The sequence below is a fragment of the Prevotella conceptionensis 9403948 genome (assembly GCF_000312305.1).
In the GTDB taxonomy this organism is placed as follows: Bacteria; Bacteroidota; Bacteroidia; order Bacteroidales; family Bacteroidaceae; genus Prevotella; species Prevotella conceptionensis.
In genome coordinates this window covers 313104-358767 of record NZ_HE999446.1, presented here as the reverse complement: position 1 = coordinate 358767, position 45664 = coordinate 313104, and the positions used below count along the sequence as shown (strand labels likewise).

Annotated in this window: 37 protein-coding genes and 1 pseudogene; 30 read left to right on the top strand and 8 right to left on the bottom strand. The window is 44.2% G+C overall.

The features are described 5' to 3' along the window. The 6 genes from BN93_RS07625 to topA all read right to left on the bottom strand — a co-directional run. The coding region (locus BN93_RS07625; protein ID WP_019187753.1) for a TonB-dependent receptor domain-containing protein at positions 1-1960 on the bottom strand (1960 nt) is incomplete at its 3' end. Positions 1961-2126: 166 nt separating this feature from the next. Further along, positions 2127-2405: a hypothetical protein gene (locus tag BN93_RS07620; RefSeq protein ID WP_019187752.1), complete on the bottom strand. Its 279-nt coding sequence runs from the start codon at positions 2403-2405 to the stop codon at positions 2127-2129. 369 nt (positions 2406-2774) lie between these two features. After that, complete coding sequence (locus tag BN93_RS07615; RefSeq protein ID WP_019187751.1) at positions 2775-3104, bottom strand: hypothetical protein; 330 nt, start codon at positions 3102-3104, stop codon at positions 2775-2777. A gap of 714 nt (positions 3105-3818) precedes the next feature. Continuing rightward, positions 3819-5711: a biosynthetic arginine decarboxylase gene (speA, locus tag BN93_RS07610; protein ID WP_019187750.1), complete on the bottom strand. Its 1893-nt coding sequence runs from the start codon at positions 5709-5711 to the stop codon at positions 3819-3821. A gap of 344 nt (positions 5712-6055) precedes the next feature. Next, positions 6056-6634, bottom strand: a complete 579-nt coding sequence (locus tag BN93_RS07605) for a shikimate kinase (protein WP_019187749.1) — start codon at positions 6632-6634, stop codon at positions 6056-6058. 47 nt (positions 6635-6681) lie between these two features. Next, positions 6682-9036 carry a type I DNA topoisomerase gene (gene topA, locus BN93_RS07600; protein WP_019187748.1) on the bottom strand — a complete coding sequence of 785 codons (2355 nt, stop codon included), beginning with the start codon at positions 9034-9036 and terminating at the stop codon, positions 6682-6684. Between the two features lie 468 nt (positions 9037-9504). Here topA and BN93_RS07595 point away from each other — a divergent pair, with 468 nt between their 5' ends. The 30 genes and pseudogenes from BN93_RS07595 to BN93_RS16745 form a co-directional block, all read left to right on the top strand. After that, positions 9505-9732 carry an acyl carrier protein gene (locus BN93_RS07595; RefSeq protein WP_019187747.1) on the top strand — a complete coding sequence of 76 codons (228 nt, stop codon included), beginning with the start codon at positions 9505-9507 and terminating at the stop codon, positions 9730-9732. Further along, positions 9725-11044: a class I adenylate-forming enzyme family protein gene (locus BN93_RS07590; protein ID WP_019187746.1), complete on the top strand. Its 1320-nt coding sequence runs from the start codon at positions 9725-9727 to the stop codon at positions 11042-11044. The genes BN93_RS07595 and BN93_RS07590 overlap by 8 nt, the downstream gene beginning before the upstream one ends. Before the next feature lie 411 nt (positions 11045-11455). Further along, positions 11456-12058 carry a TetR/AcrR family transcriptional regulator gene (locus BN93_RS07585; RefSeq protein ID WP_019187745.1) on the top strand — a complete coding sequence of 201 codons (603 nt, stop codon included), beginning with the start codon at positions 11456-11458 and terminating at the stop codon, positions 12056-12058. A 217-nt stretch (positions 12059-12275) separates the two neighbouring features. Continuing rightward, positions 12276-13292: an Acg family FMN-binding oxidoreductase gene (locus tag BN93_RS07580; RefSeq protein ID WP_044260085.1), complete on the top strand. Its 1017-nt coding sequence runs from the start codon at positions 12276-12278 to the stop codon at positions 13290-13292. Between the two features lie 2400 nt (positions 13293-15692). Beyond that, a complete protein-coding gene (locus BN93_RS16275) occupies positions 15693-16256 on the top strand; it encodes an acyltransferase family protein (protein ID WP_084768716.1) in 564 nt (187 codons plus the stop codon). A gap of 95 nt (positions 16257-16351) precedes the next feature. Next, positions 16352-16783: a hypothetical protein gene (locus BN93_RS16270; protein ID WP_157462761.1), complete on the top strand. Its 432-nt coding sequence runs from the start codon at positions 16352-16354 to the stop codon at positions 16781-16783. 873 nt (positions 16784-17656) lie between these two features. Beyond that, a complete protein-coding gene (locus BN93_RS07565) occupies positions 17657-18007 on the top strand; it encodes an acyltransferase family protein (RefSeq protein ID WP_019187741.1) in 351 nt (116 codons plus the stop codon). Positions 18008-18019: 12 nt separating this feature from the next. Continuing rightward, on the top strand, positions 18020-19558 hold the full coding sequence (locus BN93_RS07560; protein WP_019187740.1) for an oligosaccharide flippase family protein: 1539 nt from the start codon (positions 18020-18022) through the stop codon (positions 19556-19558). Between the two features lies 1 nt (position 19559). Further along, positions 19560-20717, top strand: a complete 1158-nt coding sequence (locus BN93_RS07555; RefSeq protein WP_019187739.1) for a Coenzyme F420 hydrogenase/dehydrogenase, beta subunit C-terminal domain — start codon at positions 19560-19562, stop codon at positions 20715-20717. Beyond that, positions 20714-21196, top strand: a complete 483-nt coding sequence (locus tag BN93_RS17515) for a hypothetical protein (RefSeq protein WP_157462759.1) — start codon at positions 20714-20716, stop codon at positions 21194-21196. Before BN93_RS07555 ends, BN93_RS17515 begins: the two co-directional genes overlap by 4 nt. A 4-nt stretch (positions 21197-21200) precedes the next feature. Beyond that, a complete protein-coding gene (locus BN93_RS17510) occupies positions 21201-21410 on the top strand; it encodes a hypothetical protein (protein ID WP_198007501.1) in 210 nt (69 codons plus the stop codon). After that, positions 21407-22489: a polysaccharide pyruvyl transferase family protein gene (locus tag BN93_RS07545; RefSeq protein WP_019187737.1), complete on the top strand. Its 1083-nt coding sequence runs from the start codon at positions 21407-21409 to the stop codon at positions 22487-22489. Before BN93_RS17510 ends, BN93_RS07545 begins: the two co-directional genes overlap by 4 nt. Then, complete coding sequence (locus BN93_RS07540; RefSeq protein ID WP_019187736.1) at positions 22486-23460, top strand: glycosyltransferase family 8 protein; 975 nt, start codon at positions 22486-22488, stop codon at positions 23458-23460. The genes BN93_RS07545 and BN93_RS07540 overlap by 4 nt, the downstream gene beginning before the upstream one ends. Continuing rightward, positions 23450-24859 (top strand): MBOAT family O-acyltransferase, encoded by a 1410-nt coding sequence (locus BN93_RS07535; protein WP_019187735.1) that lies wholly within the window; start codon positions 23450-23452, stop codon positions 24857-24859. The genes BN93_RS07540 and BN93_RS07535 overlap by 11 nt, the downstream gene beginning before the upstream one ends. A gap of 12 nt (positions 24860-24871) precedes the next feature. After that, positions 24872-25786: an SGNH/GDSL hydrolase family protein gene (locus BN93_RS07530; protein WP_019187734.1), complete on the top strand. Its 915-nt coding sequence runs from the start codon at positions 24872-24874 to the stop codon at positions 25784-25786. Continuing rightward, positions 25783-26727, top strand: coding sequence for a glycosyltransferase family 2 protein (locus BN93_RS07525; RefSeq protein ID WP_019187733.1), 945 nt, complete (start codon positions 25783-25785; stop codon positions 26725-26727). The genes BN93_RS07530 and BN93_RS07525 overlap by 4 nt, the downstream gene beginning before the upstream one ends. Next, complete coding sequence (locus tag BN93_RS07520) at positions 26724-27920, top strand: glycosyltransferase (protein WP_019187732.1); 1197 nt, start codon at positions 26724-26726, stop codon at positions 27918-27920. Before BN93_RS07525 ends, BN93_RS07520 begins: the two co-directional genes overlap by 4 nt. Before the next feature lie 7 nt (positions 27921-27927). Next, a complete protein-coding gene (locus BN93_RS07515) occupies positions 27928-29082 on the top strand; it encodes an EpsG family protein (RefSeq protein ID WP_044260083.1) in 1155 nt (384 codons plus the stop codon). Further along, complete coding sequence (locus tag BN93_RS07510) at positions 29030-30127, top strand: acyltransferase family protein (protein ID WP_019187730.1); 1098 nt, start codon at positions 29030-29032, stop codon at positions 30125-30127. Before BN93_RS07515 ends, BN93_RS07510 begins: the two co-directional genes overlap by 53 nt. A gap of 13 nt (positions 30128-30140) precedes the next feature. Then, entirely contained in the window at positions 30141-31016 is an 876-nt protein-coding gene (locus BN93_RS07505; protein WP_019187729.1) for a glycosyltransferase family 2 protein, read from the top strand. 12 nt (positions 31017-31028) lie between these two features. After that, the gene (locus tag BN93_RS07500) at positions 31029-32102 is read left to right on the top strand and encodes a glycosyltransferase (RefSeq protein WP_019187728.1); all 1074 of its coding nucleotides are present in this window, start codon (positions 31029-31031) and stop codon (positions 32100-32102) included. Between the two features lie 96 nt (positions 32103-32198). Then, the gene (locus tag BN93_RS07495; protein WP_019187727.1) at positions 32199-33398 is read left to right on the top strand and encodes a glycosyltransferase family 4 protein; all 1200 of its coding nucleotides are present in this window, start codon (positions 32199-32201) and stop codon (positions 33396-33398) included. Positions 33399-33637: 239 nt separating this feature from the next. Beyond that, entirely contained in the window at positions 33638-34246 is a 609-nt protein-coding gene (locus tag BN93_RS07490) for a sugar transferase (protein WP_009230477.1), read from the top strand. A 3-nt stretch (positions 34247-34249) separates the two neighbouring features. After that, complete coding sequence (locus tag BN93_RS07485) at positions 34250-34912, top strand: acetyltransferase (RefSeq protein ID WP_019187725.1); 663 nt, start codon at positions 34250-34252, stop codon at positions 34910-34912. Positions 34913-35183: 271 nt separating this feature from the next. Continuing rightward, entirely contained in the window at positions 35184-36308 is a 1125-nt protein-coding gene (locus BN93_RS07480) for a DegT/DnrJ/EryC1/StrS family aminotransferase (RefSeq protein ID WP_044260082.1), read from the top strand. Positions 36309-36573: 265 nt separating this feature from the next. Then, positions 36574-38499, top strand: a complete 1926-nt coding sequence (locus BN93_RS07475) for a nucleoside-diphosphate sugar epimerase/dehydratase (protein ID WP_019187723.1) — start codon at positions 36574-36576, stop codon at positions 38497-38499. 293 nt (positions 38500-38792) lie between these two features. Beyond that, on the top strand, positions 38793-39824 hold the full coding sequence (locus BN93_RS07470; RefSeq protein ID WP_232211136.1) for a nucleotidyltransferase domain-containing protein: 1032 nt from the start codon (positions 38793-38795) through the stop codon (positions 39822-39824). 285 nt (positions 39825-40109) lie between these two features. Then, positions 40110-40772 carry a M15 family metallopeptidase gene (locus BN93_RS07465; RefSeq protein WP_019187721.1) on the top strand — a complete coding sequence of 221 codons (663 nt, stop codon included), beginning with the start codon at positions 40110-40112 and terminating at the stop codon, positions 40770-40772. Between the two features lie 446 nt (positions 40773-41218). Next, positions 41219-41599: an Imm53 family immunity protein gene (locus BN93_RS07460; RefSeq protein WP_019187720.1), complete on the top strand. Its 381-nt coding sequence runs from the start codon at positions 41219-41221 to the stop codon at positions 41597-41599. 856 nt (positions 41600-42455) lie between these two features. After that, positions 42456-42668, top strand: a pseudogene (locus tag BN93_RS16745) (IS4 family transposase); the annotation flags it as partial. A gap of 189 nt (positions 42669-42857) precedes the next feature. Here BN93_RS16745 and BN93_RS07455 read toward each other — a convergent pair. Both BN93_RS07455 and BN93_RS07440 read right to left on the bottom strand, forming a co-directional pair. Further along, the gene (locus BN93_RS07455; RefSeq protein WP_019187718.1) at positions 42858-43346 is read right to left on the bottom strand and encodes a DUF192 domain-containing protein; all 489 of its coding nucleotides are present in this window, start codon (positions 43344-43346) and stop codon (positions 42858-42860) included. Positions 43347-44817: 1471 nt separating this feature from the next. Further along, on the bottom strand, positions 44818-45664 hold an 847-nt coding region (locus BN93_RS07440; protein WP_232211135.1), incomplete at its 5' end, for a S41 family peptidase.

Genomic DNA, 45664 nt, shown 5'->3' with positions numbered 1-45664 from the left:
GCAAGGGCGTATAGATGATGGCATCAGTGGTGAACTGTGCGTAGGCGGTAAGGCCGATTTGGTGGCGCGCCGGAGTCCAGTCAAGTCCTGCCTCTATCTCGCGCATGCGTTCGGGGCGGATGTTGTCGTTGCCTTTTTTCCCAGGAACAAGCAGCGGCCCATAGCCCGACATGCCCTTCACCTCGTAGTAAGTGAAGGCATCGGTGGGGTAAGGCAGCCTGCCCGACTCGCCATAGGCTGCGCGCAGTTTGGCTTTCTCCATGTTGTAAGCCACGCTTAGCGAGGGGTAATAGATGCTGGCCACGTTTCGGCCGATAAGGTTTGAGGCATCGCGGCGCAGGCCAGCGTTAACGAAAAGGCGGTTGTCGTAGTTGAGAAAGGCCTCGCCATAAAGCCCCCACGTGCGTTGTTCAAAACTCGTTTCCAGCACTGAGCGTTGGGCCGCAGCCGCAATGTTGTCGACATCGGCGGGGAATATCGAGGCCGAGGTCTTGTCCATCGTCTCGCGGCGTTGCACAATTTGCGAGAGCAGCGTGCCCGTTAGGTGCAGCTTGTGGCCAAGGTCGAACCGCCTACTGGCTTTCCAGTCCCAGGTGAGGTTTTGGTTGCGGCGGTTCGAGATGCTTTTCTCGCCCTCGTCGTTAGTGCCCAGCAGGTAACCGTAGGGCAGGGTGTAAAGTCCGTCGATGTGGTTGAGGTCCAAGCCCAGTTGTGTTTCCAACTTAATGTCGTAGGGCAGAACGTAGGCCATGCGCAAGGCGGCGGTCAGTCGGTCGTTGTCGTATTTCCACTTCATGGCGCGCCAGGTGCGTTCCGAAACATATCCCCACGGCTTTTGGTCACGCATGAGGTTCCAGATGGCATCATTTCTGCCTTGTGCCGTTTGCGGTATGCTGATGTCGCCGTTGACGTATCCCACGGTGAAATTCAGCGTAAATGGGCCTTGTTTCATGTCGTAGGCGGCGCGCAGCGAGTGGCGCACGTCTTTGTTCCCGGGCACGATACCGCCGTTATGGCTTTCGTTGAACGAGAAAAAGAGTTGGTTGCCGGGGGTGAAATTCTTTGTGAAACTGGCGTATGCGCTGACGTTATGCCCTGTAACGAAGAAATTGTTGATGTCGGTGTTGTTAACAAACTGGGTGTATTCCCTGGCCTTGTTGCTCCATCCCACCGATATTTTTGCTGTTGCTGCAAGCTTTCCGCGTTCAAGCGTGGAGCCGCTTTGGCGCTTGGTGGTGATGACGATAACCCCGTTGGCGGCTTCTGCGCCATACGATGCAGCGGCGGCAGGTCCTTTAATAACGTCTATCGAGGCAATGTCGTCCATCGGTAGGTCGTTCAGTGCGCTCAGTGCGTCTTGCGAGGTGTTGATGTCCGACGTGTGCGAGTTGTTGTAGCGCACGCCGTCGATGTAGATGATGGGGTCGCGGTCCATGCTGAGTGTGGCTCCGCTGCGCATGTTAAAGCGGATGGGCATGCCCACCTTGCCGTTGCTTTGAAACATTTGCATGCCGCTAACACGACCGTCTAGCAGGTCGCTCAGGTTTGCGGCTTGCCCTTTGGCCAGCAGTTTGGCGGCATCCAGGTGGGCAACGTCGGCTCCCACGGCCTTCTTGTTGCGCGCACTGGCAATACTGGCCACCACGTTCACCTCTTGAAGGGTTAGCCCGCGGTTCAGTTTCACCACCGTTCGCTGTTGAGTGTCGGCTATGGGCAGTTGCTTGTTTTCATAGCCAACGTACGAAACGCTGAGCCGTTCGCCTGGATTTACACTGATGTTAAACTCTCCGTTCAGGTCGGAAACCACCTTCTGTCCATTGGATGTGCAAACCACGGCACCAATGAGGGGTTCTTTTGTTTCGGCATCTAGCACCACGCCCGACGCCACCTTTTGCGCAAACGCCCCGCCGCATGCGGCTGAAAGGGTACAGAGCAAAAGAACTCTTTTGAAAGTTATCATGAATACGAATAATATGATTTTTAAAAACGTCTGCAAAGTTAAAACAATTGTTAACTCCCGACAATACCTAGAAATAAGTAAATGCCGTTATCTGTGCGCGCTGGTGTATGGCGGCGGTGCTGCCGATGGGTGCAGGCGCAGCGCAGCAGCATGGTGTGTGGCTTGTTTAAAGTAAATGGCCGCTAAGGTTCGTTCGTTGTTCCTTGTTTCGCCCTTCACCGCCTTTTTTGCTTTCGTCTGGCATCTTTGGTTTCCTTTTCAGCCGTATAGTCCATGATACCCCTTCAAGAAGTAAGCCAAATGTGTCTAGCTCTACGCTAAAAACGAGATAAAGGCGATTTTTTAGCACATGCCATATCAGGTTTCCGCTCCCTCGTTGTTTCTTCCGTTGTCTGTATCTGGGCATGCCGCGAAGGGTGTAAAACTGGTCTTTGGCTGCAAGCATTCGTATCGTTTCTTGCGTGGTTGCATACAGGCGCTATCAACGCGCAAACACATCAACTCACAAACTCACAAACTTACCCATCCACAAACGTATCAACTCACAAACTTAAAACCTCACCAACTCACCAACTCGTCAACTCAAAACCTCGCCAACTTCTCAACTCACACCCGCCAATTTCTCAACTCACATCCGCCAACTTCTCAACTCGCAGTCTCGCCAACTTACCCACTCACCCACTCGTCGACGGACAAACTTGCCGACTTAATTTTTTACAACAGCACGTTGTTTTTCTCTCCGTTCTAGCGATAATGTTGGTCTAAAAGTAGGCAAAACACTACCATTTTTAACCCTTCACGTCTTTCTTCTTGTCTATTTTTGAGAATACAACCTGCATTTTGCACCATTTTGCCTTTCTATTTGGGTTGCCAACCCATCATTTTTCGGGTCCAAATACGCGCTTTTTACCCCCAAAATGCCACTTTTTGATGGCTGTTTTGCCCATTCTAGCCGTGTTTCTTGTGGTTCTAAAAGGTTATGTTTATACCATTGCGGCGTATTTTTATGCTTATTGTTTTCTATTTTGCAGCATTTTGCTTTGCGTTTAGCACCAAAATGCACTGCATTTAGCATCAAAACGCAGTGCGTTTTGCGGCATTTTACCTGGTATTTTGCACCAAAATGCACTGCGTTTTGCCGCATATTGCACTGAATTTTGCTACAAATAGCCCAAAAACTGGTGCAAATGGCGGTGCCATTAAATAAAAATACATTTTGGTGGCATTTACAACTAAGCCCGTTTTGCATCAAAACCAACCTTCGCGAGAATCGATTTTTTGCGGCGAGGCGGGCGGTTGGTGCCGCAAAAAGGGCAGTCAGTGTGTTAAATTTCTTGCTGAAAACTGGACATGGGCGATTGTGGTGCGTACGCGTGTATGGGCAACGGCGCATAAAACACGTACGCTTACGAACACCAGCGCGAACGGTTGTAGGGCATGCTGTTCGCGGCTGACGAAGACAGCATCATGGAAACACAGAAACCATCTGCTGGAAACACAGAAACCATCTGCCATTAGCAGCCAGTTTTCAACTTGTAGGTAAAGCGTTAAATCCCAATCGATGGTTATACCGCTTATCAGTAATTTTAGGTTGTTTCCATCGCTTTCTGCTCATCTTCCGTTTGCTTGTCGGCATCTTGTGTGTCATATTCTTTCGACGTAGTCCGCTGCGCCTTCAAGAATAAGCCAGATAAGATGGTTAGCAACCAAACAAAATCTAAGCGGCTCTAATGAACCGATTGGGGTTAAGACAAGGTAGGCCGAGCATGCCGACCGAACCTTAGCGGGCGATTTTGGGGACATCCCAATATTCAAACAAAAAAGTTGGGGGGATGTACGCGCATCCCCCCTCAATAGTTTACTCCAAATAAGTATATCCGTACAACCCAGAGCGGTAATTTGAGAGGAACTCTTTACCCTCTTCGAGCGAGATTTTGCCTTGCTTAACGCTCTTAGTAACCCAAATTTCGAGTTGTCTGACCAGTTTCTTGGGGTTATATTGCACATAGTCGAGAACCTCTTCAACCGTTTCGCCATCGAAGATTTGGTCTATGTGGTACTTGCCATCCTTAACCGATACGTGTACGGCGTTGGTATCGCCAAACAGGTTGTGCATATCGCCAAGTATTTCTTGATAAGCGCCAACGAGAAACACGCCCAAATAGTAAGGTTCGTTCTTACGTAGCGTGTGCACAGGCAACACATGCGAGATGTGGCGATTGGTAACAAAGTTGGCGATTTTGCCGTCGCTGTCGCAGGTTATGTCTTGCAACGTGGCGTTGCGTGTGGGTCTTTCGTCTAGCCTTTGTATGGGAACGATGGGGAAAAGCTGGTCGATAGCCCAGCTGTCGGGCAGCGATTGGAACAGCGAGAAGTTGCAAAAGTACTTGTCGGCCAGTAATTTGTCCATGTTTCGCAACTCTTCTGGCACGTGTTTCAAGCCTTTGGCAATGGTGTTAATTTCTCGACACACGCTCCAGTACATGCTTTCTATCTCTGCTCGAGTACGTAGGTCGACCAGACCGTGCGCAAATAGGTCGAGAGCCTCTTCGCGAATTTGCTCTGCATCGTGCCAATCTTCTAGCATCGAGCGCGAGTTGATGTTGTCCCAAATGTCGTAGAGGTCTTTTACCAGTTGGTGTTCGTTTTCCGAAGGCTCAAATTCCTCCTTCATTTCGGGCAGCGTGGCCGTTTCCAACACGTCGATAACCAGCACGCTATGGTGAGCCGTTAGCGAGCGTCCGCTTTCAGTAATGATGTTGGGATGCTCGATGCCGTTCTTGTTGGCTGCATCTACAAAGGTGTAGATACAGTCGTTAACGTATTCTTGTATCGAGTAGTTTACCGAACTTTCGCTGCTTGGCGAGCGCGTTCCGTCGTAGTCCACGCCCAGTCCGCCACCGCAATCCACGAAATCTACATCGTAACCCATCTTATGCAGCTGCACATAGAATTGCGATGCCTCGCGTAGGGCGGTTTGTATGCGGCGTATCTTGGTTATTTGCGACCCGATGTGGAAGTGTATCAGTTTCAGGCAGTCGTGCAAACCCTTTTGGTCTAGCAGTTCGAGTGCCTGTAACAGCTCGCTACTTGTTAGGCCAAACTTGCTTGCATCGCCGCCACTTTCTTCCCATTTACCCGAACCCGATGAGGCCAACTTAATGCGAATGCCTAAGTTGGGGCGCACATTTAGTTTCTTCGCAGCACGCGCGATGAGTTCCAGCTCGTTCAGTTTTTCGATAACAAGGAATATGCGCTTGCCCATTTTTTGTGCCAATAGGGCCAGTTCGATGTAGCTTTGGTCTTTGTATCCGTTGCAGATGATGAGCGAATCGCTTTGGCATTGCACGGCGATAACGGCGTGCAGTTCGGGTTTAGAGCCTGCTTCGAGGCCAAGGTTAAACTTGCGGCCGTGCGAGATAATCTCTTCAACCACGGGCTGCATTTGGTTAACCTTGATGGGGTAGATAACAAAGTTCTCGCCTTTGTAGCCATATTCCTCGGCTGCCTGCCTAAAACAGCTTGCTGTTTTCTCGATTCGACTGTCGAGGATGTCGGGAAAGCGCAGCAGTACTGGCGACGTAACGTCGCGCAGAGCCAGCTCGTCCATCACGTCGCGCAAGTCAATCTCGGTGTTGTCCTTACATGGCGACACGTACACGTCGCCCTTATCGTTAACGCCAAAAAACGAAGTGCCCCAACCGTTGATGTTGTATAGTTCCTTCGAATCTTCAATAGTCCATTTCTTCATTTCTGCTATTTTGGTTTCTTATATTAATGTTCGTTGACCGAAAAGATGAGTAAAGGTTAAAAAGTGAAAAGGCTGTTAAAGGTGAAAAGGTGAAAAAGTGAGAAGGTGAAAAGATAGCTGCGCCCATCAACTTGTCCACCGTTTAAAGGTGAAAAGGTGAAAAAGTGAAAGGGTGAAAAGATGGTCTTCCACTCCTCTTGTTCACTCGTTAACCCGTCATCTTGTCCATTAGTCCACTCGTCTACTTGTTAATCCGTCATCTCGTCAAGTCATCATCTTGTCCACTCGTTAACCCATCATCTTGTCTATTTGTCCTCTTGTCACCCCGTCTACTAATCCACCAACTATACGCCCAGCACCTCTTTTGCCTGTGCCACGGACAGCTTTATCTTCTCGAAATTGTCCATCAGACTTACGTCGAGCGTGTGATGGGCCAGTAGGTAGAAAGGTTCGCGCGCGGCAAGTTGCTCGCTGATGAAAGCTTTTACCTCGTCGGGCGTTTTGTTCAGCAACAGGGGGCGCACCGACTTGCCCATCTTTAAGTGCTTGTACAGTACATCGGGCGAGGCTTTAAGGTATAGCGTTTGGCCTTGTTGGTTGATGTACTGCATGTTGTCGAAGAAACATGGCGTGCCGCCACCACAGCTAATAAGCACGTCTTCGAACTCGGCTACCTCGTGTAGCATGTTTCGTTCGATGCGGCGAAAGCCCTCTTCGCCCATTTCGGCAAATAGTTGAGCCACCGTTTTGCGCATGCGCGACTCGATATACCAGTCCAGGTCGTAGAAACGCAGGCCCAACTCGGCGGCCAAAGCCTTGCCTATGGTGGTTTTTCCTGCCCCCATATAGCCAATGAGTATGATGCGATGGCACGCGCCTTTGCCCTTATTGGGCGTTGCGGTGCTTGGCAAGCCGTTTTGCATATTATCCTGAACGCTTTGTTTAGTGGAGCCTTTTGCAGACTTTATGTTTATTTCTTTGCCTTGCTGACCGCAGATGCCTTGGTGGTGCGCTTGGGCTTTGTAGGCGCAGCTTTCACCAATTCCATACATTGCTCGTAGGTAAGTTCGCTAGCCTTTTCGTGCAGCTCTTTGGGCAATTTGTAGTTCTTGCCGTCGTAAGCCAGGTATGGGCCGAACTTACCGTTTATCACTTCTAGTTTCGGGTCTTCGGCAAATGATTTCAAGTGCTTTTGCTTTTCCTGCATGCGCTTTTGCTCGATAAGTGCCACCGAAGTTTCGAGTGTAACCGAGTGTGGGTCTTCGGTTTTGGGCAACGAGGTGTACTTCTTGTCGTGCAGGATGTACGGGCCGAACCTCCCTGAACCAATTACCACGGGCTTACCTTCGAATTCGCCCACCGTACGAGGCAGCTTAAACAGTTCGAGAGCCTCTTCAAGCGTGATGGTTTCGATGCTCAGGCCTGCGGTAAGGTTAGCGAAACGCGGCTTTTCGTCGTCGCTTGCAACGCCAATCTGCGCCACGGGGCCGAATCGGCCAATCTTTACAAGCACCTGTTTGCCCGTTGCGGGGTCTTCGCCTAGGGCGCGTTCGCCGGCCTTATGCTCCGAACGAGCGTTCATCACCGTGTCTACCGTAGGGCCGAAGTCGGCATAAAAGGCTTTCATCATGGCCTTCCACTCTTCTTCTCCTTCGGCAATGCGGTCGAAATCTTCTTCAACATGCGCCGTAAAGTTATAGTCCATGATGGTGGGGAAACTGTCCATCAAGAAGTCGTTCACCACGATGCCTACGTCGGTAGGCAACAGTTTGCCCTTGTCGCCGCCAACGTTCTCCTTCTTATTCTTAGTCGTTATCACGATGCCTTTAAGCGTATCTACCAGGTATTGGCGTTCTTTGCCCTTGCTGTCGCCCCTGGTTACGTACTCGCGATGTTGGATGGTGCTGATGGTTGGGGCGTAGGTAGACGGGCGACCGATGCCCAATTCCTCCATCTTATGCACAAGACTGGCCTCGGTATAACGTGCAGGACCCTGTGTAAAGCGTTCTATCGAGGTTATTTCGCGGCGTTCTAGCTTGTCGCCCTCGTTGATGGGAGGCAGCATTCGCGAAGCATCCGACTGGTTGTCGTCTTCGTCGTCGGTAGATTCGCGGTACACTTTCAAGAATCCGTCGAATGTCAAAACCTCGCCCGTAGCCACGAAATGTTCGCTAGTTCCCGAGATGTTGATGGTAACGCGCGTCTTTTCGAGTTGCGCTTCGGCCATCTGCGAGGCGGCCGTACGTTTCCAAATCAGGTCGTACAGCTTTTTTTCTTGTTGCGTTCCGTCTATTTTAGTGGCATCCATATAGGTAGGGCGAATGGCCTCGTGCGCCTCTTGCGCCCCCTTTGCGTGCGTGTGGAAGTTGCGCGGCAGGCTATATTGTTCGCCCCATAGGCGGGTAACCTCTTCCTTCGTGGCATTGATGCAAAGGCCAGATAGGTTAACGCTGTCGGTACGCATGTAGGTAATGCGTCCGTTCTCGTACAGTCGTTGGGCCACCATCATGGTTTGCGACACGCTGAACCCCAGTTTTCGGGCCGCCTCTTGTTGCAGGGTAGAGGTGGTGAAGGGCGGAGCAGGCGAGCGTTTCAAGGGCTTTTTGCTGACGCTTTCGACGGTAAATTCGGCGTTTTTGCACTTTTCGAGGAAAGCCAGCGCCTCTTCGTGGGTTTTAAATCGCGTGTCTAGTTCGGCATCTACCTCGGTCATGCCGCCCTCGTCGTTGGTAATGGCGAAGATAGCAACGATGCGATAGAAGGTTTCGGGCTTGAAAGCGTTAATCTCGCGCTCGCGGTCTACCACCAATCTCACGGCAACACTCTGCACTCTACCAGCCGAGAGCGACGGTTTTACCTTGCGCCAGAGTATGGGCGAGAGCATAAAACCCACCATTCGGTCGAGTACGCGGCGTGCTTGTTGCGCATCTACGAGGTTCATGTCAACGCGGCGCGGCTCTTCAATGGCGCGAAGAATGGCCGGTTTCGTAATCTCGTGGAACACAATGCGGTTGGTTTTGTCTTCGTCTAGACCCAAAACCTCGCACAAGTGCCATGAAATGGCCTCTCCTTCGCGGTCCTCATCACTTGCCAACCATACGCGTTCGGCGCTTTTTGCAGCCTTTTGCAGGTCGGCCACCACCTTTTTCTTATCGTCCGAAATCTCGTAGAAAGGCTCAAAGGTGTCGAGGTCTACGCTCAATCCAGTCTTTTTCAAGTCGCGGATATGTCCGTAGCTCGACATTACCTTGAAGTCTTCTCCAAGGAACTTCTCTATGGTTTTGGCCTTTGCGGGGCTCTCTACAATCACTAAGTTTTGTTGCATGGTGTTGTTATTTTAAGTTCTGTGCATGCGGCTAAGGGGCGTACACCCCAACGGCGCACATGCCATTTGCCGCGCAAAAGTAAATAAAACTTTTGCATACACCTTATTATATATAAAGGCTTTAACGTTTTTTAGTAAGTAACGACTTGCTTAGCGGCCGTGTAGCTTTTGTGGGAAGGCGTTGGTTGGATGTAAACATCGACCAGCTTTTCTTACTTATTGAAGAATTGGCGGTCAATACAACACGACATGCAGAGGCGCCATGTGTAAAGTAACCTCGCGCGTTTGCTGATGTAAGGGCTAGAAATGCGCAACAACATCGTGTGTTAGAACATGCCTTGAAGGTTTTTCCCAACAAAAAGCTTGCTGTTTGGACGATTGTTATTAATTTTGTGTGTGCTTTACTTTGCCTAGTGGCTATGCGCTCGCGCAAGGTACAAGCAACAAATGCAAAACTGCCAATAAGCAATGAAAGAGAAAATAAGAAACATACTTGAAGGGGCACTACCACTGGTAGATCTCGACTCGCAGTTCTTGATGGCCGAGCTGGATTCGTTGGACGTAACAACGATTATGATGCTCTTGGCCGACAACTTTGGCATTGAAGTGGATGCCACCGATGCCACACCAGCCAACTTTAAGAGCCTAGACACCTTGGCCGAGATGGTTAGACGAAAGCAAAATACCGATGCTTAGCATTGAACAGCACATAGAAAAGCACGCGCAGAACGCCCCCGAAAGGGTGGCGATGGTGCTGAATGGCGAAGAACTTACCTATGCAGAACTTCGCCAACGCACGATGTTGCGCGCCCAACACTACCAAGGCATGCCGCGAAAAGGCGTGGTGCTAAGGGCAAGTTGCGATGCCGACTTCCTTATTAGCTACTTTGCCGTGCATGTTGCGGGGGCAGTGGCCGTGCTTTTGCCTGCCGCCGCCACGCCCGAACAAACTGTGCGGATGGAGAAAGCCTTGCAAGGGTTTTACTTTCCAGAGGGTTCGGCCGATGTACTTTTCACTACTGGCACCACGGGCGCGCCCAAAGGAGTGGTTATTGGCACGCGAGCCATAGTGGCCAGTGCCGTGAACATCGTGCATGGGCAAGCTTATCGCCACGACATTAGGTTTGTTGTTCCAGGTCAGCTCAACCATTTGGGCTGTTTGTCTAAGGTCTGGGCCACCATGTTGGTGGGGGCAACGTGCTGCCTGATGCCCAAGTTCGACTTCAACGAGTTCTTCTCCCTGCTTACGTCTAGCCAGGAAAAGGGCGTGGGAGCCTTCCTTGTGCCGTCGTGCATACGTATGCTTACCAAGTTTGGCGGTAAGCAGATGGAAGAAGCAGCCATCAAGCTGGTCTTTATCGAGACAGGTGGCGATGCCTTAGACGTGCCCACAATGGCAGATTTGCACAAGCAACTGCCCCATACACGCCTATTCAACACCTACGCCTCTACCGAGACGGGCGTGGTGGCAACCTTCGAGTTTACGCACCATCAGCTGGCAGGCTGCGTGGGCCATGCTCTGCCTAACGCGCGTTTCGACATTACGCCCGAAGGCCATATACGTTGTGCAGGCGATACGCTGATGAGCGGATACCTGCGCATGGGCGAACAAACAACTTATGAACCGCTAACAGAGGAAACCTTTACCACTTGCGACTGCGGCGAGATAGACGAGCAAGGCCGTCTGCAATTTAAATGTAGGGACAGCGACATCATCAATACAGGCGGCTTTAAGGTTAGTCCGCAAGAAGTTGAGGCCGCGGCCAACAGCTTTGCCGAAGTAAAGGCTTGTGTTTGCATAGCCGTGCCCCATCCCATCCTAGGGCAAGCGTTGAAGTTGCTCGTTGTTGCTGATGGCGATGTTGAAATGAACGCCAAAGACTTGGCTCGCCGACTGAAAGAACGGCTAGAAACCCACCAAGTGCCGCTTTTCTACGAGCAGGTAGAGGCCTTAGCACTGACTCCTAATGGAAAGATAGACCGAAAACGCTATCTTTTAAGGCAATGAAGGGCGAACTTTAAAAGGAGAAAAGAAATAAAAGTGGCATTTTTAGAACATGCTTTAAGAAAGACATAGTAGGCTTAGGAGGGGGCATGGGTGAAGTCAACCTCACCCATACTTCCTACGTTTTCCCGAAGTAAACACATCTTCTTTACCCCTATCCCTTTGCAGGGGGAAGGCCATCTTGTGGGCGCGTTACGTTTGTTAACGCGCTTTAATGCTCTATTGCCCTCTTAATCACCTGGTAAACATCGGCTCTTCCTAGCTTTCTTGTGCCCAAAAGAGCTCTAGCTGCACCTCTTTCATGCGTTAAACTTTGTGTAAAAGCGAAAGAATTAACAGTTCTTTATTGCATGTTACCAACGAGTAACCTAACTTTGTAGTTACTTATTGGTAACATGTTAAAAGGCAAACGGAATGAAAGATAGGGAACTAACACAACAGAAGATACTCCAAGCGGTTGACGACATCATTGCCAACGATGGTTTCGAACGGCTTGGCGTCAACGCCATAGCCCAAAAAGCAGGCGTTTCAAAGATGCTTATCTACCGCTATTTTGGCGGATTAGACGATTTGATTGCCCACTACTTGCTGAGCAAAGACTATTGGGCCAACACGGATATACACGCTATCGACGGGGCGGATGTTGCTGGAAGCCTTAAACGGATGTTTCGCGAGCAAATAATACAGCTACGAAACGACGTTACGTTGAGGCGATTGTGCCGTTGGGAACTTACCACCGACAATGAGAACATTCGGCAGTTGCGCGACCGTAGGGAACGAAATGGCTGCGAATTGATAAAGGCGGTGAGCGGTTTTACCCATTCTCACCACACCGATGTTGCAGCCTTGGCCACCATCCTCTCTGCCTCTATCAGCTATTTGGTGCTGATAGAGGAGCAAAGCCCAACGTATAACGGCATCAACTTACGGAGCAACGAAGGTTGGGAGCAGGTTGTTAAAGGGCTAGACTTAATGATTGATTTATGGATAAAGCAAGTTAACCTGTTGACGGGTTAACAAGTGGATAAGAGGGCGAGTGCACTCGTAAACTTGCAACGCATCCACTGGTAAACTCGTAAACTGTCCACCTACACCCTCGTTAACTTGCAGACTTGTAAACTTGCAGACTTGTAAGCTCGTCAACTTGTAAGCTCGTCAGCTCGTTAACTTGCAAACTCGTAAACTTGTAACCTCGTAAACTCGTAAACTTGTAACCTCATTAACTTATCCAGCGATGAAAAAAATATTTGTAACACTTATCTTATTTATAGGAATGATGAGTAATGTATTTGCCCAAGAACCCGACTATCTGTTTATGATAGCTCAGGCAGTTAAGGCCCCATCGGGCCATAACACACAACCGTGGTTGTTTAAGATAGCAGACGGAGAGATAGATATTCTGCCCGACTTCACCAAGTCGCTGCCAGTTGTAGACCCAAATCACCGCGAATTGTTCGTGAGTCTTGGCTGTGCTGCCGAAAATCTTTGCATTGCAGCCGCCCATAAGGGCTACGAAACAAGAGTGACTGTTACCCACGAAGGCGTGATAAAAGTGTTTCTCACTAAGCAAAGCCATCACATGGAAAGTCCCTTGTTCGCACAAATCGCCCTGCGGCAGACCAATAGGAGCCGTTATGACGGCCTAATTATTCCCGAAGACAGCATTGTTTTGTTAAAGAATATCGGTGCGGAGCCTTCCGTTGGCGTGCATTTCTTTAAGAATGGTTCGGCAGAATACGCCGCGATTGCCGAAATGGTGTATGCCGGAAACCGACTGCAAATGCACAATAAGGCTTTTAAAGCGGAGTTACAGCAGTGGATGCGGTATAACAAGAAGCATCAGGATGAAACGAAAGACGGACTAAGCTATGCCGTATTCGGTGCGCCAAACGTGCCCAAGTTTATCGCCAAGCCGATAATGGCCAAGGCCATCAATGAGAAAAAGCAGAACAAGAGCGATGGCAAGAACATTGCATCCGCCTCTCACCTCGTGTTGCTGACCAGCCAAGACAACACGATTGAACAATGGGTGAACTTGGGACGAACCCTTGAACGCATCCTTTTAAGGTCTACGCAGATGGGAATTGCGCACGCTTACCTTAACCAGCCCAACGAAGAACCCACGTTGTCTGTGCAGCTAGCACAGAAGTTGGGGCTAACTAACGAACACCCCACCATCCTAATCCGCATTGGCTATGGCAAGAAGATGCCGTATTCGCAGCGAAGAGAGGCAAAGGTGGAAAGGATGTGATGTTAAGAGTTGACGAGTTAACCAGTTGACCTGTTTACGAGTTAACCAGTTGACAAGTTTACGAGTTAACAAGTAGGCGAATCGACGATGTTTTAGTTGGCAAGTTTACGAGTTAATGAGAACTTAGCTGGCAAGTTGATAAGTTGATAATCAGAAATGGATTAAGTAAACGCGGCAATTAGTCCGACCGTTCGCTCATTAACTCATTAACTTGTCAACTCATTAACTTGTCAACTTGCGAACCTGTCAACTTGTGAACCGACAACTCATCTGCTTGTCAACTGGTTAACTTGTCAATCGGTTAACTTGTCAATCGGTTAACTTGCCAACTGGTTAACTTGTCAACTGGTTGACTTGTCAACTGGTTGACTTGCAAATTGGTTAACTTGTCAACTGGTTGACTTGCCAATTGATTAACTTGTCAACTGGTTAACTTGCCAACTGATTAACTTGTCAACTGGTTGACTTGCCAATTGATTAACTTGTCAACTGGTTGACTTGCAAATTGGTTAACTTGTCAATTGGTTAACTTGTCAATTGGTTAACTTGTTAACCTGTCAACTTATCAACTTGTTAACCCCTCAGCTTATCAACTCACCAACTCACCAACTCACCAACTTAAAATGTTATTCTTTATTTTACAATACCGCTCTAATTTTCACTCCGTTCTAGCGAGAATGCAGGTTATAAAGTAGGTAAAAAGCCACTATTTTTTGCCTTTCACGTCTTTTATCTTGTCTGTTTTTAAGAACAAAACCTGCATTTTGCACCATTTTGCCTTTCTAGATGGTCGCCAACTCACAATTTTTTCGCTCCCAAATACCCACTTTTAGCCCCTAAAACCCCACTTTTTAATGGCTATTTCGCCCCTTTTAGCCATGTTTTTAATGGTACTGAAAGGTTTTGTTTATACAATTGCAGCGGATATTTATGCTTTTCGCCTTGCATTTAGCACCATTTTGCACAGCGTTTAGCGGCATTTTACCTTGCATTTAGCACCAAAACGCACTGCATTTAGCACCAAAACACGTTACGTTTAGCATCAAAACGCATTGCATTTAGCGGCATATTGCACCGCATTTTGCTGCAAATAGCCCAAAAGTTGGTGCAAATGACGGTTTCTTTAAATAAATATTCATTTTGCCAGCATTTACAACAGCTCCCTTTTTGCATCAAAACGAACCTTCGCGAGAATCGATTATTTGCGGCAAGGTGAACGATTGGTGGGCGAAAAGGGCACTCATAATGTTAAAATTCTTGCCGAAAACAAGACAAAAATAATTGTGCCGTATACACAGACATGGCCAACGGCATGGAAAACATCCTCGCTTACTGTCGTCAGCGCCAACGGTTGCAGGGCATGCTGCTTACGACAAACGGAGACAGCATCATGGAAACGCAGAAGTAATCTGCCATCGACAGCCTGTTTTCAACTTGCATAGGGCGGCTTAAATGACTTCCGCCAGGTCACTTTTGATACATAACAACGTTTATCCACAGGCAAACGGGGCTGATTCTTTTGATTTTATCGTATCCTTTGTCCAGTACTTCGTACATGAAGAGGAGTGTTTATCTTGGTTTTGCTGCACAAAGGTAATAAACACCTCTTCAATTTATAGAAATCTTATAGGTCAAGACAAATTCTGCTACCAGCAACAAAACGCAAGGTTATTTGCAGCTAAATTCAAGGCTAGAAACATCAAAATATACAGAGAGTTGGGGTGCTAGGTTTTCCGTTCAATTGAAAACATGTGCCTTATGTGGGCAAAATTCGTTTCAAACAGTGATTTTAAAGGGTTGAATCCAGGTGATGAAGGGTGAAAGATTACGGGGACTAGCCAAACTAGAAAGGCTAAATGGTGACAAATGTAGCTGACGCTCCCAAAGATGTGTAGTGGAAGGAGAAATGAAGGTTGGAACTGGTAGCAGATAGCTTGCTTTTAAGCATTTGCTTTCGCTAGAAGGGGTTGCTTTGTGGGTGTATGCATAAGTACTAAATTTAACCAAATAATTTTATTCGGAGAAACGTGAAAGGCACATTTTAGCTGACTTGGCTTAATTGCGTTGCAGTTGAATTGTTTGCCTGAACGTTCTTATGGTGGGCTATCATTTTTTGTTTAGGGTTGAGGGTAGTTGTAAGAATCGGCGTTTTGTTGACTTTCTGGCTACCAAGTACCTTGCAAAAGGCGGAACTTGGTGGTGCGCGAGTAAAAGGCAGAGTCTTTGTTAAGCGGTGACAATAACAAGTTGTTTTACATTTTTGAAGTTTAATTGTTTGTGTTTTTGTTTTAATTTGCTAATTTTGCAGTTCGCAATCTTGCAGTTTGTGCTCTTCCCTAAATCTATTTGTAGTGAGAATGGGTGTGGCACCTGCTAGTGTTATGAACCTTATTAGGATTAATGCAGCTATCATGGGCATGCTTTTGCACCAACATGTTAGAGATTGCAGTTGAAACTTATAGTATTAACCGTTTAATTCTTAAAACAATGGAGAATAATGTTTCACGAGCTGAAACAAATATCTTGAAAGGAGTAGCCATAATCATGATGTTATGGTTGCATCTTTTTTTAAAGGAAAGTGAAGTGGGAAACTATACGGACTTTAACCTGCCAAATGGACAACCTTTAGCCTATTTCCTAACCCGATTGTGTACACCTGTAAGCTTTTTCCTGATACTTAGTGGGTACGGACTTGCCTACCTATATTATAATAATCGATTGTCTCCTCGAACGCAAATTCCACGCTTACTCAAGCTGTACATACATTATTGGTTGATATTACTTGTTTTCGTACCTATTGGAGCATTCATTAAACCCACACAGTATCCTGGTTCAATAACAGATATACTACTCAATCTGCTGTCGTGGAGCCATACCTACAACTACGAAACCTGGTTCTTGCTGCCCTATGCCTTAATCAGCATCTCTTCTTTATATATAATAAAGATTGTCGAGAGAGGGTAGGGTTAAGATGGGCTGTCCCTTGTGTCTTCTTCCTATACTTGGTTTCTTCTTTTCTTTTTAGCCGTTATGGCTCGTTTGTTTACTCCCATTTGGCGGTGGCATTAGTTGTCGAATATATTCAGTTCCTCTTCTCTATCGTCTTAGGTATCTTGCTATTTAAGAGTAAGTATGTTAAGGAGCCACTAGTTAGGGGAACGTTTATTTATGTTGCATTGTTTGTTTTGTTCGCTCTTAGGTGTATTCTGCCCACAGCAGCTTTCGACCCCATTTACTCTTTCTTGGTAATTCTATTGGTACTTAGGCTACCCATGCCGCAGATGGTAAAGCGTATTCTTGGTTATCTTGGAGATTACAGCATGATCGTGTGGCTCTCGCATACTTTCTTCTGTTATTATTTGTTCCACGATGTAATTTATGGGTTCAAGTATCCATTGGTTATTTTCATGGTTCTGATGGTAATAAGCCTTTTAGTAGGTGGTATAATACGTTATTTGGCCAAGAAAACAATTGAATGGCTGGGAATATAAAAGCGAAAGCGAAGGTATACTCCGAGAGTTACATGCGCTTGCCATGTCCTGTCGTCCTGGACGTGTAAAGGTGTATGCCACAGAGTGAAAGTCTGTCAGATCTAAACGATATGGAGGTGATGGAAAAGGTATTCCAAAGCCTCTTGAAAATGTTCATTTCTTTTTTCTCCTAAAACTCATTTCAAGATATATTTGCACCGTTAAAAAAAATATATAGTTTTGCATATTGTAAGCAGCATGCACAATGAAGAACCTGCGAACAGGTGTTGTTCTAGGGCGGGTGTTGTATTGGCAGAAAGTTAGAAAGTATCCTATATCCATACTTCTTGTATGGGGATGGGGAGGAGAGGGTATAGGCATTGCCCTGCGCTCCTTAGTGTTGTCAACATTGTAGATGCTGTTTGCAATTCGTTTCTGATGTAAACACTTAAAAGTCTCTGATGACGACCGTACCCGATGCCTATGAGATAATAGAGAGAACAGCAACATATCGCGTACATACTTTTACAAACAAGCTTAGGCTATCAACTCCCAACGATATACACCACCGCGTTTTAGGGCAGTTGCTCCAATGTGTGTGAAATGAGAGAAGGACGTCCGCACAACGCTCTGGATATACGGGCAATATTGCTCTATGTATGCTCTGAGGCGAGATGGGAAAGAAACAGGGCGATGGCTTGATGCAATGTGCCATCGAGAAAAACAAATTGCTGGAAGATTGTAAGGATAGATGGTAAACCTTAGACGCATTTTATGATGAGTGCTTGTTGGTTTAAGGATGAACTTTTGTAACTTAGCTTTTCTATTCTTCTAGAATAAACAGAGTTAAAAACATAAGGAGGTGCTCCTTAGAAGATATTATGTGTGATTTATATGAACAACATTGGTGAACTACAGTCAAAAACAATCTCTTTTATTCGTTTCCCTTTAATTGTTCTTATCGTTTATATCCATAACCAGGGTATGGGAACTCCATTGGGTGAAGTTTCTATTTCTTGGGCAAACTTTAGCGATATAGACGCATATAACTTGTTAAGGTTGGTAATTACTGAGGTCATAGCAAGGGCTGCAGTACCTTCATTCTTTATACTTTCTGGCTATTTGTTTTTCTTTGGGAAGACTTCTTTTTCAAGAGAAACTTGGTTGACGGCACTGAAAAAGCGGTTTTGGACCTTATTTGTCCCGTTTATCCTTTGGAGTCCATTCCTTTTTGGCGTATTATAAATTAACATTATAATGTCAGACGTATCATCTAACAATAAACGTATAGCAAAGAACACGTTAGCACTATATTTTAGAACGTTTTTCTCATTATTAGTATCTCTTTATACAAGTCGTATTATAATTAATGAATTAGGCATAACAGATTATGGTATATATAATGTGGTTGGCGGTTTCGTTGCTATGTTCATAATATTGTCTTCTTCACTATCGGGAGCTATCAGTCGTTTTTTAACATTTGAATTGGGTAAAGGAAATATTGATAAGCTTAATAAAATATTCTGTACATCTGTAAATATCCAAATAATATTATCAATCTTAATTATTATTGTGTCAGAAACTTTGGGTTTATGGTTTCTGTCTGAAAAGTTGAATATAGATCCAAGTAGAATGTTTGCTGCAAAATGTGTATTCCATACATCTGTTATAGCACTTGTGCTTGATCTTATAACTATTCCTTATAATGCAATCATTGTTGCTCATGAACACATGAAAGCGTTTGCTTATTTGGGAATTACTCATACATTGTTAAAATTAGCAATAGTGCTCTTATTGCCTTTTTCTTTTTTTGACAAGTTGATAACTTATTCCTTTCTTCTTTTAGCGACTTATATTATCATACGAATTTTAAATGGAATATATTGTAAACGGCATTTTGCAGAAACAAAATGGCACTTTTATATAGATAAGTCTTTAATGAAAGAAATGTTTGCTTTTTCTGGCTGGACTTTTATTGGTTCGTCATCAGCAATTCTAAGAGATCAAGGTTCAAATGTCCTGTTGAATTTATATGTAGGGCCAACTGTTAATGCTGCCCGTGGCATAGCTGATCAAGTAAATGGTGCTGTAAATAGCTTTGCTTCTAATTTTATGACAGCTGTAAACCCACAGATTACAAAATCTTATGCAGCTAATGATAAAGCATATATGTTGGACCTTATTTATAAGAGTTCAAAATTTTCGTTATACCTTTTATTGTTTTTATCTTTACCTATTATGGTAGAGACACCATATATTTTAAAAATATGGCTAAAAGTTGTGCCCGAACATACAATTTGGTTTGTGAGGTTAATTCTGCTGTTTGCTTTATGTGATTCTGCATCCCGTCCGTTAATTACAGCTATTCTAGCTACTGGTAATATAAGGAATTACCAGTTGATAATAGGAGTCTTTCAGTTTCTTTGTCTGCCGTTCTCTTATTTTTTCTTAGAAAGAGGGTTTCCCCCAGAAATCACTCTTATAGTTGCTCTTGTTCTAAGCTTATGTTGCCTTGTTGTGCGGTTAATTTTATTACGGAGAATGATAGGATTAAGCGTAAGAATTTATATTAAAAATGTAGTTTGCAGAGTTGCGTTAATAGGTATCGTGGCTGCGGCTTTACCGGTTTATTTGTCTTGTAGTTTATCTAATAGTTTTTCTTCTTTTATAGTGGTAATAGGATTAACATTAGTTATTACGTTGTTGTCTATTTATTTCATAGGTTGTTCTTCCTCTGAGAGGTATACAATAAAAAATGCATCATTAAATTTATACAAAAAGTTATTAGTTCGGTGATATGTTGAGGGTTGATAGTAAGAAACTTCATGAATGTTGTGGGTGTACCGCATGTGTTGTGTCGTGTCCTTTTGGGGCTATTAAAATGATGCCAAATGAAATGGGTTTTAAATATCCATTAATAGATAATGATTTATGTACAAATTGTGGGAAATGTTTCAGAGATTGTCAATTTATACCATCTTATAAAAACTTTAATGATTTCAAAGAACCACTTGTATATGCCGGTCGATTAAAAGACGAACAAAAATTAAGTCAAAGTCAAAGTGGCGGTGCGTTCGCAGCCATTGCTGAAACAATACTTGCTCAAGGTGGCATCGTTTATGGCGCGTCTTATTTAAAAGACTTTAGAGTTAGTCATTGTAAGATAATTAATAGAGATGCACTAAATGTAATAAAAGGATCGAAGTATGTACAAAGCAATTTAGATGGTATATTTTTAGATGTTATAAACGAGTTAAAAAATGACAGGTTGGTTTTATTCTCTGGGCTTCCTTGCCAAATAGTGAATTTAAGGAAACAAACCGAAAGGATTAAAACAGGTAAATTAATCACAGTTGACCTTTTATGTCATGGTGTAGGTGCTCCTAGCATATGGGAAGATTATTTATCCTACCTTGAGTCTAAATATTCCTCTTCTTTACAGAAAGTAAATATGAGAGACAAACTTTTAGGCTGGGAAGGTGCAATAGAAACATATATCTTTAATAATAAGAAAAAAATTATTACAGAGTCTTATCTTTATTTATATTATTCACATTTAATTCACAGGGAGAGCTGCTTCAATTGTCATTATACTAATTTAAAGCGTGTTGGTGATATTTCTTTAGGTGATTTTTGGCATTGGGAGAAGACATCTCATCAAGAATTTAGAGATAATAAAGGGATTTCTTTAATATTTATAAATTCTTCGGTTGGTAAATCAATTTTTGACAAAGCATCAGAACATTTAGAAGTAGTACCAAGTAATACGAAAGAGTGTATGCAGGATGTTTTAAGAAAATGTGTACAGCCAAATGTAAAACGTCAAAACTTTCTAGAAGACTATAAAAAGAAAGGTTTCAAATACGTGGCATATAAGTACGGAGATGTGAGCTATATCTACAAGACAAAAATTTTTATAGCAAAGCTACTTTCAAGAATAAAGAATAAGTTATGAAAATTGGAATTACTACTTTTCATAGTGCACACAACTATGATGGAGCGGTCTTACAAGCTTATGGTCTAAAAGAATTTTTAAAGCTATCAGGTCATTCCGTTAATGTAGTTAATTATAGACCCAGAAATATTGTTAATACTTTTAGGAAATTTAATCTAAGATACTGGTTGTCACGTAATACATATAAATGTATTGTCCGTCAATTTATTGAAGTCATAGTTAAACCAACAAGAATAAAGAGCTGGTATGTTTTTGAGAGATTTATGGAAGAATATTTAGATTTGTCTCCCTACCATAAAGAAGACAGCTTTTCGTATTTAGGCTCCTTGGTGTTAGGTAGTGATCAAATATGGAATCCTAGACTTACTGGTGGCGATTTTGATGGGGTTTATTTTGGTAATAGTGCAGAGTGTAATGTTATATCTTATGCAGCAAGCAGTCGCTTTCAAACATTATCACGAGAACAACAAAACTTTTAAGGAAATGTTGCCACGATTTATAAAAACTGAAGACTTGTCTAAGCCTTTACTCTTAGAAGTGTTTACAGAAGAGGAACAAGAGAATGAGGCATTGTGGATGATAAATAATGTTGTGAAATCCAAAGCTGCTAAGCGGAAAGAAATATTAAGAAAGATGCTTGGAGATAATATCGCGCGCTCTTTTAAGAACTTTGTAGGAGGAGGTGAATCATGAAAATAGGTATACTAACATTTCATCGTGCAATTAATTATGGTGCAGTTTTGCAGTGCTATGCATTGAAAGAAACTCTATCAGCTCTCGGACATGATGTTTATGTGATAGATTATAGACAACCTTATGTAGAAGCAAACGATAGGCATTCTTTTACAGGTAGAGAACGCTTAAAACTTCTTTTGGGTTTTCACCTGCGTTCATTTTTGTATTATAACAAGGAAAAAAATAAGCGTGAAGAGAGAAAGAAACGTTTTGATCATTTTCTGAATGAATACTTTAAGTTAACCAAACCTTGTAACCTCCATAACTTACCTCACGATTTTGACACAATTGTTGTGGGAAGTGATCAAGTTTGGAACAGTAAAATATGTAATGGAATTGATCCTGTATTTTGGGGAATGTTCAAGAGAGAACCCAAAACTAAATTAGTAAGTTATGCAGCAAGTACCACGCTTGCTGATTTAACGAGGCATTGGGACAATGGAGTGTCTGAAAGCATATTGAATTTTGATAAAGTTTCTGTTCGTGAAAAAGACATTTCTGATTATATTAATTCGAAGCAAGTTCTTTCAGTTCCTTCGCTTCAAGTCCTTGATCCTTCTCTTTTAGCCGATTGTTCTATTTGGGATAAGCTGGACGACCCATCAAAGTCTCAAAGTCGAGAAGATTATGTTTTATATTTTAGCGCAAGACCTTGTAAGCATCGTCCTAATGTATTAAAAGAAAAAGCGGAACGTTTTGCAAGGTTATTAGGAGGGATTAAAACTACCACTATCGACTTCGACAAAGATTCACCAGAGGATTTTATTCGGAAATTTAAACATGCCAAAGCAGTATTTACCTCTTCTTTTCATGGTGTAGCGTTCTCTCTTGTTTTTAACAGACGATTATTTGCTGTTATGTATGGAGATGAGCAAGACATGCGGTATGTAAATCTTCTGCGATTAGTTGGAGGGGAACAGTTTTTGGTAGATTGTGATGATGATACTGAAACGTATGAAGATATTGATTACGCTTATATTAATGAAAAACTTTGTGATTTACGTAACAACTCCATTAATTATTTGAAAGAGATATGATGAATATACTTGCTTGCGCCAGCGACAATTATACAATGCAATGTGGGATTTTGTTCTGTTCTGTCTGTGAGAACAATCAAGATGAAAAAATTGATTTCTACGTTTTCACGGATAATAAATTCAGGGAGGAGAGCAAAGACAAGTTAAGGAAGACCATTGGTGGGTATCGCCAAAAAACAATCCATTTTGTTTGCATAAATGATGCGGACATTGATGATGTACTGCAATTTGAGACCCCTCTTTATACGAGGCATGTGTTTTATCGGCTTTTAATGGCCGAATTGCTTCCAGACAGCGTGCATAAAGTATTGTATCTAGATTGCGATATTGTTGTTAGGCATTCTTTGTTGGACTTATGGAACACAGAACTGTCTGATAAGGCTGTTGCTGTTGTTCATGATGGGCAAGAAGGAAAAATGAGCCAATTTAACAGGCTTGGATACAGCTATGATAAGGGATATTTCAATTCTGGCGTCATGCTGGCAAATCTAGAGTATTGGCGAAAGACCAATGCAACTAAAAGACTGTTTAACTATATTGAAAAGAATGCGGATAAAATCTACCTTCCAGACCAAGACCCATTGAATGTGATTTTTCAAAACGAGAAAACATTTATTCACTTTAAGTATAATCTGCAATCAGATTTTCTGCTTAAAACAAATTATCTGTTAGTTGATTATAGCAAGTATAAGACAGATTTGTTAGAATGTGTTGAAAACCCCGTCGTCCTTCATTTTTCAGGAGCAAGACCATGGATAGAAGGTTGTGTACACCCTTACAAAGACGAGTTCTTTTATTACAGATCTAAAACCTTATGGAAGAATGAACCTTTGTGGGAAAACCGAAAACCATTCAAGACGAGATTGCTATCTTCAAATCTGTTGAGAAGACCATTAAGCAAGTTAGGGCTATGTTCTGTTCTTGAAGACATGTTTAATCGCAAATTAAAATTGGTAGGCAATGATATTTAATACCTTTCAGTTTGTGTGGCTATTCCCAATTATATTCTTTCTTGTCGTTATTATTGGAAAAAGAGATAGCCTTGGATTAAAAAACAGAAAGATAGGGAACTATGTGCTCCTTGCAGTGTCTTATTTATTGTACATGCAATGGGAGCCGCTCTATGTTCTTATACTTCTTTGGGTAACATTCATCACATATATCGGGGCTAGATTTCTTGAAAAAACGAAGAGTGGGAAAATGCCGTTTATCCTTTTCTTGATATTGGCTTTGTCTCCGTTGTTTTTCTACAAGTATTATGATTTTGTGATCATGCAGTTAAATAGTCTTTTCGTTTCCTTTAGAGAAAAGACAGAATTGCGCGGATTAAATTGGGCTCTTCCATTAGGAATTAGTTTCTACACCTTACAGTCTGTTGGTTATTTGTTTGACGTATATAAGCAAAGAATCCGTGCGGAGAGGAACTGGTGGGACTACATGCTATTTATTTCTTTCTTTCCTCAGATAGCTTCTGGACCAATAAGTAAAGCGAAAGATTTGCTTCCGCAAATTAAATCAGAGAGACAATTAAATTATGCACAAATTGTCGATGGTTTGAAGTGGCTTTTGTGGGGCATGTTTCTGAAGGTTGTCGTCGCAGACAATCTTGGATTAAGAAATAACTTGGTATTTAACGATTTCCAATCTCACGGCGGTATAGAACTGGTATTGTGTATGATAAGTTATGCGTTCCAGATATATTGTGATTTCGCTGGCTATTCGTTTATGGCAATGGGCGTTGGTAAGATACTTGGATTTGAGCTTATCAATAACTTTAACCGCCCTTATTTTTCTCAGAGTGTTACTGAGTTTTGGCATAGATGGCACATCTCGCTCTCCCTGTGGCTAAAGGATTATGTTTACATTACGTTAGGAGGTAATAGATGTTCTAAGATAAGGAATTATCTTAATATCATGCTTACATTTCTAGTTAGTGGAATTTGGCATGGGGCAAATTGGACATTCATTATATGGGGCGGAATTCATGGAGTGTTTCAAGTATTAGAAAAGGCTTTGGGGTACAACAAGAGAACTTCTGTTGGTATGGTAAAAAGTCTCCGTATACTGATAACTTTTGTTCTAGTGACTTTTGCCTGGGTCTTTTTCCGTATGCCGACATTAAATGATGCAATATTATTTCTGGGTTGTTTAGTTGAGCCAGGGACGGTGAATATAAAGGAATATGTATTTCCCCTTGCTTTAATTTTGATTGTTTTTTGGAAAGACTTTTCAGACGAAAACCAATTAAAGTCGTTACAATTTCTAGATAATAAGTATAAAGTGGTGCGTTGGACAACTTATTACCTCTTATTATTCTCCATTTGTGTTTCTGGCGTGTTTGGGGGATTATTTATTTATTCAGGGTTTTAACTCTTAAATGCGATGAAACGTTTAATACTTAATTTATTCTTTTTCTTCATAGGCTTGTTTATAATTGATGCCATATATGGTGTGGTTATGACGCGACTTTTTGAAAAGGCAAGAGGAGGTGTGACGGGAAAAACAAAATATATCTGTGATAGTACTCATGCGGAACTGATAATCCTTGGCTCATCTCGGGCAAGAATGCATTATGACCCAAAAATCTTAGCAGACTCTCTAGGAATGTCTTGTTACAATTGTGGAGAAAACGGTATGGGGATTATAGCCGACTACGCTAAACTTAAGATACTTAGCCAGCGTTATATGCCAAAGATGGTAATAATCGATGTTTTGCCAATTTTAGATGAAATGACGAGAGACGACAATATCATATTTGTTAACGAGTTAAGGCCTTGGTATGATAAGACGGGGATTGATTCTATATTTTGGAAAATAGATAAAACCGAAAAGATAAAGATGGTAAGTCAAATGTACAAATACCATTCGAAGTTCTTAGAATACTATTATGATGGTAAATCACAATTGCCGAAAGATGGATATGAGCCATCTCCTGCAACAAAGATTATCTCTGGTAAGGACTTATACCAAGAGGAACCGCGGGATAATATAATTGATGAGGTGAAGATGTATTTTGCTAAGAAGTTAATAGAAGAGTTCAAGGATAAAACAAAACTGGTTTTTGTTGCTTCACCTCGATATCGATTTAAAACCTCTCTTACCGTTAACCCATTGCGAGACCTTTGTTTAAAAAATAACGTAACTCTGATTGATTGGTACGCTAACCGTGAATTTGTAGACATTAAAGAACTATATGCCGATGGTAATCATATGAATGTAAGGGGCGCAACCTTATTTAGTAAGGCCTTAGCCCATCATTTAAAAAGAAACTGTTTGGTTAAAATGGATAGAGGATGAAATTTTCAATACTTATACCCGCGTTTAAAGCAAAATTCTTGCACGAATGTATCAGTAGCATTTTGGCACAATCGTGTAAGGACTTTGAGATAGTTGTGTTGAATGATTGTTCTCCTGAAGGTATAGAGGACATCGTTTCTTCTTTTGCCGATGATAGGATTAGATATTACTCTAACGAAAAGAATGTAGGCGCATATGACGTTGTTGACAATTGGAATCGCTTACTTGAATTGTCTCATGGTGAATTTATTTTATGCATGGGTGATGATGATATGTTGGCTCCTAATTGCCTTGAAGAGTATTCTAACATAATTTGTAAGTATCCCAACCTAGATATTTATCATGCTCGCTCCTTTATTATTAACGATAACTCGGAGGTGTTTAGCATTCAAGATGACCGCCCAGAGTATGAAACCGTTTATTCGATGATGTGGCATGACTTGTTTATGCGCAGGGTGAGTTTCATTGGGGATTTTCTTTTCCGCAGAGAAACATTGATAAATAAAGGAGGCTTTTATAAATTGCCTTTGGCTTGGGGCTCTGATAGGCTAAGTACATATATAGCAGCCAAAGAGAAAGGAATCGCACATGTTTCAAAGCCCATTTTCCTTTATAGGCAGAATAGCCTATCGATTACAAAAAGTACGAACGTCAAGACTAAGATGGAGGCAACACTTCTTTATGAGAGTTGGTTAGCTGCCTTTTTAGAAGAGCCCACTGAAAATGAAATGGATGAGAAGTATAGAACCTTCATGATAAATGGAGTACGTTCCAAAGTTGTTCATGATAAGATTTACATGATTGGCGATGATTTGAGGGGAAATCTCTGCAAAAACATTTTCTTTTGGATAAAGAAGAGAAAACATTTTGGACTTCGTTTTAAGGAAATCCTTTTTGCATTTGCACTTTCCATCGCCCTAAAAATACGGAAAACAGTATGAAACTAGTACTTATTACTCAGATAACTCCTGCATCCGAGAACGTGCGGGGAACTTCTGCCTTGCCCTACCACCTGATGGTGCATAGGCCGGCAGACGTGGAGATTATCATATATAGCTTTAACGGCAATCAGCTATCTGACACAAAAATAAAAGAAGTGGAAGAGGAACTGAATGTGACGATTAAGCTGTTGCCACGCCCAAGATGGCAATCGTGGGTGCTTCGTCTGCATCTGCTATTTATACGTGTTTTGCTTAAATACCCTTTGTTTAATTATATGCGGCTCTCGCCAAAGGTTGTAGAAGAGATAAAGGGCTTGCAACCTGATGGTATTTGGATTTACGGACAGGACATTTCGCGAGTGACGAAACAATTTGCGGGGTTTAAGTGCGTACATACTCTTCCCGATTGCGAGTCGCTGTATTATTATCGCATGTTGGGCAGGCGCTTTGTGTTTAAAAACTGGATGATGTTTAGGCGCAATGTAATGATGTATCCCAAGTATTTGCGTATGGAAGGAGCATACGAGAATTCGGCAATGGTGAAATACCACCTGGTGGGCGAGGCTGATGCGGAATCTTTGCGTAACGTTAATCCTGGCATCCAGGCCCATTTCTTACGACATCCCCATTATAATGTGGCCGAACCTCAAAAGCAAATCGCTTTCTCGAAACCTAAGATACGACTTCTTGTTGCTGGTCAGAACAACCTTTACATGCAAGAAGCTGCCGATGAAGCTTTTGATATGATGTTTCACAAGGCGGACAAGCTGAAAAACCATTACGAGATAACGTTTTTAGGGCGTGGTTGGGAAAGTACAGTGGCACGGTTGAAAGATGCAGGTTACGATGTGGCTCAAATAACGTTCGCGCCGGATTACATAGAAGAGGTTCGTAAGCATGATGTGCAATTCACGCCAATAGCCATTGGCACTGGCACTAAGGGTAAGGTGCTTGATGCTCTGGCTAATGGGTTGTTGGTGGTTGGAACGTCGTTTGCCTTGGAAAATATTGCGGTAGAGAATGGTGTCTCTTGTGTGGAATATCATTCTAACGAAGAACTGTTGGCTGCTTTAACGGATATTCCCCATCATGTGGAGAAGTATGAAGTGATGGCAGAAAAAGGACGTGAGGCAATTTTTGTTGAGCATGGCAGAAAGCGCATATCTGCGCAATTGATGGATTTGTTTAAATAGTAACAAGGTGTACGTATATATTTTTATTTTGGTTTTAGCTTTAGCTTGTGCTTTCTTACTGAAGCAAGGAAGTACGAAGTCTACTGCATACCTTGCTTGTTGGTTGGCCGCGCTTGCTTTATTTGTAGGCTTTTCTGACATGTTAGGTGGTTACGACCGGTATATATATGCTGAACTCTTTGATGAGGTTGCAGATGTGCAACGAACTGGTGGAGACGTCAAAACCGCATATATCTTCGAGTTGTATCCTTCGGAGTTTGGCTTTAGTTGGCTTAATGTTGCTATTTCGTATATTACGGCAAATAGATACATTTTTATCTTGCTCTTAACGATTGTCATCTATGCCTTACTGTTTATTTCTTTTAAACGATATGTAGACAATTACCCGTTTGCATTGGTATTGTTTATGGGGCTAATCTTCTTTTTCACATTTACGTATCTGAGACAGCTGATCGGCGTTGGGGTAGGATGGCTTTCCATTGAGTATGTTTATAAGAAGAAGTTCTGGAAGTTTTTAGTCGTCGTCCTTTTAGCAACGCTGATACATAATTCAGCCATCATACTTTTCCCTGTTTATTTCTTCCCTGTAAAACAGTATCCTAAAAGAACCGTAATTTTGCTTATGTTATTCTGCTTTATTATTGGCATCACAGGTATTCCGTCGTCAATATTTGAAATTTATGGATCTGTGTCGGAAATGGAAGGCCGAGGACAAAGTTATGCGGAAAATGAAGTTGGGTTTAAGGTTGAGTATATTCTTGAGGCGTTTTTCTTCTTATATTTCATATTCCGCAATTATGAGAAGATACCCAAAACACCAGCAAGGATTGTTTTGTTAAACATGGCCTTGTTGTTTTGTGCAATTTTGCTTATATTCTCACGCTCACTCAACGGGGGAAGATTGGGGTGGTATTATCTTATTGGGCTTATTTCTACCCTATCCTTCCTTGTTCCAAATGTAAAACGCATTACTGGCCAGTATCTGGTCCTTGCTGCATTCTCCTGTTTCCTCTATTTAAGAATTCTTCTTTTTGCGTGGGGACCGTTAGGAACGCTTTACCCATATAAGTCGTTTTTCACAAATGGTGTAAGGAAAGGGGATTGGGTTCATGAAAAATGGGAATATGATAATGGATATGACACCAATAAGTTCTATAGATAAAGAACAGATAATTGATACAAAAATGCAACTGAAAGAACGAGATTCTAATATGGAACTGTTGCGCTGTATTGCCATGTTCTTGGTTCTACTTGTGCATGCAGGTTTTCTTTCATTAGGTTTACCCACACAGGCAGAATCCTTGCAAGCACCTGTTTCCGTATTTATGAGACTATTAACGCAATCAGTTTCTGTAGTCTGTGTGAATGTGTTTGTGCTTTTATCGGGATGGTATGGTATCCGGTTTAGTATAAGGCGACTTGGAAATTTCCTTTTCCAAGTGTTTTTCTTTTCCTTCCTGATTTATGTGTGTCTTGTAATTATTCATCCTACTGACTATTTAAATGTCCGTTCTCTATCTCGACTCTTTATCCTGAATGGTGAAGAATATTGGTTCGTAAAATCATATTTACTTCTTTTTCTCTTTGCACCGTTTCTCAATACACTAGTTGAACGAGAAGAAAATAAACAAACAGTTAAATCTGTCTTAATTGTTTTTTTCTTGTTTCAAACTATTTATGGCTGGCTTAGCATAAAGGGAGTTACAGAATTGGGGGGGGGGTATTCTGCCTTATCGTTTATGGGCTTGTATTTGTTGGTACGTTATCTAAGGTGCTATGGTTATGATACATCTAAGTATAGTGGAAAAATATATATATCCATTTTTTGGGGCATAACTTTCATTAATGCCTCACTCGCTTTTTTCTTAGCACGAATAAACCTTATGGTATTTGGTAGAATCTTTACTTACACAAATCCATTTGTGATATGCCAGTCTTTATTATTAGTGTTTGCTTTTTCACAGCTCAAGGTTAAGAGTAAGTTTATTAATTGGTTGGCCATATCTTGTTTCGCCGTGTATTTAACACACGCGAACGAATTTATTTTAAGGCCGTATTATGGGCGCTGGATAAAGTTTCTGTTCGATGGACAAAGCACCATAATGTTCATTTTCGCTGTTGTATCTACAATATTAGTAATCTTCTTCCTTTCTATATTGTTTGATAAAGTTAGAATATATATTTGGACGAAGATAGCAGGGAAATAAATTTTCATAGAGAATGCTTATAACTGTTTTCACTCCCACCTATAATCGGGAGCAACTTCTGTCACGACTCTTTACCTCATTGCGAAAACAATCTTTCAAAGACTTCGAATGGCTAATAGTCGACGACGGCTCAACAGATAACACGCACGATGTGGTGGAGAAATTTGTTGAGGAGGGCGTTGTCCCAATCAAGTATGTATTCAAACGCAATGGTGGGAAACATCGGGCCATCAACGAAGGCGTTAAACATGCCAAGGGAGAACTGTTTTTTATTGTCGATAGTGACGACATGTTGCCACCAGATGCCTTAAAGCGAGTAGCCGAGGTATATGAACAGATAAAAGACGACAGAGATTTTGGCGGAGTGGCCGGCGTTGATGCTTATCCCGATGGCCGTATTGTTGGTTCTGGATTGCCTGCACCTGTTATAGACTGTAATTCGATAGACATAAGGAGTAAGTACCATGTGGCGGGCGACCTGTCTGAGGTATTCCGAACAGACGTGATGCGTGAGTTTCCTTTCCCCGAAATAGAGGGTGAGAAGTTTTGTCCAGAAGTTCTAGTCTGGAACAGGATTGCCCGCAAGTATAAGTTGCGGTATTTTAATGAAGCGATTTATGTTGCAGAATATCAACCAGAAGGACTTACCGCGCGAATTGTAGAGATACGGATGAAAAGCCCCATCGCCAGTACAACTTGTTATGCGGAAATGTTATCGCTTAAACTTCCTTTTAAAGAGAAGGTAAAGGCTGCAACAAACTATTGGCGATTTAGGTTCTGTTGTAAAGGGAAGAAAAACGTTGCCAAAATAGGATGGCTATGGAAGTGTGTGTGTCCCTTAGGTTGGCTGATGCACATGAAGGACATTCGCTCAGTAAAAGATAAGTAGAGAGATTTAAATATGCGCATTCTTCAAGTTATTACTTCCCTACAAACGGGTGGTGCAGAAAAGATTGTTGTTGACTTGTCCTTAAAGCTTAAAGCGAGGGGACACGTGGTAGATGTGGTGGCTTTTGTTGGCGGATCTTCTATCTTTAAACAGGCATTGGTTGACGGGGGCTGTGGCGTGATAGAGTTTTCAGATAGTGAAGGGGTGTATAACCTGAAGCATATTAAGAGGCTTAAACGCCTGATGCCACAATACGACATTGTGCACACGCATAACACCTCGCCACAGCTGTTTGCTGCTATGGCAAAAGGGAAGTTTAACACGAAGCTGGTGACAACCGAGCACTCCACCAACAATCGTCGCCGCACGCTAAAAGGCTATGGGTGGATAGATCGTTGGATGTATCGCCGCTATGATAAGATTGTTTGCATATCCGACATAGCAAAAGAAAAGCTGTTAGAGCATATTGGTGACAAGTATGCCTCCGAAGTGCTTACCATTAACAATGGGGTAGACGTGCAGCGGTTCTATGTTGCAGAAGAGGCAGACGGGCTTCGTACTCCCGATGTGTTCGCTACGGTTATGGTGGCTGGGTTTCGCGAGGCAAAAGACCAAGACACGCTCATACGTGCCATTGCGCTGCTTCCCACTCAATACCAATTATGGCTGGTAGGCGATGGAGTTAGACGAGCAGAACTCGAAAGTGTTATCGTATCCGCAAGTGTTGAGGACCGAGTTCGTTTACTAGGAATCCGTTCAGACGTACCACAGGTGTTGAAATCAGCCGATGTTGTGGTAATGTCGTCGCATTGGGAAGGCCTTTCCCTCTCAAATATCGAAGGCATGTCGTCGGGACGTCCGTTTGTTGCGAGTGATGTAGACGGATTGCGTGAGGTGACAAAGGGTTATGGCGTGTTGTTCCCACATGGAGATGCCGAGGCTTTGGCGGCCATCATTCGTCAGTTGCATGACGACAAGGCGTATTATGACCAGATAGCCGACAAGTGCTACCAACGTGCCATGATGTTCGACATTAATAAGATGGTGGATGGCTACGAGTCGGTATATAAGGAATTGGTTCCATAGGCATGTTACACGTCAAGAGAGCTACATGGCAAAAATCTCTGCAAGGCAAGCGCGAACGATAGATAGTGCCAGACGTTCCATAGTCTATAAATTATAATGAAGAAGAAACTAATCAGGGTAACAACCTCAGATATCAGCCTCGACACGCTCATTAAGGGGCAGCTACATTTCATGAACCAACATTATGAAGTGGTAGGCCTGTCTAACAATACGGGTCGCCTAATGAATGTAGCCGAAAGAGAAGGGGTGCGAGTGATTGAAGTGCCCATGCATCGAGAGATTTCACTATGGGCAGATTTGAAAAGTTTGTGGAACTTATGTAAGATATTTAAGCGCGAACGCCCATTCATCGTACATGCCAACACGCCTAAGGGAAGTTTGCTGGCCATGATGGCAGGCAAGCTTACGCGCGTGCCCCATCGCATTTATACTGTTACGGGTTTGCGCTATCAAGGCGCGCAAGGCATGCTCCGTATAATATTGATGACGATGGAGCGCATCACCTGCTTTTGTGCAACAAAGGTAATTCCCGAAGGCAATGGCGTGAAAATGGCATTGGAGCACGACCATATTACGAAGAAACCATTGAAAGTGGTGCTTAACGGCAACATCAACGGCATAGACACTGAATATTTCTCTGCCGAAAGTGTGGCGCGCGTAGATAAAGAACAGCCCACCCAAGCAGAAGTTGCCAACAAGCGAGCAGCTATTCGTGCATCGTTGGGCTTGTCTGCCGATGATTTCGCTTTCGTCTTCGTTGGGCGTATCGTGGGAGACAAGGGAATGAACGAGTTGGCCGCTTGTATGCGCAAGCTTCAAACCGATCAGCCTCAGTGTAAACTCATCTTGGTTGGTACTTTCGAAACCGAACTCGACCCTTTGAACGATGGGAACGAAGAGTTTTTCAAAACAGCGCCAAGCGTTAAGTATGTGGGTTATCAAACCGATGTGCGTCCTTACCTGTTGGCCGCCGATGCGCTTGTGTTCCCCAGTTACCGGGAAGGATTCCCCAATGTGGTGATGCAGGCAGGTGCTATGGGGCTACCTTCTATTGTTACCGACATTAATGGATGTAATGAAATTGTTGTTGATGGTACCAATGGCAAGATAATTTCCCCAAAAGACGAAACGGCATTGCTGGCAGCAATAGAAGTTTTCTTGAAAGAGCGCGATGCGGTTGCCAAGATGGCTGTCATGGCACGGCCGATGATACAACAAAGGTACGAGCAGGAGAAAGTGTGGCAAGCCTTGCTTGCAGAGTATCAAGCATTGGAGCAGACGAAAAAGAACAGATAAGAACCTGTCGCATGGTGCCCTATTGTTTATCGTAAATAAGATTAGTATCTCTAAGTAACATACCTTAACGCGTATATGTAGGCATTGGTACAGGCTACTTGTAGCGGTGCTATAAGGCACGTGTACGCACCCAACAAGCCATTTGTAGTGCAGCTACAAACCGCTAGTAGTCGCACTACAAAGCTATAAAAAGGGCTTACTCCAAGTTTCAAAGCCCTACGTTTAATCCCAAGTTATATATGTACAAGCATTTCTTTAAACGCCTGATAGATTTTAGTGTCGCTTTAATTGTCCTTATATGTATCAGTCCCTTGCTATTAGTCGTAACCCTCTGGTTGCATTTCGCCAATAAGGGTGGGGGAGCTTTCTTCTTGCAGGAACGTCCTGGGAAGAATGGAAAGATATTTAAGGTGATTAAGTATAAGACGATGACCGACGAACGCGATGAGCAGGGACAACTATTACCCGATGACAAACGACTAACTCCCGTTGGTAGCTTTGTTCGCTCTACGTCTATCGATGAGCTACCTCAGCTCTTTAATGTGCTTAAAGGCGACATGTCGCTGATAGGGCCACGTCCGCTACTTCCCCAATACTTGGCTTTGTATTCGCCTTCGCAAGCACGAAGGCACGAAGTGCGGCCAGGCATCTCTGGATGGGCGCAGTGTCACGGGCGCAACGCCATCTCGTGGACACAGAAATTTGAATACGATGTGTGGTATGTAGACCATGTTTCGTTTCTCACCGACATGAAGGTGATATACTATACCATCAAGGCTGTGCTGAAACGTGATGGCATTTCGGCCGAAGGACAAGCCACGATAGAGCCTTTTAACGGAAGTAATTAAAGAATGAAACGCATTGCGATATTTGGTTCTGGCGGGATGGGGCGCGAAATTGCCTGCACCCTGCAAAGGATAAACCACGCTGCCAACAAGGAAGTGTGGCAACTTGTTGGTTTCTACGACGATGGTTTGCCCCAAGGCAGTAGCAACGAGATGGGGAAGGTGCTGGGAGGTGCTGCCCAACTGAATGCCGTTACCGAGCCGTTGGCCGTAGTATTGGCTTTTGGCTCACCGCAAGTTATGCAGCGTGTAAGGCAGTCAATCACTAATCCCAATGTCTACTTCCCCAACATCATCGACCCAACAGTCGAACTATGGCATGCCCCTTCGTTCACGATGGGCGAGGGAAACCTATTTATGCCCCATTGCGTAGTGTCGTGCAATGTACGCATCGGCAATTTCAACCTCTTTAATGGCGATGCAAACATTCGCCACGATGTACAAGTAGGTTCGTTTAATGCGTTCATGCCTGGCGTCCGCTTATCGGGAGGAGTTAAAGTAGGCGACGGCAATTTCTTCGGACTAAACTCTGCTGTTGTGCAGTACAAGACTATTGGCAACGATACGCAAATTGGTGCCGGCGCGGTTGTGATGGACGATACCGCCGACCATTCGCTTTATGTGGGTGTGCCGGCAAGAGTGAAAAGAGATTTAAAGGTGAAAGGGTGAAAGGGTGAAAAAGTGAAAGGGTGAAAAGGTGAAAAAATGGCTAACGCCCTTTTAAGGGGAAGGATGGTTTGCCTACCAACTTGCCAACTGGTTAACTTATTAACTCGTCAACTAGTTGAAACTAGGACAACTAGAATAACTAGAACAACTAGAAACCTAGTAAGACTAGATAAACTAACCCACTAGCTTACTAAACCAAATGCCTCCTTACTCGTCAACCAATCACCCCACCAATTATAATAATGAAATTCTTTGAAAAAACTAGATAATTATGGATAATAAGATTTATTTATGCCTCGCTCACATGAGCGGCAACGAAATGCAGTACATTCAAGAGGCGTTCGACACCAATTGGGTAGTGCCCTTAGGCCCAAACGTCAATGCCTTTGAAAAAGACTTGGAGGCATTTGTGGGGCAGGGCAAGCACGTCGTGGCCCTGTCGGCTGGTACGGCGGCCATTCACTTGGCATTGGTAGCCCTAGGCGTAAAGGCAGGCGATGAGGTTATTTGCCAGTCGTTTACCTTCTCGGCCTCGGCAAACCCCATAACCTATCAAGGTGCAACGCCCGTGTTCGTAGACAGCGAAGACCGCACATGGAACATGGACCCCAACCTCTTGGAGGAGGCAATCAAAGACCGCATCGCCAAAACAGGCAAGAAACCCAAAGCCATCATGTTGGTATATCTATATGGTATGCCCGCCTACATCGACGAGATAATGGAAATTGCCAACCGCTACGGCATACCCGTGGTGGAAGATTCGGCAGAAGCTTTCGGTTCAGAGTACAAGGGGCGCATGACTGGCACCTTCGGTCAGTTCGGTATCATGAGTTTCAACGGCAATAAGATGATAACCACCAGCGGTGGCGGTGCATTGATTTGTCCCGACGAAGAAACGAAGAAACGCATCATGTTCTTTGCTACGCAGGCTCGTGAGCCTATGCCCTACTACTTGCACAAGGAGATTGGTTACAACTATCGTATGAGCAATATCTGCGCAGGTATTGGCCGTGGACAGATGACCATCGCACGCGAACATATCGCCCACCATCGTCACACTACCCAACTTTACGCTCAGTTGTTTGCCGATGTTGATGGAATAGACTTGCACGTTGCTCCCGAAGAATATATGGACCCCAACTATTGGCTCAACACTGTACTTATCGACCCCAAGAAAACAGGCCGCGATTACGAACAGATGCGTCAACATTTGGAGAGGGTGGGCATAGAAAGCCGCCCATTGTGGAAACCCATGCACACGCAACCCGTGTTTAAGGATGCGCCTGCATACGTCAACGGCGTATCAGAAAGGCTCTTCGCACAAGGCCTATGCTTACCATCTGGTCCTTACGTAAGCGACCAAGACATAGAAAGAATAGTTAGAGAGATGAAATAGAGTCGATTGAGTTCATGAGTTTTTAAGTTTTTGGGTTGGGACGTTTTGTGTCTTCAGCTTTCACCGCGTTAGTCGGTGATATGTCCGTTAGTTTCAGTGATTAAGAAAGCATCATAAAAGAACAAAGGAACTCAGAGATATAAAACGAATAAGTAATAAAGATTTAGAATTAGGAACTCCCCAATTCAAGAACTTTATAACTTCAGAAACTTACAAGCTTAGAAACTTAAAAACTCAGAAAATCAGTCTGTTAACTAACACCACTATGAATCCATTTAGCAAGTTTATAAACTGGTACTTCCGTAAAGACTCGTTGCCTTACTGGTGCATTTTCCTTATCGACTGCATTATCTGTTTGTTTGGCGGTCTTTTCGTGTGTACCTTGTTTTTTCGTTTCTCGCGCACAGCCACAAACATCGTGCCCATCTTTAACACGCTGTTGTTTTATCAGTTGTTCAACATCATAGGTTTCCGCGTGTTCCACACCTATGCTGGTGTGATACGCTATTCGTCGTTTGTCGACCTCAAACGCGTGGCCTATGCTATGGGTTTGGGGTTTGTCATCGTTGTCGTTCTGCATTACCCCATCATCTTCTTACCCGCAGTTCATCAGCACATTGTTCCGTTGCATCTGCGCCATATTGTTTCCATCTATCTCGTTACCACCATCTTGCTGTGGACTTTCCGCATCATGATAAAGGGTATTTATGATACGGTGTTCGATACCGGACAGGCCAAGCGCGCACTGATTTATGGCGTACGCGAGGGCGGTGTGGGACTTGCAAAGAACATTACCGCCCAAAAGCCGCAACAGTTCCGCCTTTTCGGTTTCATCTCTCACGAGGAAGGCTTTGCCAACCATTACCTCATGGGCAAGAAAGTGTATGAGGTAAACGACGAACTTCTCCGTGTCATTAAGGAGAACCGCATCAATGCCGTGTTGGTGTCGCCCTTGCGCAACGAGGTGTTTCGCGACAACACACGCTTGCAAGACATGCTTATCGAGGCCGGCGTGAACATCTATATGACCGAAGGCGTGCAAGAGTGGGATGCCGATGCATCGGGCAAGGTGGTGAACACGCTGAAAGAAATCAGTATCGAAGACTTACTGCCACGCGACCAGATACAAATCGACATGCAGAGTGTGGGCAACCTTCTTAAAGGTAAGAAGATACTCATCACGGGTTCGGCAGGTAGTATCGGCAGCGAGATGGTTAGGCAGGTATGTTTGTTCCATCCCGCAGAACTGATGCTGGTAGACCAAGCTGAAACTCCGCAACACGACATCCGCCTGATGATGGCTAACGATTATCCGGCCATTAAATCATATACCGTCATCGCCTCTATCGCCAATCGCGACCGCATGGAGGGCATCTTCTCTACATTCCGTCCCGACTATGTGTTCCATGCTGCCGCTTATAAGCACGTGCCTATGATGGAAAACAACCCCAGCGAGAGCATACAAAACAACGTGTGGGGAACGAAGGTGGTGGCCGACCTCAGCCTGAAATACGGCGTAAAGAAGTTCGTGATGGTGTCTACCGATAAGGCTGTGAACCCCACCAACGTGATGGGCTGTTCTAAACGCATTTGCGAGATTTACGTACAGGCCCTGGATAAGGCCGAGAAAGAGGGCAAGATGCACGGCAACACGCAGTTTGTTACCACGCGTTTTGGCAATGTGCTGGGCTCTAACGGCTCTGTTATTCCGCTTTTCGAACGGCAGATTAAGGCCGGAGGCCCCGTAACCGTTACCGACCCCAACATCATTCGTTTCTTCATGCTCATACCCGAGGCCTGCAAGCTGGTGCTTGAGGCGGGAACGAAGGGCAACGGCGGCGAGATTTTCGTCTTCGATATGGGCAAACCCGTGCGAATAGCCGACTTGGCTAAGCGTATGATACGCCTTTCGGGAGCTAAGAACATCGAGATACAATACACGGGATTGCGTGCTGGTGAGAAACTTTACGAAGAAGTGCTCAACGACGAAGAGGGTACACTGCCCTCGTTCAACCCCAAAATTCGCATCGCTAAGGTGCGCGAGTACGATTACGAACAGGTTAACACCGACGTGATGGAACTCGTATCTATCTCGCATACTTACGACGAAATGAATATCGTGCGTAAGATGAAGGAGATTGTTCCCGAATTTAAGAGCAAGAACTCTGTGTATGCAGAGCTAGATAAATGAGTGCCCAATACTAGAAAGCCACTGGCGGCAATTTCTTAGAGCTAGCCATTAAATAAGCTGATGGGAGTGATAAGATGAATGGAACCGATGAGAGGTGCAAAACAAAAGCTAAGGCCCGCTTGGCTCTAACTCCTCTCAGCAGTACCCATCGTCTCATCACTCCCATTCTTCTTATTCGCCCAATCCGCCCCGCTTGTCCCATCTCTATCTCAACCATTACCACAAAGTTTTAACCCCATTTCCCCTTATTCATGCTATTCTCCCTTTTGCATAACGAGTTTTGGCAAACGCCATTGCCATTCACTTCCCTCAACCACCAGCAGTTTGTTGTGCTGCAACAGGCTGCCGCCAAACAAACGGTAGAGGGGTTGGTGATGGGCGCATTGATACGCAACAATGTGAAGTTAGAGCGTGCCGACGCGCTGACGGCCTATTCGCGAACCATGATGATAGAGCAACTCAACAATAAAGTGAGCGGTGTGGCCAAAGATTTGGCGGGTATTCTGGGCGGCAACGGGATAGATTATCGCATCTTTAAGGGGCAAACCCTTGCGCAACTCTACCCTTATCCCTTGGCACGAACGCCAGGCGATATCGACTTCTATTGCGTTCCTGCCGACTTTACGCGCGCCGAACACCTTTTGCAACAGGCGTGGGGTATCGCCCTTAAAGGCGAAGAAAGCGAGCAACACCGCGAGTTTGCCTATCGTGATGTGCCGTTAGAGATGCACTTCCGCATGATAAAGTTCAACAGCAAGGGCATACAGGCCTATTGGGAAAGGCTGTTGGCCGATGCCCCTATCAAGCAAATCGCCATCCAAGGCGTGCCTGTCGCCACACTTCCGCCTACGCTCAACGTGCTATATACCTTCCTTCACCTTTACCATCATTTGGTGGAATTGGGTGTGGGGCTGCGCCAGTTCTGCGACTTGATGATGCTGTTGCATCGTCATCACGAACGGATAGACCGCAATGCGCTTGCACAGCATCTTCGCACTATGGGTTTCTATCGTGCCTTTTGCGCCATAGGCAGCGTGCTGATAGATAAGCTTGGCTTGCCAGCCCACGAGTTTCCTTTTGCCATTAGTCCTGGCGATGCACGTTATCAGCCAGCCATTCTCGACATCGTGTTCACGGGTGGCAACTTTGGCAAGCACATGTCTACCACGGCTGTGCGCTCAGGCATGCGCTATAACGTTGAGGCCACCATTCGCAAGTTGTGCCATTACCGATTGTTTTGGCGGTTGTCGCCCCGCGAGATACGCGCCACCATCCTTAAAGAGATGCCCCGAAAGATGTTAAGGTTGGGGTTTGGTGGTAAATAGCACCCCCTACTGGCCTCACACCAACCGGCCTCACCCCCAGCCCCTCTCCAAGGGGAGAGGGGAGTAAAATGCCTAGCTGTCCTGTGCAGTATGCCCGCTCCTTGCTGCTTATTAACGTGTAACTTGTCCACTTATTCACTATCCTCTCGTTAACTCGACAACTCGTCCACTCGTTAACTTGTAAACCCGTTAACTTGTCTTCTTGTAAACTCGACAACTCGCTAACTCGCTAACTTGTTAACTCGTCAACTTGTCAACTTGTCCACTCGTCAACTTATAATTAACATGTTTAAATTCCTCCTCCTTTTATCGTTTTTCGTTCTCCCAGCCAAGTCACAGACTAGCAAAACAGAAGAGGCGTTGAGTCGTGCAGGTTATGTCAATGTGCGCGAGTTAGACCACACATTACAAGTATCGTTGATGTATGCGCGCGCAGATAATTTCGTTGGCGTTGTGCTTTACGACGACTTGCGGCAGGCCTATCTGCACCCAGAGGCGGCCGCTGCGCTTGTAAAGGCGCAAAAACGCTTGAAACAGTTACATCCAGAATTAAGTCTGAAAATATACGATGCTGCACGCCCCATGCACATCCAGCAAAAGATGTGGAACAAGGTGAAGAACACGCCGATGAAACCATACGTGAGTAACCCTGCCAATGGCGGTGGGCTGCATAATTATGGTTTGGCGGTGGACCTTACCCTTTGTGATGCTAAGGGCGACAGCATAACTATGGGAACGAAGATAGACCACTTGGGCCCAGAGGCTCACATCGACACCGAAAACCAGCTTGTTGCTAAGGGCATAATCAGCAAACGCGCACAACAAAACCGCCAATTGTTGCGCCAGGTTATGCGCTATGCAGGTTTTAAGCCCCTTCGCACAGAATGGTGGCATTTTAACTTTAAATCGAGAGCCGAGGCAAAACAGCATTACAAGGTGATAAAATAAAAGGCTTTGCCACTGGCCTCTCTCCAAAAAGCCTTGTCCCCTCTACCGGCCTCACACCCAGCCCCTCTCCCAAGAAGGCCTCACCCCCAACCCCTCTCCAAGGGGAGAGGGGAGTGATATGACTTGCTGTTTCGGTGCAAGTTGAAGATGGATACGCAACCTTGCTTGTCTTTTCATTTTGAAACAAGTTTTGTAATCTTGCTTGTCTTTCCACTTTCTTTCTGATGCCTATTATAGTAGAGCAGCATTGAAATTTGAACACGTTGCCTAGGCATAGGTAAGTTAAATTGGTGATGGATGCCTTCATGTAACAATCCTTGTGTTGTAGTCGGCGAAAGACGAACAATCTTTCATTATGGTTGAGGTCTTGTGTTTTTTTGGAGCAGTTCAACTGGATTTTCTAAATTCAATTCTGTTTGCCAATAAATGGTAGTAAGGGACAAGGTATGAGTAGCATAATACAATGGTTGCAAGATTGGACAAAGAGTCAAATAGATGGCGATTGGGAACATGAACTCGGTATTTCTATTAGTATGCTAGATAATCCTGGCTGGATTTTACGTGCTGATGTAAGTAATTATGGAGACTTTTTAAAAGAAACCAAGCCTTTGGGTAGAGATAACGATGTAGATTGGATAGATTTTGAAATAAGAGTAATTGCAAAGACGTATGTCTACATTGAAATTTTTGGTGACATTAGCAAGCTGAATAAAATACTATACTCATTTAAAGCGATTATCGGAGAGCTAGAAGAGCTAGAGAGACAAGGAAAGAGCATCCTTTCTGCTCAACGAATAAAAGAAATAATAGATGATGCCCCATCATAACTCATAAGCTTACGAACTTGTAAGGTTGCGAAAATGTTTTACAAAACACATGCTGTTCGCCAACTCCTTCTAGCGATAATTTAGGGTTAAAAGCATGCAATTAGCCGCAAAAACCAGCTTTATGCACTTCCTTTTTAGTCCAGTTTTAAGAAATTTCCGCCATTTAGCACCACTTTACCTTTCTATTTGGTCGTCTACTCACATCTTTTTCCCATCCCAATTACCTGCTTTTAGCACCTAAAAACCCATTTATTAGCGGGTTTTCGCCATGCAAAACACCTGTTTTCAATCGAAATGAAAACGCATAATCCCCAACTTTACGTGCATTTTTATGCTTTTAGCCTTGCGTTTTGCAGCAAAATAGGCTGCGTTTAGGTGCAAAATGGCCTGCGTTTTGCACCTAAATAGACTGCGTTTAGATGCAAAATGCAGTGCGTTTTGCACCATATTACAAGGTGTTTTGCTGCTAATTGCCGCTTTTCTGCGCAATTTGGGTGCTAACTCTGCATAATCATGCTTAGCTACCTTTTATCTGCCACCACCTTTATTGTACCAGCACAAACCCTCGCGAGAATCGATTTTTTGCGGTCGGGTGGGCGGTTGGTGGACAAAAGTGGCACTCATAATGTTAAAACTCTTACCGAAAAGTGGACAAAAGGAGTGTTGGCGAGTTAACGGAAGGTAAGTTGGCGCGTTATCCAGTTGACGAGAGGTTAAGCGATTAACAAGCGGGCAAGTTTAGAACTAAAGTTTCCCACCCTAATAAATAGATAGAAAAATAACAGTTTGTCGAATTTTCTTTGTAAATTAGTAATCGCTAAACAACTGATTTCAAAGACAAAACAACAAAACTGTTATGGAAGCAAAAATAGAGAAAATAAGCGAGTTATCCAAACTTTTGAGTGTTAAAATCCGAATGAGTGATGATTTATTTCATCTTTTTGGCAAGTTTGGCATCGGCCACCTGTTATCTCGCCTGCCATTGGAGAAACGGGACGGAGTTTCCGCTTCGGAGTTGATCCTTTCCCTTTGCCTCTTCCGCATTGTGGGTGAGAGCATCCACCGCGTTACATGCGAAGTATGTGATTACCGATAGTTGGTTCACTTGCGTGCAACTCATCATTCCTTATTGAATAACTCAAATGGTATTCATTGTTATCCCGAACTGGCCTATTACTACGCCAATCCCCCTGGGTTGTTAGCTCACCGCAGGCAAATTGGCCTGCTGCGTTTGTGCGGCAGTTGTCGTCAGCCTCGGTTATGGCAGCTTTATAGAGCATCCCGGCCCAATGTTGTTCTTCTTGAACCAGCCTTGCGGCACTTCGAGCGCATAGCGCACAGATTGCGACGACTCTACACTTGCCTCACTGAACGGCACCATATCGCGTGTTTCGCAGATTTCGCCACTTGCACTGATGAACGCAATTGAAAGGGGCGTAGGCGTGTCTTTCATCCAGAAGGCGATCTTTTGGTCTTTTTTAAACACAAAAAGCATGCCCGTTCCATCGGGAATATTTGTGCGCCCCATAAAGCCTTTTGTCATCTCTCGGCGTGAGCGGGCAAGCTCAACTGTTATGGGAATGGTCTTGCCGTCAAGATTTGTAATTGCCAAATCCTTTTTTTCAAATTCGATCACAGATGTTGAACACGCGCTAAAAATGACGCAGCACAATACAACAGCTCCTTTCAGCACCAGCTTAGCATGCAGCCGTAAAAACTTTTTCATGGATAATTCTTTGTAAGCCATAATACAATTCTTTATTTATTGGTCTGTAATTTATGGTGTTGTGGATAAGAAACACCTTATTCAAAAGCAAAGGTAGTCTATTTTTTGCAAATCGCGAAAAAGGTTTTGTTGTTTTTCTTGGTTATTTTTTGCCACACTGAAAGCAAATGTCTTGTTTATGTTTCAGATGCTTGCAAAGAGCAGTTCGGTATAATTTAGAACGTAACTTACTACCTTTCCACCTCGTTCTTTCGATTGCCCTGTTCGTCTGTTGGGCACGTCTAAAAACACGCGAAAAGGTTTCTTCCAGCCCGCTTTTGCGCAACGTGTCGTGTTACAGCATGCTTGTAATCTCGTTACACTTTGCTCGTAACCCTGTTGCAGGGTGCTTGTAACAGGGTTACGCTTTGCTTGTAATCCTGTTACAAGCATACTGTAACACGACACCTTGCTCAAAAGCAGCCTGAAAGCATGTGGAGAGAGGTTAGTAATATGGTGTAGGCACCAGAACGCTTACCATTATAACAATGCTCATTCGTGATAATCAGATATGCCAGTTTGGTATAAGGCGATTGCCGTTTGGGGCAACATCAAGGTTTCAGCTGTCGTTGCTACGCCAACAGCCGTGTCGCGGTTGGCCTGTTGGTAGGGCTGTGCAAAGGAAAGGTGAAAAAGTGAAAGAGTGGAAAGATGAAGAAAAAGAAAGGCGAGAGCGACCTACCTTGCCTGGACATTAGCCTTCTTGCCACAACGCCGTAGGTGTTGGTCTGCTTTCTGATGGCAAGCTTACGCTATCATTTAGTAAGAAAGCTTATTGGCGTATATAAATTAATGATGCTTTATACTCATCAAGAAAACAAAACAACAAGCAAAAAGGAAACAGACCAACACCTATGGCGTTGGTTTCACTCTGCCCAGCGCAGGCAGGGTAGGTCGCTATGGCTCCCAACTCAGCCCTACCAACAGACCAACCCCTTTGTGGTTGTTGGGTCATCGAAAACTACCGACAAGCCACCCCTTTTGGGGGTGTTGGCGCATCACAAACTACCGACGAACCACCTCTTTTGGGGTTGTTGGGCCATTGCAAACTGCACATAAGTCCAATTTTAGCCTGTTATATGCACGACATCGCTTCTTGTTGAACAGCACAACTTGCACGCTTTGTTATCCCTAACTGATGTAATCAGATTAGCTGTTCTTAACATGGCTAAGTTTAGAATGCCATTGTGCACATATCATCTTCAACAGCTAAACCATCCATAGAGCAGCTGTTCCCTTAGCCTGAGCCAGCAGATGGAACATAAGGGTTTGCGCAACTTGTTGGCCATATGGCTATGTGTTAAACCTCAAAAGAATGCAACTAAAACAAAACGCCCACGTTGCCGACGAACGGCAGCGTGGGTGTTTTTATATTATATGTTGTGGGATTTAAAGCCTTTGGCCATTAAAAACTCAAAGGCTAACCAAGCTAATTGCTCACGAACGCACGGCCTTACATCTTCCCTTTCCCCAGCAACACCAGAGCCTTTTGCACCACATGGTTGTTTTGGTTCATGATGTGGAAGTACTCCGACATGTCCCATAGGTCGCGAGCCACCAACGCTTTCAGCTGTATCTTGATGCTTGCCAAACTGGTTTTCAGCTCCTTTTGGTCTTTGGCTTTAACCTTTTGCTTTTCGCCTTCGGCCACAATCTCGTCTATAAGTTCTTGCGGCACCTGATACTTTTTGTTGAACTCGGCAAACGTGGGGTACTTCTTTTTCAGTTCCTTGCGATGCTTGTCCATGTATTGTATATTGGCATTAACGATAATTCTCTTGGCAGCCAGCTCGCGATTGTAACGCGAAAACTGCGTGGTGTCTAGCGGAACAAAGTAGTCGGGCATGATGCCACCGCCACCATACACCGCACGTTTGCGGCGTAGGGTTTGGTATTTCAGCGAGTCGTTTAGGTGAATGCTGTCTGCGCTGTAAAGCTCGCCATTCTTAAAGCGGTTGTCTAGGTCCTTCTCGTAGTTGGCATTGTCGCCCTTGGTGTAGGGTTTCTGTATGCACCTACCCGAAGGCGTGTAATAATGAGCCACGGTTAGGCGCATCATACTACCGTCGGCAAACTCGATAGGCCTTTGAACTAAGCCTTTGCCAAACGAACGACGGCCCACGACGATGCCGCGATCTTGGTCTTGCAACGCCCCCGTTACGATTTCGGCAGCCGATGCCGAGAACTCGTTAACCAGTACGAACACCCTGCCCGTGAGCATTCCGCCATCGCCTTGCGCGCGAAACTCCTGCCTGTCTGCATTTCGTCCTTGGGTATATACGATGAGATCGTTGCGGCGG

Bases quoted from the DNA above. Each gene is read 5' to 3' on its own strand.
- BN93_RS07620 (WP_019187752.1), bottom strand. From the start codon at position 2,405: ATGCTTGCAGCCAAAGACCAGTTTTACACCCTTCGCGGCATGCCCAGA.
- BN93_RS07615 (WP_019187751.1), bottom strand. From the start codon at position 3,104: ATGCGGCAAAACGCAGTGCATTTTGGTGCAAAATACCAGGTAAAATGC.
- speA (WP_019187750.1), bottom strand. From the start codon at position 5,711: ATGAAGAAATGGACTATTGAAGATTCGAAGGAACTATACAACATCAAC.
- BN93_RS07605 (WP_019187749.1), bottom strand. From the start codon at position 6,634: ATGCAAAACGGCTTGCCAAGCACCGCAACGCCCAATAAGGGCAAAGGC.
- topA (WP_019187748.1), bottom strand. From the start codon at position 9,036: ATGCAACAAAACTTAGTGATTGTAGAGAGCCCCGCAAAGGCCAAAACC.
- BN93_RS07595 (WP_019187747.1), top strand. From the start codon at position 9,505: ATGAAAGAGAAAATAAGAAACATACTTGAAGGGGCACTACCACTGGTA.
- BN93_RS07590 (WP_019187746.1), top strand. From the start codon at position 9,725: ATGCTTAGCATTGAACAGCACATAGAAAAGCACGCGCAGAACGCCCCC.
- BN93_RS07585 (WP_019187745.1), top strand. From the start codon at position 11,456: ATGAAAGATAGGGAACTAACACAACAGAAGATACTCCAAGCGGTTGAC.
- BN93_RS07580 (WP_044260085.1), top strand. From the start codon at position 12,276: ATGAAAAAAATATTTGTAACACTTATCTTATTTATAGGAATGATGAGT.
- BN93_RS16275 (WP_084768716.1), top strand. From the start codon at position 15,693: ATGCAGCTATCATGGGCATGCTTTTGCACCAACATGTTAGAGATTGCA.
- BN93_RS07565 (WP_019187741.1), top strand. From the start codon at position 17,657: ATGAACAACATTGGTGAACTACAGTCAAAAACAATCTCTTTTATTCGT.
- BN93_RS07560 (WP_019187740.1), top strand. From the start codon at position 18,020: ATGTCAGACGTATCATCTAACAATAAACGTATAGCAAAGAACACGTTA.
- BN93_RS07555 (WP_019187739.1), top strand. From the start codon at position 19,560: ATGTTGAGGGTTGATAGTAAGAAACTTCATGAATGTTGTGGGTGTACC.
- BN93_RS17515 (WP_157462759.1), top strand. From the start codon at position 20,714: ATGAAAATTGGAATTACTACTTTTCATAGTGCACACAACTATGATGGA.
- BN93_RS17510 (WP_198007501.1), top strand. From the start codon at position 21,201: ATGTTGCCACGATTTATAAAAACTGAAGACTTGTCTAAGCCTTTACTC.
- BN93_RS07545 (WP_019187737.1), top strand. From the start codon at position 21,407: ATGAAAATAGGTATACTAACATTTCATCGTGCAATTAATTATGGTGCA.
- BN93_RS07540 (WP_019187736.1), top strand. From the start codon at position 22,486: ATGATGAATATACTTGCTTGCGCCAGCGACAATTATACAATGCAATGT.
- BN93_RS07535 (WP_019187735.1), top strand. From the start codon at position 23,450: ATGATATTTAATACCTTTCAGTTTGTGTGGCTATTCCCAATTATATTC.
- BN93_RS07530 (WP_019187734.1), top strand. From the start codon at position 24,872: ATGAAACGTTTAATACTTAATTTATTCTTTTTCTTCATAGGCTTGTTT.
- BN93_RS07525 (WP_019187733.1), top strand. From the start codon at position 25,783: ATGAAATTTTCAATACTTATACCCGCGTTTAAAGCAAAATTCTTGCAC.
- BN93_RS07520 (WP_019187732.1), top strand. From the start codon at position 26,724: ATGAAACTAGTACTTATTACTCAGATAACTCCTGCATCCGAGAACGTG.
- BN93_RS07510 (WP_019187730.1), top strand. From the start codon at position 29,030: ATGAAAAATGGGAATATGATAATGGATATGACACCAATAAGTTCTATA.
- BN93_RS07505 (WP_019187729.1), top strand. From the start codon at position 30,141: ATGCTTATAACTGTTTTCACTCCCACCTATAATCGGGAGCAACTTCTG.
- BN93_RS07500 (WP_019187728.1), top strand. From the start codon at position 31,029: ATGCGCATTCTTCAAGTTATTACTTCCCTACAAACGGGTGGTGCAGAA.
- BN93_RS07495 (WP_019187727.1), top strand. From the start codon at position 32,199: ATGAAGAAGAAACTAATCAGGGTAACAACCTCAGATATCAGCCTCGAC.
- BN93_RS07490 (WP_009230477.1), top strand. From the start codon at position 33,638: ATGTACAAGCATTTCTTTAAACGCCTGATAGATTTTAGTGTCGCTTTA.
- BN93_RS07485 (WP_019187725.1), top strand. From the start codon at position 34,250: ATGAAACGCATTGCGATATTTGGTTCTGGCGGGATGGGGCGCGAAATT.
- BN93_RS07480 (WP_044260082.1), top strand. From the start codon at position 35,184: ATGGATAATAAGATTTATTTATGCCTCGCTCACATGAGCGGCAACGAA.
- BN93_RS07475 (WP_019187723.1), top strand. From the start codon at position 36,574: ATGAATCCATTTAGCAAGTTTATAAACTGGTACTTCCGTAAAGACTCG.
- BN93_RS07465 (WP_019187721.1), top strand. From the start codon at position 40,110: ATGTTTAAATTCCTCCTCCTTTTATCGTTTTTCGTTCTCCCAGCCAAG.
- BN93_RS07460 (WP_019187720.1), top strand. From the start codon at position 41,219: ATGAGTAGCATAATACAATGGTTGCAAGATTGGACAAAGAGTCAAATA.
- BN93_RS07455 (WP_019187718.1), bottom strand. From the start codon at position 43,346: ATGGCTTACAAAGAATTATCCATGAAAAAGTTTTTACGGCTGCATGCT.